This is a genomic window from Murinocardiopsis flavida (assembly GCF_003014485.1).
Lineage (GTDB): Bacteria > Actinomycetota > Actinomycetes > Streptosporangiales > Streptosporangiaceae > Murinocardiopsis > Murinocardiopsis flavida.
Genome location: NZ_PYGA01000039.1, coordinates 1 through 43121 on the forward strand (window position 1 = coordinate 1; position 43121 = coordinate 43121).

Annotated in this window: 36 protein-coding genes; 12 read left to right on the forward strand and 24 right to left on the reverse strand. The window is 73.2% G+C overall.

Features of this window, described 5'->3' with window-relative positions; translation table 11 throughout:
• Nucleotides 1-268: 268 nt before the first annotated feature.
• Nucleotides 269-1783 (forward strand): MFS transporter, encoded by a 1515-nt coding sequence (locus CLV63_RS31570; RefSeq protein ID WP_245929255.1) that lies wholly within the window; start codon nt 269-271, stop codon nt 1781-1783.
• A 54-nt stretch (nt 1784-1837) separates the two neighbouring features.
• Here CLV63_RS31570 and CLV63_RS31575 read toward each other — a convergent pair whose 3' ends face one another.
• Both CLV63_RS31575 and CLV63_RS31580 read right to left on the reverse strand, forming a co-directional pair.
• On the reverse strand, nt 1838-3934 hold the full coding sequence (locus tag CLV63_RS31575; protein WP_106586915.1) for a sel1 repeat family protein: 2097 nt from the start codon (nt 3932-3934) through the stop codon (nt 1838-1840).
• A 69-nt stretch (nt 3935-4003) separates the two neighbouring features.
• A complete protein-coding gene (locus CLV63_RS31580; protein WP_106586916.1) occupies nt 4004-4396 on the reverse strand; it encodes a DUF4913 domain-containing protein in 393 nt (130 codons plus the stop codon).
• A 266-nt stretch (nt 4397-4662) separates the two neighbouring features.
• Here CLV63_RS31580 and CLV63_RS31585 point away from each other — a divergent pair, with 266 nt between their 5' ends.
• Together CLV63_RS31585 and CLV63_RS31590 are read left to right on the forward strand one after the other, a co-directional pair.
• The gene (locus CLV63_RS31585) at nt 4663-5340 is read left to right on the forward strand and encodes an alpha/beta hydrolase (RefSeq protein ID WP_106586917.1); all 678 of its coding nucleotides are present in this window, start codon (nt 4663-4665) and stop codon (nt 5338-5340) included.
• 194 nt (nt 5341-5534) lie between these two features.
• The gene (locus CLV63_RS31590; RefSeq protein ID WP_106586918.1) at nt 5535-6014 is read left to right on the forward strand and encodes a hypothetical protein; all 480 of its coding nucleotides are present in this window, start codon (nt 5535-5537) and stop codon (nt 6012-6014) included.
• Between the two features lie 88 nt (nt 6015-6102).
• On the opposite strand, the gene CLV63_RS31595 is transcribed toward CLV63_RS31590, so the two are convergent.
• Entirely contained in the window at nt 6103-8889 is a 2787-nt protein-coding gene (locus CLV63_RS31595) for an aconitate hydratase (RefSeq protein ID WP_106586919.1), read from the reverse strand.
• 464 nt (nt 8890-9353) lie between these two features.
• On the opposite strand from CLV63_RS31595, the gene CLV63_RS31600 reads away from it, so the two are divergent.
• On the forward strand, nt 9354-9908 hold the full coding sequence (locus CLV63_RS31600; RefSeq protein ID WP_106586920.1) for a hypothetical protein: 555 nt from the start codon (nt 9354-9356) through the stop codon (nt 9906-9908).
• 114 nt (nt 9909-10022) lie between these two features.
• Here CLV63_RS31600 and CLV63_RS31605 read toward each other — a convergent pair whose 3' ends face one another.
• Both CLV63_RS31605 and CLV63_RS31610 read right to left on the reverse strand, forming a co-directional pair.
• The gene (locus CLV63_RS31605; protein WP_106586921.1) at nt 10023-10955 is read right to left on the reverse strand and encodes an LLM class F420-dependent oxidoreductase; all 933 of its coding nucleotides are present in this window, start codon (nt 10953-10955) and stop codon (nt 10023-10025) included.
• Nucleotides 10956-11151: 196 nt separating this feature from the next.
• A complete protein-coding gene (locus CLV63_RS31610; protein WP_106586922.1) occupies nt 11152-12414 on the reverse strand; it encodes a class I SAM-dependent RNA methyltransferase in 1263 nt (420 codons plus the stop codon).
• Between the two features lie 267 nt (nt 12415-12681).
• Between CLV63_RS31610 and CLV63_RS31615 the strand changes: the two genes are divergently transcribed.
• Entirely contained in the window at nt 12682-13374 is a 693-nt protein-coding gene (locus tag CLV63_RS31615; RefSeq protein WP_106586923.1) for a potassium channel family protein, read from the forward strand.
• On the forward strand, nt 13374-14018 hold the full coding sequence (locus CLV63_RS31620) for a potassium channel family protein (RefSeq protein ID WP_106586946.1): 645 nt from the start codon (nt 13374-13376) through the stop codon (nt 14016-14018). The genes CLV63_RS31615 and CLV63_RS31620 overlap by 1 nt, the downstream gene beginning before the upstream one ends.
• A 27-nt stretch (nt 14019-14045) precedes the next feature.
• On the opposite strand, the gene CLV63_RS31625 is transcribed toward CLV63_RS31620, so the two are convergent.
• The gene (locus CLV63_RS31625) at nt 14046-14651 is read right to left on the reverse strand and encodes a TetR/AcrR family transcriptional regulator (protein ID WP_106586924.1); all 606 of its coding nucleotides are present in this window, start codon (nt 14649-14651) and stop codon (nt 14046-14048) included.
• 70 nt (nt 14652-14721) lie between these two features.
• On the opposite strand from CLV63_RS31625, the gene CLV63_RS31630 reads away from it, so the two are divergent.
• Entirely contained in the window at nt 14722-16227 is a 1506-nt protein-coding gene (locus CLV63_RS31630; protein ID WP_106586925.1) for an MFS transporter, read from the forward strand.
• A 211-nt stretch (nt 16228-16438) separates the two neighbouring features.
• On the opposite strand, the gene CLV63_RS34260 is transcribed toward CLV63_RS31630, so the two are convergent.
• From CLV63_RS34260 to CLV63_RS34855, 4 genes are all read right to left on the reverse strand, one after another.
• A complete protein-coding gene (locus tag CLV63_RS34260; protein WP_211301576.1) occupies nt 16439-18013 on the reverse strand; it encodes a serine/threonine-protein kinase in 1575 nt (524 codons plus the stop codon).
• A 153-nt stretch (nt 18014-18166) separates the two neighbouring features.
• Nucleotides 18167-18718: an orotate phosphoribosyltransferase gene (locus CLV63_RS31640; protein ID WP_106586926.1), complete on the reverse strand. Its 552-nt coding sequence runs from the start codon at nt 18716-18718 to the stop codon at nt 18167-18169.
• Nucleotides 18719-18813: 95 nt separating this feature from the next.
• The gene (locus CLV63_RS31645; protein ID WP_106586927.1) at nt 18814-19218 is read right to left on the reverse strand and encodes a YchJ family protein; all 405 of its coding nucleotides are present in this window, start codon (nt 19216-19218) and stop codon (nt 18814-18816) included.
• Between the two features lie 98 nt (nt 19219-19316).
• A complete protein-coding gene (locus CLV63_RS34855) occupies nt 19317-20144 on the reverse strand; it encodes a DUF3159 domain-containing protein (RefSeq protein WP_394339824.1) in 828 nt (275 codons plus the stop codon).
• A gap of 555 nt (nt 20145-20699) precedes the next feature.
• Between CLV63_RS34855 and CLV63_RS31655 the strand changes: the two genes are divergently transcribed.
• Complete coding sequence (locus tag CLV63_RS31655) at nt 20700-21791, forward strand: serpin family protein (RefSeq protein ID WP_106586929.1); 1092 nt, start codon at nt 20700-20702, stop codon at nt 21789-21791.
• 16 nt (nt 21792-21807) lie between these two features.
• Here the strand turns inward: CLV63_RS31655 and CLV63_RS31660 are convergent, their stop codons facing one another.
• The 3 genes from CLV63_RS31660 to valS form a co-directional block, all read right to left on the reverse strand.
• Entirely contained in the window at nt 21808-22656 is an 849-nt protein-coding gene (locus tag CLV63_RS31660) for a DUF3710 domain-containing protein (protein ID WP_106586930.1), read from the reverse strand.
• 58 nt (nt 22657-22714) lie between these two features.
• On the reverse strand, nt 22715-23206 hold the full coding sequence (dut, locus tag CLV63_RS31665) for a dUTP diphosphatase (RefSeq protein ID WP_281260781.1): 492 nt from the start codon (nt 23204-23206) through the stop codon (nt 22715-22717).
• Nucleotides 23207-23349: 143 nt separating this feature from the next.
• Nucleotides 23350-25923, reverse strand: coding sequence for a valine--tRNA ligase (valS, locus tag CLV63_RS31670; RefSeq protein ID WP_106586932.1), 2574 nt, complete (start codon nt 25921-25923; stop codon nt 23350-23352).
• A 326-nt stretch (nt 25924-26249) separates the two neighbouring features.
• Here valS and CLV63_RS31675 point away from each other — a divergent pair, with 326 nt between their 5' ends.
• On the forward strand, nt 26250-26534 hold the full coding sequence (locus CLV63_RS31675; RefSeq protein WP_106586933.1) for a DUF4235 domain-containing protein: 285 nt from the start codon (nt 26250-26252) through the stop codon (nt 26532-26534).
• A gap of 69 nt (nt 26535-26603) precedes the next feature.
• Here CLV63_RS31675 and CLV63_RS31680 read toward each other — a convergent pair whose 3' ends face one another.
• The 4 genes from CLV63_RS31680 to CLV63_RS31695 all read right to left on the reverse strand — a co-directional run bounded on the left by CLV63_RS31680 (nt 26604) and on the right by CLV63_RS31695 (nt 30460).
• Nucleotides 26604-27524 carry a hypothetical protein gene (locus CLV63_RS31680; RefSeq protein WP_394339823.1) on the reverse strand — a complete coding sequence of 307 codons (921 nt, stop codon included), beginning with the start codon at nt 27522-27524 and terminating at the stop codon, nt 26604-26606.
• A 187-nt stretch (nt 27525-27711) separates the two neighbouring features.
• Nucleotides 27712-28008: a DUF4193 domain-containing protein gene (locus CLV63_RS31685; protein WP_106586934.1), complete on the reverse strand. Its 297-nt coding sequence runs from the start codon at nt 28006-28008 to the stop codon at nt 27712-27714.
• A gap of 476 nt (nt 28009-28484) precedes the next feature.
• A complete protein-coding gene (locus CLV63_RS31690; protein ID WP_106586935.1) occupies nt 28485-29810 on the reverse strand; it encodes an ATP-binding protein in 1326 nt (441 codons plus the stop codon).
• A complete protein-coding gene (locus CLV63_RS31695) occupies nt 29807-30460 on the reverse strand; it encodes a response regulator transcription factor (protein WP_106586936.1) in 654 nt (217 codons plus the stop codon). The genes CLV63_RS31690 and CLV63_RS31695 overlap by 4 nt, the downstream gene beginning before the upstream one ends.
• A 1064-nt stretch (nt 30461-31524) precedes the next feature.
• Between CLV63_RS31695 and CLV63_RS33880 the strand changes: the two genes are divergently transcribed.
• Nucleotides 31525-31692: a hypothetical protein gene (locus CLV63_RS33880; protein ID WP_170134394.1), complete on the forward strand. Its 168-nt coding sequence runs from the start codon at nt 31525-31527 to the stop codon at nt 31690-31692.
• A 110-nt stretch (nt 31693-31802) separates the two neighbouring features.
• Here the strand turns inward: CLV63_RS33880 and CLV63_RS31705 are convergent, their stop codons facing one another.
• From CLV63_RS31705 to CLV63_RS31715, 3 genes are all read right to left on the reverse strand, one after another.
• A complete protein-coding gene (locus CLV63_RS31705; protein WP_106586938.1) occupies nt 31803-32642 on the reverse strand; it encodes an inositol monophosphatase family protein in 840 nt (279 codons plus the stop codon).
• A gap of 124 nt (nt 32643-32766) precedes the next feature.
• The gene (locus CLV63_RS31710) at nt 32767-34791 is read right to left on the reverse strand and encodes a S9 family peptidase (protein ID WP_106586939.1); all 2025 of its coding nucleotides are present in this window, start codon (nt 34789-34791) and stop codon (nt 32767-32769) included.
• A gap of 65 nt (nt 34792-34856) precedes the next feature.
• Nucleotides 34857-35900: a ferrochelatase gene (locus tag CLV63_RS31715; protein ID WP_106586940.1), complete on the reverse strand. Its 1044-nt coding sequence runs from the start codon at nt 35898-35900 to the stop codon at nt 34857-34859.
• 135 nt (nt 35901-36035) lie between these two features.
• Here CLV63_RS31715 and CLV63_RS31720 point away from each other — a divergent pair, with 135 nt between their 5' ends.
• Entirely contained in the window at nt 36036-37337 is a 1302-nt protein-coding gene (locus tag CLV63_RS31720; protein ID WP_106586941.1) for a D-arabinono-1,4-lactone oxidase, read from the forward strand.
• A 112-nt stretch (nt 37338-37449) separates the two neighbouring features.
• Here CLV63_RS31720 and CLV63_RS31725 read toward each other — a convergent pair whose 3' ends face one another.
• Entirely contained in the window at nt 37450-38475 is a 1026-nt protein-coding gene (locus tag CLV63_RS31725; RefSeq protein WP_106586942.1) for a hypothetical protein, read from the reverse strand.
• A gap of 591 nt (nt 38476-39066) precedes the next feature.
• On the opposite strand from CLV63_RS31725, the gene sepH reads away from it, so the two are divergent.
• Nucleotides 39067-40311, forward strand: coding sequence for a septation protein SepH (sepH, locus tag CLV63_RS31730; protein ID WP_106586943.1), 1245 nt, complete (start codon nt 39067-39069; stop codon nt 40309-40311).
• A 130-nt stretch (nt 40312-40441) separates the two neighbouring features.
• Here sepH and CLV63_RS31735 read toward each other — a convergent pair whose 3' ends face one another.
• The 3 genes from CLV63_RS31735 to CLV63_RS34265 form a co-directional block, all read right to left on the reverse strand.
• The gene (locus CLV63_RS31735; protein ID WP_106586944.1) at nt 40442-42340 is read right to left on the reverse strand and encodes a PH domain-containing protein; all 1899 of its coding nucleotides are present in this window, start codon (nt 42338-42340) and stop codon (nt 40442-40444) included.
• On the reverse strand, nt 42337-42855 hold the full coding sequence (locus tag CLV63_RS31740; protein ID WP_245929257.1) for a PH domain-containing protein: 519 nt from the start codon (nt 42853-42855) through the stop codon (nt 42337-42339). Before CLV63_RS31740 ends, CLV63_RS31735 begins: the two co-directional genes overlap by 4 nt.
• A 31-nt stretch (nt 42856-42886) precedes the next feature.
• Nucleotides 42887-43121: hypothetical protein (locus CLV63_RS34265; RefSeq protein WP_211301577.1), on the reverse strand; the 235-nt coding region annotated here is incomplete at its 5' end.

The window sequence follows — 43121 nt, forward strand, 5'->3', positions numbered from 1 at the left end:
GCGGTGTCGCCCGGCCCGGTGGTGCTGCTGTTTTCGTCCATGTGTTCACTTTACCTATACCCACCTACAATTACTATGTGTGATCATACGAATTCCTCTGACGCATCGCAGCCCACTCCTCGCCGCAACAAGCCCCGCCGCACCTCTTGACCTCAATAATGATTGAGGTCTTACGGTGTTCCCGGCCTGCGGAGCGGTCTCCGCGGGGCAACGCACTGTGCCGTCCGCACACGGTGCTTCGGAGCAGGGACAAGTAAGGAGGGCATCTGTGCAGACCCCAGTGGTCAACCGGTCGCAGCGCACCAGCAGTGGCGTGACCCTTGCCGTCGTGCTGTTAGGGGTACTCGTCGTGGCGATGTCCATCGCGGGCACCGCCATCGCGGTCCCTGAGATAGGCGCCGAACTCGACGCGTCGGGCGCGCCGCTCCAATGGGTCGTCGCGGCCTACAACCTGACGTTCGCCGCCTTCACTCTGGTGTTCGGTTCGCTGGGCGACCTGTTCGGGCGGCGCAGGACGTTCGTCACCGGCGTCGTGCTGTTCACGGCGGGTTCGCTGGCGAGTGCCGTGGTCACCGACATCTGGTTGCTGGACGCCGCGCGCGCCCTCGCCGGGATCGGCGGCGCCGCGGTGATGGCCTGCGGAGGAGCGATCCTGGCCAGCACCTTCGACGGGCCGGCCCGCATGCGGGCGTTCGCGGCGATGGGCACGATGGCGGGCGTCGGCATCGCGATCGGACCGTTCCTGTCCGGCTGGCTGGTCGCCCTGCTCGGCTGGCGCGTCAGCTTCCTCGTCTACGTCGCCGCGGGCGTCGCGGCCCTGATCGGCACCCTGTTCGTCGCCGAATCGACCTCGGGCGAGCGGCCGAGGATCGACTGGGCCGGCATGGTCGCCTTCGTCGCCGGGCTGTCCCTCGTGATGTTCGCGATCATGGAGGGTCCCGAGGCGGGATGGGGCGCCCCTGCGGTCCTCGCGGCCCTCGGCGGCGGTGCGGTGCTGCTGGTGGTGTTCGCGATCATCGAGTCGCGCGTCGCGCAACCCGTCCTCGACCTCTCGCTCGTGCGCAACCGCCGCTTCATGGCCTGGTGCCTGGGCACGCTCACGACCTCGGTGGGTTTCCTCGGGGTCCTGGTCTTCCTGCCGACCTACCTGCAAGGCGTCAACGGAGCGTCGGCCGGCACCGCCGGCCTCGTCATGCTGATGCTCACCGCTCCTGTGCTGATCGCGCCCCTGATCGGCGGCCGACTGGTGAACAAGGGCGTCTCGCCCCGCCTGCTGATCACCCTGGCCCTGCTGCTCGTCACCGCCGGGAACGCCTGGCTCACCGTGCTGCACCCCGGCATTGGAGCGGCGGCCCTGCTCGGTCCGCTGCTGGCGATCGGACTGGGCATGGGGCTGTCCTTCGGCATCACCGACGGCCAGGCGATGGACATCGTGGAACCCGGCCGGGTGGGCATGGCCGCGGGCTTCCTCAACACGGTCCGCGGCGGCGCCGAAGCCCTGGTGATCGCGATCTTCGGGTCGGTCCTGCTGACCCTGACCCTGGCCCGGCTCGGTTCTGGCGGGTTGGCCGCCCAGGTGGCGGCGGGCGACCTCAGCGGTGGCGACCGCGAGTTCCTGGCCGCCCAGTTCACCGACGCGTGGCAGGCGACCCAATGGGGCGTGGCCGCGCTCTGCCTGGCGGCGACGATCATCGTCTGGTCGCTGCTCGCACCGGGAGGGGCGCGGCGGCCGGGGCCCCGGCTCGGCGAAGCGCGCGAGGAACGTGCGGGAAGCGAAGCCTGACCGTTCGGGACATAGCGGTCGGGACCGGGCGGTCGGGACAGGGCGGACGGGGCCTCAGGAGCCGCCGCGGTGCAAGTACGCCGCGAGCGTGTCCGCGACGCCGCGGCGTTCACTGCGGACCGCCCGCCCGAGCCAGCGAGCGGACTCCGCACGGTCGCCGCGCCGCTCGTACATCCGCACCAGGTCGTATCCCGCGTGGACGTGGCCGGACCGTGCGGCGTCGCGCAGCCACTGCTCGGCGTCCGCGGTCTCGCCGCGCTCGCGGCACACCCGCGCGAGGCCGTACATGCCCTGGGCGTCCCCGCCGTCCGCTGCCGCGCGGAACCACTCGGCGGCGCCGTCGAGGCCGCCGCCCGGGTCTCGGCGCATCAGCAGCCCGGCCAGGGCGACCATCGCGCCGGTGTGCCCGGCGGAGGCGGCGGCGCGGTACCAGTGCTCCGCCGCGGCCTCCGCGGCCGCCCATGCCTCCGCCTGCCGTTCCGGACCGTCGAAGATCGTCAGCATGCTCGCGCGGCCGACCAGCGCCGCGAGTTCGAACATCGCCTGCACGTGTCCCGCCTCGGCGGCCCTGCGCATCCAGTACTCCGTGCTGACCCGGTCCATGACCGCGTTCGCCGGAACCGTGCGCGGCGCGGCCGCCCGCCCCCGGAAGCTCCGCGCGATGCGGTACAGCGCGTCGCCGCTCTCGGCGACGTCGGTCCTGCCGAACCACTCGGCCGCGCCTTCGTAGTCGCCGCGCTCCTCCAGCAGGACCCCGAGGCTGTTCATCGCGCGGCTCTCGCCCTGCTCCGCGAGGGGGAGCCACGCCGCTTCCGCGATCTCCGGCAGCCCCGCGTCGCGGGCGGTGCGGCCGATCAGCCACCGCTCCTCGCCGGTGGCGTGGTCGAGGGCCCGCCGCCACACGTGCTCGGGCACCTCGGTGGTGTGGTCGGCGTCGACCAGGTAGTCGAACGCGCGCCAGGTCGACTGCTCCAGGTCGCACGGGACGAGCAGGCTGGTCACCCCGAGCCGCTGCCCGGTCGCCCACGCCCACGCTTCCGCGAGTCCTTCGGGGCGCAGGAGGACGGCGTCTGCGAGGTAGCCGGCGTGCACCTCGTCGAGCAGTGTCCGGGGAACGGGTGAGCTGAGTCCCGTGCGGGCGAGATCGGTCGCCGCGGCGACCAGGGCGTGCCCGCGGGGGTTGCCGTCGTCGGCGGTAGGACGGCGGGCGCCCCGCCACTCGTCGAGCAGCTCCGGGCCCGCGGCGAGGTACTCGGTGGGGCCGAAGTCGCCGTGGTGCGCGTACGCCTCCGCCAACCGGCCGTCGGCCTCGGCGGCGGCAACGGAGCGGAGCCGCCGGAGTTCCGCCGCCGACCAGGTCCGCTCCAGGTGGACGGGGTCGGCCGCGTTCAGGACCCGCATGCCGATCATCCGCTCGTCGCGGCGACCGGCGCCCTGCCCGTCCGGTCCGTCGGAGCCGCGGAGTTCGGAGCGCAGCCGCCGGTAGACCTTGGTGCGCATGGTGGCGACGATGGGGACGCGGGCGCGGACGAGCCAGCTGACGAGCTCCGGCCCGAGCCCGCCCGGCCGAAGATGGCCTTCCATGTTGTCGAGCCACAGCATCCAGCGGGTGGTGTCGGTGTCCACCAGTTCGGGGAGCCGGTGCAGGTCCGATCCCGGATCAGGAGAGAGGACCCGGTGCCGGGGCAGGGCGCCCCTGACGGCCTCCAGCGCCGCCCGGGTCTTGCCCGCCGTCGACGGGCCGACGACCAGGACCAGTCCGCCGTCCGCAGCGGCCGCGGCGACGCGCCCGCGGAGCTCGTCGTCGCGGTCGCGCGCCACGTAGGGCGGCAGGGCGCCGCTGCCGCCGCTGTGGCGCGCGCGGTGGACGCCCGCGGCGAACGGCGCGAACTCCCCGGTCAACGGCAGGTCGGCGAGTGAGCGCAGCAGGCGGGCGGCGTCGCCCGGCGCGGCGAGGTGGATGTCGCCCACCGACCCGGCCATGACGGCGGTGCCGGACACGTCGCGTGCGGTGTTGCGGGTGGGCCTTCGGGCGGGACTGCGGGCGGGGTTGTGGGTGGTTTCGCCGGCGCTGTCGTGGGGGGTGTCGTGGGTGCGGTTGCGGGCGGGGTTGCGGCCGCCATCTCGGGACTGTTCGGGCCACTGCTCCATGGGCCGCCTCTCACCGCCCCCGCTGCGCGGGGCGCCGTGCGCGCGCCGACCGGGCCCGCTGCCGCCCGCTCACCATTCGTCCTCGAACCACCCAAGGGGGGCCGGGACGGACGGCAGCTGCTCCGGGTCGACGTGCCCGTGCGGCGTGCACGCGCGGAACGGCCCGGTCTTCGACAGGAGGGCCGCCAGGTGGGGATCGAGGTGGTCGCGGTACCACACGGACATCCCGGTGCCCGGCTCCCAGCGCAGCACCTCCCAGGAATGCCAGAGCGCGTGGAACCTCGAGACGGCCTCCGAATGGCGCCACCACTCGGCGCACCACCGGTACTCGCCGCCGGTGGGGCGGCAGTACATCGGAATGAACCGGTAGACGACGAACTCCTGGACGTTCTTGAAGACCGGTTCCGGCGCCTCCTCGGCCGGGGCCTCAGGGGGCGGCGGTTCATCGGCGGTTCGTCCCATGCGTCGCCTCGTCTCCCTTCCTCGCCCCGCATCCTGCCACGCGCAAGAAAGCGGAGGGCGGGCGCCCGGAACCGCACCGCGTCCACGGGGGCAGGGCGCGGCGGCCCGGAGCCGACGGGACGGCGGCACGGGCGGCACCCGGAGTCAGTCCGCGGCCGCTCCCCCGCCGGACTCGCGGCACCGGGTGCCCGTCGGGAGGCTCCGCCCGGCGCGGCCCGGCGCGGCCCGGCGTCAACCGCCCACCGGCCCACTGGGATGATTCCGGCATGGCCACCTACGTACTGATCCCCGGCGCCGGATGCGGTCCCTGGCACTGGCACCTGCTGGTGCCCCAACTGCGGGCGCGCGGGCACGACGTGGTGACGGTCGAGCTGCCCTGCAACGACGACGCGGCGGGGCTCGGCGACTATACCGACGCCGTCGTCGACGCCATCGGCGACCGAACCGACCTCGTCGTCGTCGCCCACTCGCTCGCGGGCTTCACCGGCCCGCTGGTGTGCGAGCGCCTCCCGGCGGACCTGCTCGTACTGCTGACCGCCATGGTCCCCGCTTCGGGCGAGCCGCCGGGCGAGTGGTGGGACGCCACCGGGTTCGAGGCGGCGCGGCGCGTCCAGGCCGAGCGCGACGGCGCCGCACCGGAGGGCGACAGGGAGGTCTACTTCCACGACCTCCCCGCTGATCTCGCCGCCGAGGCGGAGACGCGCTGGCGCGGCCAGTCGGGCACGCCGATGGCCCTGCCGTGGCCACTGCCCGCCTGGCCGCGGGTCGCCACCCGGTTCCTGCTCTGCCGCGACGACCGCTTCTTCCCCGAGGACTTCATGCGCCGCCTCGCGCGGGACCGCCTGGGGATCGCCGCCGACGCGATGGCGGGCGGCCACTTCCCCATGCTCTCCCGGCCGAAGGACCTCGCCGAGCGCCTGGAGGAATACCGCCTGGGCACGTGAGAGGGACGGGACCGCGCTGCCGCCTGCCGTCCGCCCTGCCGCAGGGCCCCGCTTGACGCCCGCGTCACGCGATCCGGCCAAGGAACCCCCGGTCCTGGCCCGGCCATCGCCCCCGCGCCGTCGCGCCGCGCGGCGGCCGCGGCCTCGGCCAGGCCCGCGCCGGGCCCCGGCTCCGCCGGACTAGGCTCCGGGCCATGCCGCCGAACACGGTTCCGCCCATCGCCTTCGAGTTCCGCCGTCTCGCAGATCCCGGCGCATACCCGGACCTGGCACTGCGCCTCGGCGCCGCCCGGTACACGGCCGACACCTACTACTTCGCCCCCGACGGCGGGTCCCCGGTCCCCGAGTCGATCGGCGGACGCCTTGCGCTGCTGCTCGACCAGTGGCTGGAACTGCTCGCCATGCTGCGGGACGGCGACGCGGTGCACCTCCCGTTCGACTTCTCCGACCAGTCCACGGGCTGGCTGCGCGTCACGCTTTTCGAGGACGACGAAGTGCTGGTGGAGGCCGGCTGGAGCCGCATCGAGGGCTGGCGCTGTCGACCCTGGGACATCAGCGGGACGGCCGCCGGGATCCGCGACTTCACTCCGAACCCGAATGCCTCGACCACCGGTACTCTGACCGCTCTGCGCGCGGCGATCGGACGCGACAGGGACGCGTTCGCGGCCCTCTGACCGCGCCCGCGGCGCCGGGATCCCGCCCGGGAAGACCGCGGGCCGCCCCGGCCGGTGGGCGGGGCGGCCCTTGTGCGTTCGGCGCGTGCTACTGGGCGATGAGCTGCCGCAGCACGTACTGGAGGATGCCGCCGTTGCGGTAGTAGTCCGCCTCGCCGGGTGTGTCGATGCGGACCACGGCGTCGAACTCGACACCGGTGTCGGTGGACACCTTGACCGTCGCCGGGATGCCGCCGTCGTTCAGGGCGGTGACCCCGGTGATGGCGAACGTCTCCGACCCCGTGAGGCCGAGGGTGTCGGCCGACTGCCCCTCGGGGAACTGCAAGGGCAGGACGCCCATCCCGATGAGGTTGGAGCGGTGGATGCGCTCGTAGGACTCCGTGATGACCGCGCGCACGCCCAGCAGGCTGGTGCCCTTGGCGGCCCAGTCGCGGGACGAGCCGGAGCCGTACTCCTTGCCGCCGAGGACGACCAGCGGGGTGCCCTGCGCGGCGTAGTTCTGCGCGGCGTCGTAGATGAACGCGACCGGCGCGCCGTCCTGGGTGAAGTCGCGCGTGTAGCCGCCTTCGGTGCCGGGCGCGATCTGGTTGCGGAGCCGGATGTTGGCGAACGTGCCGCGGATCATCACCTCGTGGTTGCCGCGCCGGGACCCGTAGGAGTTGAAGTCCCTGCGCTCGATCCCGTGTTCCTTGAGGTACTGGCCGGCGGGGCTGTCGAGCTTGATGGCGCCGGCCGGCGAGATGTGGTCGGTGGTGACCGAGTCGCCGAGTTTCGCCAGGACGCGGGCGCCGGAGATGTCGGTGACGGGCTCCGGGCTCGCGGCCATGCCGTCGAAGTACGGAGGCTTGCGCACGTACGTGGAGTCGGTGTCCCACTCGAAGGTGTTGCCGGTGGGGGTCGGCAGCGAGCGCCAGCGCTCGTCGCCGGCGAACACGTCGGAGTACGCCTGCTCGTACATGTCCGAGGCGATCGCGGTGTCCATGACCTCCTGGATCTCCTCGGGCGTCGGCCAGATGTCGGCCAGGTGCACCGGTTGGCCGTCGGATCCGGTGCCGAGCGGCTCGGTGGTGATGTCGACGTCCATGGACCCGGCCAGCGCGTAGGCCACGACGAGCGGCGGCGACGCCAGGTAGTTCATCTTGACGTCGGGGTTGATCCGGCCCTCGAAGTTGCGGTTGCCCGACAGGACGGCGGTGACCGCGAGGTCGTGGTCGTTGACGGCCTTGGAGACCTCCTCCGGCAGCGGGCCGGAGTTGCCGATGCAGGTGGTGCAGCCGTACCCGACGAGGTTGAAGCCGAGCTTGTCCAGGTAGGGCGTGAGCCCGGAGCGATCGTAGTAGTCGGTGACGACCTTGGAGCCGGGCGCCATCGAGGTCTTCACCCACGGCTTGCTGGTGAGCCCCTTCTCGACGGCCTTCTTGGCGAGCAGGGCCGCGCCGAGCATCACCGAGGGGTTCGAGGTGTTGGTGCAGGAGGTGATCGCCGCGATCACCACGGCGCCGTGGTCGACCTCGGTCTCGGTGCCGTCGGCGAGGGTGATCGTGACCGGGTTGCGCGGGCGGCGGCCCAGCGCGTCGGTGGCGTGTCCGGCGGCCGCGCCGCCGTTGCCGTTGCCGTCGCCCGAGTACGCCGGGGAGTCCGAGGCGGGGAACGACTCGTCGTTCGCCTCGTCCAGCCCGTGGGAGAGGCCGTCGTCGTGGACGTAGTCCTTGACGTTCTTGCGCCAGGTCGGCTTCGCCGCGGTCAGCGCGATGCGGTCCTGGGGGCGCTTGGGCCCGGCGATGGACGGCACGACGTCGGCGAGGTCGAGTTCGATGTACTCGGAGAACTCCGGCTCGGTCGACGGGTCGTGCCAGAGGCCCTGCTCCTTGGCGTACGCCTCGACGAGCGCGGTGTGCTCCTCGGTGCGCCCGGTGAGCCGCATGTACCGGATGGTCTCGTCGTCGATCGGGAAGATCGCGGCGGTGGAGCCGAACTCGGGGCTCATGTTGCCGATGGTGGCCCGGTTCGCGAGCGGGACGGCGGCGACGCCGTCGCCGTAGAACTCGACGAACTTGCCGACCACGCCGTGGTCGCGGAGCATCTCGGTGACGGTCAGCACCAGGTCGGTGGCCGTGGTACCGGGGTTCAGCGCGCCCGTGAGCTTGAATCCGAGGACGCGCGGGATGAGCATCGAGATGGGCTGGCCGAGCATCGCGGCCTCGGCCTCGATGCCGCCCACGCCCCAGCCGAGGATCCCGAGCCCGTTCTGCATGGTGGTGTGGGAGTCGGTGCCCACGCAGGTGTCGGGGTAGGCCTGGCCGCCGCGGGTCATGGTGACCCGGGCCAGGTGCTCGATGTTCGCCTGGTGGACGATGCCGGTGCCGGGCGGGACGACCTTGAACTCGTCGAAGGCGGTCTGGCCCCAGCGCAGGAACTGGTAGCGCTCGCGGTTGCGCTGGTACTCGATCTCGACGTTGCGCTCGAAGGCGTCGGGGCTGCCGAACACGTCGACGATCACCGAGTGGTCGATGACCAGTTCGGCGGGTGCCAGCGGGTTGATCTTGGCCGGGTCGCCGCCGAGGTCGTTGACCGCCTCGCGCATTGTCGCGAGGTCGACGACGCAGGGGACGCCGGTGAAGTCCTGCATGATCACCCGCGCGGGGGTGAACTGGATCTCTTGGTGCGGCTGGGCGCTGGGGTCCCAGCCGCCCAGGGCGCGGATGTGCTCGGCGGTGACGTTCGCGCCGTCCTCGGTGCGCAGGAGGTTCTCCAGCAACACCTTCAGGCTGTAGGGAAGACGCTCGGAGCCGTCGACGGCGTCCAAGCGGAAGATCTCATACGATTCGTCGCCAACGCGGAGCGTGTCACGGCTGCCGAAGCTGTTCGCGGACACGGATATGCCTCCTGATCTCGCCACTTTCTCCCGGCATCCTGCCCTAGGGGCGGGCCGGGATCGCCACTGAGGCCGCCCTTACCTGCGGGAACCGGCCCGGCCGCGGCCGGAGCGGTGCCCGTCGTGCCGCAGCGGGCGGGGTCGCTCCCCCGGACCCGGCGGCCGCTCGTACAGCGGGGCCGTCGGCACCATCATCGCAGGCGCGGCGCTGCAACGGACGACGCCACGTGGGCCGGCGGTTCGGTGACCCGTTCAATTATCTCGACGTCAAGCTATCGAAAAAGTATCTCGATATCAAGTTATATGCCGGGTATGCGGGAGTGGGACACTCTGTTTCGCACATCGGAACCGGGGTACCGCGCGCAGCGTCCTACCCCGGTCAGCCCGCGGCAGGCAGGCCCCCGTGCCACTCCCCCGGCAGCCGCGTCACAACGCACACCAGGAAATCAGAGGCACCCAACGACATGAACATGATCCGAGCCGTCCTCTGCGTGCTCGTGGGTATCGGGATGTTGATCATCGGCATCGCCACAATGGGCGAGACCGAGGTGAAATGCGGCAGCGAGGTCATGCAGCCGGGCGACATCTGCGAGGAGACCCGGCGGGGGAACACCACCGAACGCACCTATGAGGAGCAGGCCGAGTCGAACACCACGACCTCCTGGGTGATGATCGGGCTCAGCCCGATCATGGTCGTCGGCGGCGTGGTCTGGGCGCTCTCCGGCCGCCGCAAGAACCGCCCGGCCATGGCGCAGGCGCCGCAGTTCCCGCAGCCCGGCCCGCCCCAGCAGCAGGGCTACGGGCAGCAGTACCCGCAGTCGGGCCCGCAGCAGGGCTACGGGCAGCACGCCTACCCGCAGGGCCCCCCGCCCCAGAGCTACGGCCAACAGGGCCACGGACAGCAGGGGTACGGGCAGCAGGGGTACGGCCAGCAGCAACCGCCGCCCCAGGGCTACGGGCAGCAGCAACCGCCGCCGCAGGGCTACGGCCCCTACCCGCCGCAGCAGCCGTACCGCTGACCCGCGGCGGTCCCCGCTCATGACGACGGCGCCCGTCGCAGGACGGGCGCCGTCGTCATGTCCATCGTCGTGTTCCGCCACCGTGTCCGCCGCACGGCGGCACTGCGGCGCCGCTCAGCCGAGCTGCGGGACGACCTCGGCCGCGATCAGCTCCAGGTGGTCGAGGTCGCTCTGGTCGAGGACCTGGAGGTAGACGCGCTGGGCGCCGATCGCCGCGAACCGGCCGAGCTTCTCGACGACCTCGGCCGGGGTGCCGGCGAGGCCGTTCTCCCGCAGCTCCTCGGGCTTGCGGCCGATCGCCTCGGCGCGGCGGGCGATCTCGGCGTCGTCGCGGCCGCAGCACACCACCTGCGCCGCCGAGTACACCATGGGCCTGGACCGCCCCGACGCCTCGACGGCCAGCCGGGTGCGCTCGAACGCCGCCTCGGTGTCCTCGATCCCGTTGAACGGGACGTTGTACTCGTCGGCGTGCGCCGCCGCCAGCCGGGGCGTGCGCTTGACCCCCACCCCGCCGATGAGCACCGGCGGCCGCGGGGCCTGGTGCGGTTTGGGCAGCGCGGGGCTGTCGGTCAGCCGGAAGTGCCGCCCCTCGTAGCGGAACGTCTCGCCGACCGGGGTCTCCCACAGGCCCGTGATGACGTCGAGCTGCTCCTCGTAGCGGTCGAACCGCTCGCGGGCCGACGCGGCGAAGGGGATGCCGTAGGCGTTGTGCTCCTCCTCATACCAGCCCGCGCCGAAGCCGAACTCCACGCGCCCGCCGCTCATCCGGTCGACCTGGGCGACCGAGATCGCAAGCGGCCCGGGGTGCCGGAAGGTCGCCGCGGTCATCAGCGTGCCCAACCGGATGCGGGAGGTCTCGCGTGCGAGCCCGGCAAGGGTGATCCAGGCGTCGGTGGGCCCGGGCAGGCCGTCGGCGTCACCCATCCGCAGGTAGTGGTCCGACCGGAAAAAGGCGTCGAAGCCGAGGTCCTCGGCGGCCCTGGCGACCGCGAGCTGGGTGTCGTAGCTGGCACCCTGCTGCGGCTCGGTGAAGATCCTCAATCGCATGCGACCCATTGTTCTCCCTTTTCCCGATTCGCGGAAATCGCCAGGCGGTGTCCGGGTTCGACGGTGCCCGCCGCCGAACGGTTGCGCCCCCACGCGCCAAGTGTCTCGCGCGGCGGCACCCCCTGACCGGCGAATCGACCGGCAACCGACCCGCGAACACTCGTGCTCGCCGGTGCGGCGTCCCTGGTGGGCGGCGCTACTGCTCGCGGACGAGCACCGCGAGGCACTCGATGTGGTGGGTCATGGGGAAGGCGTCGAAGGCGCGGATGGTGTCGAGGCGGTAGCCGCGCGCGGCGAACGTCGCGAGGTCGCGGGCCAGGGTCGCCGGGTCGCAGGACACGTAGGCGATGCGGCGCGGGCGCAGCGCCACCAGAGCCTGGACGACGGCCTTGCCCGCTCCGGCGCGGGGCGGGTCGAGCACGGCGATGTCGGCGCGCAGGCTCGACCATTCGCGGAGCTGGGAGGCGACGTCGCCCTTCTCGATGCGGGCGTGTTCGAGGTCGCGCAGGTTGTGCTGGGCGTCGCGCACCGCCTCGGCCTGCCCCTCGACACCGAGGACCCGGCCCTCGGCGCCGACGGCCTCGCCCAGCGCGCCGGCGAACAGCCCGGCGCCGCAGTAGAGGTCGAGCGCGGTCTCGCCCGGTTTGGGTTCGAGCGCCGCCATGACCGCCTCGGTGAGGGTCTCCGCCGCGGCCGGGTGCCCCTGCCAGAAGCCGCCGGCGCTCACCCGCCACTCGCGGCCCCCGACGTTCTCGCGGATGCCGCGGCGGCCCTTGATGGGCTGGGTGCGCCCGCCCTTGAAGCGGCGCAGCACCGCCGACGACGCCTTCGGCTCGGGCAGCGGGGGGAGTTTCGCGCCGCGCGGGGTGACGATGACCGCGGTGTCGGCGGTGCTGGCCGAGGTGACCGCCTCGACCTCGGCGAAGGAGTCCCAGTCCAGCTGCGGCACGCCCAGCCGGTTGACCTCGGCGTGGCCGATGGGGCACTGGTCGATGAGCTGGAGTTCGTGGGAGCGGTGCTTGCGCAGGCCGGCGTTGCCCTCGTGGTCGACGGCGAACCGGACCCGGGTGCGCCAGCCGAGGCCGTCGGGGTGCCCGGGCAGCTCCTCGACCTCGATGTCGCGTTCGATGCCCGCGATGCGGCGCAGCTGCTCGGCGACGACCTGCGCCTTGATGCGGCGCTGCTCGGGCAGCGACGCGTGCTGCCAGTCGCACCCGCCGCACTTGCCGGGGCCCGCGAACGGGCAGGGCGGCTCGACGCGCTCGGGGGACGCCTCGATGACCTCGACCGCGTCGGCCCGCAGGAACCGCTTGGTCTCCTCGGTGACGACGACCCGGACCCGCTCGCCCGGCAGGCCGTGGCGGACGAAGACGACCTGCTCGTCGTGGCGGCCAACGGACCAACCGCCGTGCGCCACCCCGTCGAGCACCAGTTCAAGGTGGTTACCGACACGGCTCATGGGTGAAGACCTCCGACACGGCGTTGGGGTTCGGCGGGGTGACCCCTGCTCAGCCACCGCCTGACTGGGCCAACTGTAGTCGTCTCGGAACACGCACCGGACCCGTCCCGTCCGCCCCGGCCCGGCCCGCCGACGCGCGGCGCGTCGCGGCCCGGTCCGCGCGGACGGGTGCGCGCATGATTGGCTTGACCCGCGGAGCGACAACACGGAGCAACGCTGCGCAGGCACAGACATGCCCTCGGTGAACCGGGAATTGGGGTTTCGACCGTGCACATCGTCATTCTCGGCTGCGGCCGGGTCGGCGCCAGGCTCGCCCACATGGTGGAGGACCTGGGCCACACCGTCGCGGTGATCGACCGCGACCCCGAGGCGTTCCGGCGGCTCCGGTCGAGCACCGCGAAGTCGGCCGTCGAGGGCACGGGCCACGACCGCGACGCGCTCCTGCACGCCGGCATCTCCAACGCCGACGCGTTCGCCGCCGTCAGCAGCGGCGACAACTCCAACATCATCGCGGCGCGGGTGGCCCGCGAGGACTTCGGCGTCCGGCAGGTGGTCGCCCGTATCTACGATCCGCGGCGCGCCGAGGTGTACCAGCGGCTCGGCATCCCCACGGTCGGAACGGTGCGCTGGACCGCCGACACCATCTGGCGGCGGCTGTTCCCCGCCGACGAGGGCGGCGAGCCGACCGGCGCGCCCGAGTGGCGCGACGCCGCCGGCTCCCCGGTGCTCGTCGGCACCGCCGTCCACGACAACTGGGCGGGGACCAGCGTCGACCGGATCGAGACCGAGTTGAACGTCCGGGTGGGATTCCTCACCCGCGACGGCCACAATGTGCTGGCCAGGGGCGCCGAGCCGCTGCGCGAGGACGACGTGCTGCACCTGCTCGCGCACGACGCCGACGCGGCGGCGGCGATCGCGCGGCTGCACAGCGGTGCGACCGAGAGCGAGGAGGACGCATGATGCGGGTCGCCATCGCCGGGGCCGGCGGCGTGGGCCGCTCCATCGCCGCCGAGCTGATCGGCAACGGGCACGAGGTCCTGCTCATCGACAGGGAGACGCGCGCGATCGCAGTCGACGACCTGCCCGAGGCGGACTGGCTGCTCGCCGACGCCTGCGAGCTCGCCTCCCTTGAGGACGCCCGCCTCGCCGACTTCGAGACGGTCGTCGCCGCGACGGGCGACGACAAGGTGAACCTTGTGGTCGCGCTGCTCGCGAAGGAGGAGTTCGGGGTCGCCCGGACCGTCGCGCGGATCAACGATCCCCGCAATGAGTGGCTGTTCACCGAGGCGTGGGGGGTCGACGTCGCGGTGTCGCCGCCGCGGCTCATCGCGTCCCTGGTCGACGACACGGCGGGCGGCGCGGTGGGGAGCACGTCGCTGCCGGAGGCCGACCTGCTGGAGTTCGCGCTCGACCAGGGCGGCCGCCAGATCGGCCGCAGGCTCGCCGACCTCGCGGCCGAGCTGCCCCCGGGTGTGGTCCCGGTGGCGGTGGTGCGCGCGGGGCGGGCCGGCGCCCCGCAGCCCGACACCGTCCTCCAGGTCGGCGACGACCTGGTCCTGCTGGCGACCGGCGACCAGGTGGACGACCTGTCGGCCATCCTCTGAGCGGCGTCCGGGCAGTGGGGCGGTTGGCTACCGCCCGTCCTGCCCTCCCGGCGCCTCTCCCTGATCCTGCCCGTCGGCGAGGACCCGCAGCGCATCGGTGATCTGCGCGCCGGACGGCAGGGAGGACGGATCGACCAGCGACTGCACCAGCAGGCCGACGACCAGGGCGGACACCACGGACCCCAGACCCTGGGCGTCCTCGGGGCCGATGTCCGCCGCGTCTCGGCCGAGGACCAGGGCCGCCAGTTCCGTGCGCGTCTCCTCGGTGGCCGCGACCACCGGCGCCCGGATGTCGTCGGAGAATTCGAGCTGGGCGTACGCCTGCAAGCTCGTCAGGACCAGTTCGCGCTGCTGCGGAAGCGCCGCGAGGAGCTCGTCGAGCGCGATGCGCAGCCGCTGCGGCGTATCGGCCTCGCCCGCGGCGCGCACCACCTCCCCGATGACGTCGCCCCACTCCCCCTGGGCTTCGAGGGCCGCCATGTTCATCAGGGCGTCCTTGGAACCGAAGTGGTAGCCGATCGACGCCAGGTGCGCCCCTGACGCCTTGGCGATGTCGCGCGCCGTCGTGCGGTGGTACCCCTTCTCGACAAGGCATCTCCTGGCCCCGGCGAGCAGGTCTTCGCGTTGGCTCATGGGCGGCAGCCTAGCATTTTTACGGACGTACGTTTTGACATGTCGATTATGACGTACGTACGATCGCGGCATGTCGATCGAATCCCCACCCCGTGCCACCGCCCGCACCTGGTGCGGCCTGCTCGTGCTCCTGCTGCCCGCCCTGCTGGTCTCGATGGACATCTCGGTGCTGTTCGTCGCGGCACCGGCCATCACCGAGGCGCTCCAGCCCACATCCACCCAGTGGCTGTGGGCGATGGACATCTACGGCTTCGTCATGGCGGCGCTGCTGATCACCATGGGCGCCCTCGGCGACCGCATCGGCCGCAGGAGGCTGCTGCTCATCGGCTCGGTGCTGTTCGGCGCCGCCTCGGCGGCCCTCGCCTTCGCCTCCGGCCCGGAGCAGCTCATCATCGCGCGTGCCGTGCTGGGCATCGGCGCCGCGACCCTCGCACCCTCCACACTGTCCCTCGTCCGGGAGATGTTCGCCGACGAAGACCAGCGACGGACCGCCGTGGGCGCGTGGACGATCGCGTTCTCCGGCGGGTCGGTGGTGGGGCCCATCATCGGCGGTGTCCTGCTGGAGTACTTCTGGTGGGGCTCGGTGTTCCTGATCAACATCCCCGTCATGCTGATCCTCCTCGTCGCCGTCCCGTTCCTCATCCCCGAGTCGCGGCGGCCGGAACGGAGCTCCTTCGACATCCCCGGCGCCGCCCTCTCGCTCGCAGCGGTCCTGGGCGTCATCTACGCCATGAAGCACGCCGCCGAACACGGGATCGGCACCGTCGCGGTCGGCGTACTGCTGCTCGGCCTCGCCGCGGCGGTCGCGTTCGCCGTCCGGCAGCAGCGCGCCCCCCATCCGCTGATCGACATCGGACTGTTCCGCGTCCCCGCCTTCTCCGCCTCCATCGGCGCGCAGGTCGTCGTCATGATGGCGCTCTCGGGGCTGGGCGTCCTCGCGTTCACGTTCATGCAGACCGTGCACGGGCTCAGCCCGCTGGAGTCCGCCCTGTGGGCCCTGCCGACCTTCGCCGGCACCATACTGGGCGCCACAACGGCGTCACTCCTCGCTCCGCGGCTGCCCGGGATTCCGCTGCTGGCCGCCGGGCTGCTCGTCGCGGCCGCCGGCTTCGCACTGGTCGCCTCGGTCGGCCCCGGGACGGAGCTGTGGATGTTCATCGCCGGCTACGTGGTGCTCACCTTCGGGGCCGGGATCAGCGCAACGATGGCGGGATCCCTGGTGCTCACCGCCGCGCCGCCGGAGCGCGCGGGGACGGTGGCGGGCACCTCCGAGGCCGGTATGGAACTCGGCGGGTCGCTCGGTATCGCCATCTTCGGCACCGTGACGAGCGCGGCCTACCAGTCGGGGATCGCGGCGACCGCCCCGCCCGGGACGGAACCCGGCGCGCTGGAGACCGTGGCCGGCGCCGTCGCCGCGGCGCGGCGGGCAGCCGACCCCGCCGCGCTGCTCGACGCCGCCTTCGGCGCCTACACCGACGGGGTCACCAACGCGGCGCTCCTCGGCGCCGCCCTGATCGCCGCGGCGGCCACCGCCATAGCCGTATGGGGGCGGCGGCCCGCCCGGCGGGACCCGTAAGGGGTGTGCGCCGGTCCACCGGACCTGACCCACTGCCCGGGCGCGGCGGGTCGGGTCCGGTGCTCGGCCGACCCCCTGTGCATGGCACGCCCAGCGGCTGTCGGCGTACCGGCCTGGCCCGTCCCGATAGGACGTGTTTCGGCGGTCGCCGACCGCCGAAACACGTCCTATCGGTCGAAATCCGGACCGGGACCGGCACCCCGGCGGCCTTTCAAGGCCGGTCGAGCCAGAAGAAGTGCTCGGGGAACTCGCCGTCCTTGCCTCCCCACAGCATCACGACCAGGCGGCCGCCCTCGATCCAGATGCCGCCGCCCGTCTGCGGGCCGCAGCCCGCGCCGCTGGTCACGGAGCCGTCGAGGCCGTGCTTGTCGTTGGTACGGAACATTTTGAAGGTCCAGGTGCAGGCGTTGTCACTGGTGGTGAGGGCCGCGGTGGAACTGCCCTTCTCGATGACGATGTCGTAGCGCCGCTCGGTCTGGTTCGGGAAGGTGCCGGCACCGGTCCAGCGCCCGGCGAACGGCTCGGTGAACACGAACTTGTCGGCGTTGCCACCGCCCTCGACCTTCTGGCCGGTCGGCTTCTCGCCGTCGTCCTTCGCCTTCTTCTCGCCTTCGCTCTTTGCTGTGGTGTCGGCCTTCGCCGGGCCGCTCTCCGGGGCGTCCTTGCGGGGCTGCCCCTTCGACGGTTCCGGCGACGGTTTCGCGGGCGGCGACGGCGCGGCCGCGGCGGGCGGCTTCTCGGCGTCCGCCAGGAAGGGCAGCCCTCCTGTCGCGGCGAGGGCGGCGCCGCCGCCGACCGCGGCGACCACGGCCAGCGCCGCGCCGATCACCGCGAGGCGGACCCCGGCGCCGCGGCGCCGCCCGCCCCGGTGGTCCGCGTCGTCGGGCGGGGCCGCGGCGGGCGGGCCGCCCTGCGCGGCGGCCTCCGGCGCGGTGGCGCGGGCGGGCGCGGTGGGGGCCGGCGGGCCGGCCGCCGCCTCGCGGCGGCCCAGCAGCCGCATCAGCAGGGCGTCGGACGAGGGCCGGTCCGCGGGGTCCTTGGCGAGGCACGCGCCGAGGAGCGACTGCCACGGCTCGGGCAGATGGCGCAGGTCGGGCTCGATCGTCATGACCTTGTGGATGACGGCCGGCACCGAGTCGCCGGTGAACGGCGCCTTCCCGGTGGCGGCGAACACCATGACCGCGCCCCAGGCGAAGACGTCGGCCGATGCCGTCAGCCGCTCGCCGCTGATCTGCTCGGGTGCCATGTAGCCGGGGGTGCCGATGACCGACTGGGTCTGCGCGCCGGTGACGTCGCTGGACTGGGCGATACCGAAGTCGATGACGCGCGGCCCCTCGCCCGCCATCAGCACGTTCGCCGGTTTGAAGTCGCGGTGCACGATCCCGGCCTCGTGGACGGCGACCAGCGCCGTGGCCGTGGCGACGGCGAGCCGGTGCAGGTCGGCTCCTGCGCGCGGCCCGTGCCGGTCGACCTGCTCCTTCAGCGAGGGGCCCTCGACGTACTCGCTGACGATGTAGGGCTGGGCCGAGGCGAAGTCGGCGTCGAGGACCTGCGCGGTGCAGAAGGACGCGACCCGGCGCGCCGCCGCGGCCTCGCGCTCGAAGCGGCGGCGCAGGTCGGCGGACTCCACCCACTCGGCGTCGAGGACCTTGACCGCCACCCGGCCCCCGTCGGCCCCGGTGCCGAGGTAGACGGTGCCCTGCCCGCCCTTGCCGAGCCGGCCGGTCAGCCGGTATCCCCCGATGCTCGTGGGGTCCCCCGCGTGCAGTGGCCGATTCTCCGGCATCGATAACTCCCCGTCGTCGGTGTGCGGCCCGGTGTAGGACGCCCCGCCCCCCGGCCTGGGTTTCGGCGTCCGCCCCACTGTTACGGGATCGATGCCCGCCGGGCGGCCCGGACCAGAGGCCGCCCCCGTCGCCCCCGGCGCGCGTGCGCGGCGTCAGCCCTCTGCGGGGACCCCGCGGGCGCACAGCGGGCATACCGCCGGTTCCCACAGTGTCCCGGCGATCTCGTGCAGGTACACGTACGGGACACCGAGCCGGGCGCCCACCCGGGTGCCGGAATGGGAACCGGCCATGACGGCGCCCAGCGCCGCGACCGTGCAACCGCGGCGCTCCAGCTCGCGCGCCGTGGCGATGACGGCGGCCCCGGCGTTGACGGCGTCGTCGACGACGATGGCGCGCATCCCGCGCAGGTCGGGACTGTCGGGCGCGGCGTATCGGCCCCCGGCCCCGCGCCGGGTGTAGCCGAAGCGCAGGCCGAGTTCGGCCGCCACCCATTGGGCCACGAACGCGCCGCCCTCCAACGGGCCGCAGACGAGATCGGCCTCCTGGTCGGCGAGGCGCCGGGCCAGCTCCCTGGCCGCGGCGCCGAGCCGCTCGGGGTAGGAGGCGAGCAGGTCGAGTTCGAGCCAGACGTCGCCGTGGTGCCCGGACTCGTACCGGAAGTGGCCATGGCGGACGACACCGCTCGGCGGGGCCGGTTCGGACATGGCGGCGATCCTATCGCCGCGGCTCGGCACCCGGGCGCCCGGCCGGGCCCCGTCCCGATCCGCGGGGCGCCGGGGCGGGCGCGGCCGGGTGCGGTTCAGTGGCCGGCGGCGTCGAGGTAGGTCCAGGCGCCGTCGTGGCGGACGAAGCGGCTGTCCTCGCGGAGTTCGCCCTCGCGCCCGTCGTCGCTGTACACCGCGCGGAAGGAGACGGTGCCCTCGGTGTGGAAGGGGCTGCCGTCGCCGGTGGCGAGGATCTCCAGCCGCAGCCAGCGCGTGCCGGGGTCGAGGTCGAGCCGCCGGGGCCGGGTGCGCGGGTGCCAGGTCCGCAGGAGGTACCCGGCGTCGCCCACGGCGCAGGCGGCGTAGCGCGACCGCATGAGCTGCTCTGCGGTCGCGGCGTCGGTGGCGCCGCTGTGCAGGCGGCCGCAGCACCGCCCGTACCCGGTCGCGGATCCGCAGGGGCAGGGGGCCGCGGCGGGGTGGTGGCGCGTTCTCGACACGCCCCCATTATCGGGCCTGTGTGCCGGTGGTCGTTGCGGCGTCCCGCTGCCGGAGGGGTGCGGGTCCGGAGGGGTGCGGGTCCGGTGAGGGCGGGGGCTCAGCGGTCGATGCCCTCTTCCATGGCGCGGGCCTCGTCGGCGCTGATGGGGGTGCGGCCCCGGGCGAGCAGCCAGACCATCGCGGCGAGGGCCGCGACCTGGATCGGCCAGCCCATGATGAGCTTCGACGCGCCGAGGAGGCCCACCATCTGGGCCTCCCACAGCGGGTACTGGACGGCCACCCGGATGACGCAGGGCGCCACGAGCAGCCAGGTCAGCCGGGAGCTGAGTTTGCGGACCGCGGGGTTGTCGCGCCAGCCCGTGAGGTCGCCGGTGACGCTGCCGATGAGCAGGCCGACGGCGGGCCACCGGATGACGATGGTGCCGATGAGCACCACCGCGTACACCGCGTTGTAGATGATCCCGGGCAGGAAGGCGTCCTCGGCCTGGCCCGAGCGCAGCGCGAAGAACGCGGCGATCCCGATGCCGATGAGGCTGTTCAGCACGAACTGCACCGTGGTGCGCTGGACCAGCCGCACCACGGTGAGGACGACGGCCGAACCGATGCCGAGGCCCGCGGCGAGCGGGACGTCCCTGCTGAGGATGAAGGTCAGGGTGAAGGCGATCGTGGGAACGGCCGCTTCGAGCATGCCCCGCTTGCCGCCGAGGACCTTGGCGAGCTGGCCGCGGACGACGGCCTCGACGGTGTCCTCGCTGACGGGCCCGGCCGCCTTGGCGCCGGTGCCGCCCCCGTCGGAGCCGTCCCCGCTGGAGCCGTCCCGATCGGTGCCGCCGTCCCGATCGGTGCCGCCGCCCCTCTCGGAGCCGCCCTGGTCGGAGCCGTCCGCTTCGGGCCCGCTTCCGGCGGCGCCCGGCCCGCCGTTCAGCCCGCCGTCCGGGTCGGCGGTCGCCGTGCCCGCGCGGGCCGCCCGCACCTCGGCGCGGTACTCCTCCTCGAACTGGTCGTCGAGCTCCCTGCGCAGGATCGCCTCGCCGTCGCCGCGGGTGCCGGAAAGCGGCCGGTCGGGGCCGTCCGGGCCGGGACCGCCGGTGTCCGGTGGGGGGACACGGGTGTCGGTCGCTCGGTCCTCGGGGTCCCGGTACTGGTCGGCCATGCTGCTCCAGACGGTCTGCGACGGGCGTCGGCTCGCGGCGTTCGGCGACCTCCAGCGTAGGACACCGGGCGCCGCCGGGGAGGCATCCGCGCGCCGCGCCGGGCCGATGACCGGCGGCGCGGCACACCGCGGCCCCGGGGTCCGGTCGGATCGCCTCTCACTGGGTAGGGCTGCGGCAGTGAGGACGGGCGCCCCGCGGCCGCCCTCGACCGCCGGCCATGACCGCTGCCCATGACCACTGCCCATGATCACCGGCCTCGACCGCCGCCCTTGGGGCGGCCCCGCACGGCCCCGGCCCGATGCCGACCGACGAAGGAGTCCGCAGCAATGCCCACGCAGCCACGCCCCGACCACCTCGCCTACGCCCTCCGCCTGCACACCGTCCTGCACGCCGAGGCGCGCAACGGGCTCGTGTGGTCGCCGTACTCGGTGGCGGCCGCGCTCGGACTCATCGCCGCCGGATCGGGCGGGCGCACCAGGGAGGAGTTCACGGCGCTGTTGGGCGGCGACATCGACGCGCACCTCGCCGCGCTCGACGACGCCGTCACGGGCGACGACGGATTGGCGAGCGCGACGGGCCTGTGGGTCCGCTCCGACCTGCCGCTGCACCCGGAGTTCGAGGCGCGGCTGCGCGCCCGCCCCGACTCCGGTGTCCACCCCGCCGACTTCGAGCACGACCCGGAGGGGGTCCGCAGGACCGTCAACACCGAGGTCGCCAAGGTCACGCGCGGCATGATCGAGGAGCTTCTCGAACCCGGCTGGGTCGCGCCCACCTTCCAGGCGCTGCTGGTCAACGCGCTGTGGATGCGGCTGCAATGGGAGTCGCCGTTCGCGGCCGAGCGCACCGCCCCGCTGGACTTCCACGCACCCGGCGGCACGCGCCGGGTCCCCGCCATGCACAAGGACGCCAAGCTGCCCTACGCCGAGTGGGACGGCTGGCGCATGGTCTCCCTCGCCGGGCAGGGCGGCCTCGTGCTGGACGTCCTGCTCCCGGACCGGGGCGCGGCCGACCTCACCCCGGCGGTGCTGGGCGCCCTGCACCGCGCCGCGTCGGCACGGGACGAGGTGCGGCTGGCGCTGCCCCGCTTCGAGCTCACCGGGCGCGTCGAGCTGGCCGGGCCGCTGGCGGAGACCGGCGTGCGGACGGTGTTCTCCGACGCCGCCGACCTGAGCGGGATCTCCCCGCGCCCGCTCGCCGTCGACCGGGTCATCCACCAGGCGGTCCTCAAGGTCGACGAGAAGGGCGCCGAGGGGGCCGCCGCGACAGCGGTGGGGATGCGGCTCGCGATGGCGCCGGTGAAACCGCGCGTCATCACGTTCACCGTCGACCGGCCGTTCACCGTGGTGGTGCGCAGGCGCGCGGCGATCCTGTTCCTCGGCGAGGTCGCCGCCCCCGAGGACCCCGGCCCGGCACAGTGACGGGCCGGGCGCGGGGTCAGTCGCCGCCGCCTCCGGAGGAGCCGCCGCCGTCGGAGGCGTCGGACCCGCCCGACCCCGCGGGGTCGGCGTAGTCGCCGCGGTCGCGGTCGTCGCCCGCCGTACCGGCCCCCGCACCGCCCTGGGCGCCGGGGTCGACGCCCTTGCGGAGGCGCTCGGCCTCGGCGTCCTCCATGGCCTGCTGCGCCTGAGCGGGCAGTTTCAGGTCGAGGAGGTCGCGGGGCGGCACCGGCTGGTCGCCGCGCACCACGACGAGGGCGGCGAACACCTCCTCGATGCGCTCGGCCGCCTCGGGTTTCATGGCGCCCTCGCCGCGGATGACCCCGCGCAGGAACCAGCGGGGGCCGTCGACGCCGATGAAGCGGGCCGGCTGGCCGAGCTGGTGGCCCTGCTCGTTGGTCTTGCCGGGGACGGCGACGATGGCCCGCAACTCGGTGCCGAACGTGCCCTCGAACTCCTCGGACTTGCCGCCGGCCTCGGTGATCTCCTCGGCGATCTCTGCGCGCACCTCGTCCCACAGGCCGGACAGCTTCGGCGCGGCGAACGGCTGGACCTGGAGCGCGGTGGGCCCGGCGACGATGGTCACGCCGATGACCTTGTTCTGCTGCTGGGCGACGTTGACCTGGACTTCGAGGTCCTCGGCGACGGGGACGTGCAGGCCGCCGAGGTCGACCCGGTTGGTCTCGGGGTAGTCCTCCGAGACGTCCCACGGCCCCGTGGCGCGGTGGACGTCCTCGGCCTTCACCGGCTCGCGTGACTCGCCCTTGGGCAGGTCGGGGCCGATGATGTGGTCGGCGGGGCCGTCAGCGCCGGTCTTCTGACTCTTCTTGCGTCGGCGTCCGAACACGCCACACACCTTTCCGGATCGTGCGGGCCGCCGACTCGGCCGGGGCCCGGCCTCCACACTAGTGCGCCGGTGCGACGCCGAGGTCTCCGTGCCCGCCGCTGGATCCGAAGCCGTTCGCGCCGCGCTCCGACCCGGGCAGTTCGGCCACTTCGTCGAACACCGCGCGCTCGACCCGCTGGATCACGAGTTGCGCCACGCGGTCGCCGCGGCCGAGCCGGACCGGTTCGCGCAGGTCGGTGTTGAGCAGGGTCACCTTGATCTCGCCGCGGTACCCGGCGTCGACCGTCCCGGGGGCGTTGACGAGGGTCAGCCCGCAGCGGGCGGCGAGGCCGGAGCGCGGGTGCACGAACGCCGCGAACCCGTCGGGCAGCGCGATCGCGACACCGGTGCGCACGGTCGCCCGCTCTCCCGGGCCGAGGACGACGTCCTCCGCCGTCATCAGGTCGGCGCCGGCGTCGCCGTCGTGGGCGTAGCCCGGCATGGGGAGGTCGGGGTCGATCCGGCGGATGCGGCATCGCAGCGGCGCGGGGAAGAGGGAATCACTACTCACAACGGGCGAGCCTATCGCGCACGGCACGGCCGTCCGACGACGCCGGGCCGCATGTCACCGCCGCCGCACCGGCCGCAGGGCGGGGACACCGGGGCGGGGCGCCCCGCCGCAGCGGTGCGCCCCGCCCGTCCGCCTCGCCGGCCCTACTCGGCCGCCGCCGGGAGGGTGACCTCGACGTGCAGGTCGGCGTCGTCGGAGGCGTCGAAGTCGAGCCGTGCGACGCGGCCGGCCGCCGCGATGTCGTCGGCGGCGAGGCGGGCGTCGTCGATGTGCTTGCCGCGCACGACGACCCGCTCGATGTCGGCCCGCATGGACAGCTTCGCCTCGGACTTGGCCTTGCGGACGGCGCGCAGCACCTCGGCCGTCGCCGCGAGGACGGCGGGCCCGCCGTCCTGCGCGGCGGTGCGGAGCTCGTCGGCGGCCGGCCACGCAGCGCCGTGCACCGAACCCTCGTGCCACCACGACCACGCTTCGTCGGCGGTGAACGGCAGGAACGGGGCGAACAGCCGGTGCAGTGCCGACAGCGCGATCAGCAGCGCGGTCCGCGCCGAGGCGCCGCGGGCGGAATCGGCCTCGTAGGCGCGGGCCTTGACGAGTTCGAGGTAGTCGTCGCAGAAGTTCCAGAAGAAGCGCTCGACCCGCTCCAGCGCCCGCGTGTGGTCGTAGTCGGCGATCGCCGCGGTGGCGTCCTCGACGGTGTCGGCGAGCGCGGCCAGCATCGCCCGGTCGAGCGGCTCGGTGACCGCGGCGGCGTCGGGCCCGGTGTGCTCGCCCGCGACGGACAGCGCGAACTTGCTGGCGTTGAGGATCTTGATGGCGAGGCGGCGGCCGACCTTCATCTGGCCTTCGTCGAGCGCGGTGTCGGTGCCGAGGCGCCCGCTCGCCGCCCAGTAGCGGATGGCGTCGGAGCTGTACCGTTCCAGCAGGTCGAGGGGCGTGACGACGTTGCCCTTGGACTTGGACATCTTCTTGCGGTCGGGGTCGAGGATCCAGCCGGAGATCGCCGCGTTGGACCACGGTAGCGACCCGTGCTCGAAGTGGGAGCGCACGACCGTGGCGAACAGCCAGGTGCGGATGATGTCCTGGCCCTGGGGGCGGAGGTCCATGGGGAACACGCGGGCGAACAGGTCGTCGTCGCGCTCCCAGCCGCCCGCGATCTGCGGCGACAGCGAGGAGGTGGCCCAGGTGTCCATGACGTCGGGGTCGCCGGTGAAGCCGCCGGGCGCGCCGCGCTGCTCCTCGGTGTAGCCGGCCGGGGCCTCGGACCCGGGGTCGACCGGCAGCGCCGACTCCTCGGGCACGATCGGGGCGTCGTAGCGCGGGTTGCCGTCGGCGCCGAGCGGATACCAGACGGGGAACGGCACGCCGAAGAAGCGCTGGCGGCTGATGAGCCAGTCGGAGTTGAGGCCCTCGACCCAGTTCTCGTAGCGCACCTGCATGTGCTTGGGGCGCCAGTTCAGTTCGCGCCCGCGCTGCACCAGTTCGTCGCGGACGGCGGTGTCGCGCCCGCCGTTGCGGATGTACCACTGGCGGGTGGTGACGATCTCCAGCGGCTTCTCGCCCCGCTCGTAGAACTTCACCGGGTGCGTGATGGGCCTCGGCTCGCCGAGGAGTTCGCCGGAGGCGCGCAGCAGTTCGACGGTGCGCTCGCGCGCGGTGTGCACGGTGGCGCCCGCGAGAGCGGCGTACGCCTCCTTGGCGGGGGCGGAGTCGACACCGGCCGGCGGCTCGGCGACGATGCGGCCGTCCCAGCCGATGACGGGACGGGTGGCGAGTTGCAGCTCGCGCCACCAGGTGACGTCGGTGGTGTCGCCGAAGGTGCAGATCATCGCGATGCCGGAGCCCTTGTCGGGGTCGGCGAGGCGGTGCGCCTTGACGGGGACCTCGACGCCGAACAGCGGGGTGCGCACGGTGGCGCCGAAGAGGTCCTGGTACCGCTCGTCGTCGGGGTGCGCGACCAGCGCGACACACGCGGCGAGGAGTTCGGGGCGGGTGGTCTCGATGGTGACGTCGGAGCCGTCGGGGCGGTGGAACGCCAGCGTGTGGTAGGCGCTGGGCCGTTCGCGGTCTTCGAGCTCGGCCTGGGCGACCGCCGTGCGGTAGGTGACGTCCCAGAGGGTGGGCGCCTCGGCCATGTACGCCTCGCCGCGCGCGAGGTTGCGCAGGAAGGAGCGCTGCGCCGCGGCGCGGGAGTTGTCGTCGATGGTGGCGTAGGTATGGCGCCAGTCGACGCTCAGCCCGAGCCGCCGCCAGATGGACTCGAAGACCTTCTCGTCCTCGACGGTGAGGATGTCGCACAGCTCGATGAAGTTGCGCCGGGAGATGGGCACCTGGCGCTTGGGGTCGGGCTTGGCCGGCGGCTCGAACGCGGGGTCGTAGGGGATCGAGGGGTCGCAGCGGACGCCGTAGTAGTTCTGCACGCGGCGCTCGGTGGGCAGGCCGTTGTCGTCCCACCCCATGGGGTAGAAGACGGACTTGCCGCGCATGCGCTGGAAGCGCGCGACGATGTCGGTGTGGGTGTAGGAGAAGACGTGGCCGATGTGCAGCGACCCCGACACCGTGGGCGGCGGGGTGTCGATGGAGTAGACGTCGGGGCGGCTCGCCGTACGGTCGAAATGGTAGACGCCGGACTCATCCCACACGTCTACCCACTTCGCCTCGATACCGTCGAGCGAAGGCTTGTCGGGCACGCTGAAAGAATGAGAGCGGTTGGTCATGAGGGCAATGGTATTGGTCTGCCCGGCATGATCGCTCCGGTTTCCGAACAGCCCCGCAGCCGAATCGGGGCGGGCGGGCGCCGGGGCGACACCCCTTGTCCGACCGGCCTGCTGCGGTGCCCGGCATGGCAGGATTTCGGGCACAGGACCCGAGGAGTGCGATGCTTCCGGGAGCCCCTACTGCGCCGCTTCGCGATTTCCGCGCAGCGGGGGCCCGCGAGCCCGGAACGATCCACTGGACACGGCCCGGAAGCCGTGACCGCGCGCGGCGCCACGCACCGCACCGGCCGCGGCACCTCTCACGACAACGGAAGCGGATGGCACACATGGCAGACAAGGACGGCGAGCTGACCGCCCGCATCGTCGGCGGGGTCGCCTCGCTGGCGGCCGGGTTCGTGGCCCGCAAGGTCATCACCCTCGCCTGGACCAAGGTACGCGGGGAGGAGCCGCCGGACGACCCGGAGTCGCCCGACATCAGCCTCGGCGAGGCCATCGCCTGGGCGGTCGTGACCGGCGTGGGGATGGAGGTCGCCCGCGTGGTGGCCGTGCGCTACGCGCACAAGCGGTTCGCGCCGCGCCGCCACCGCGAGATCGAGGACCTGCCGGTCTGACACCCGGCGCTGCGGGGAGCGGCGGGGCCGGGATACGCCCCGGCCCCGCCGCTCCCCCGCTGGCGTGCGCTAGTCGGTCCGCTCGCCCTCGGCGGGGAGTTCGCGGCCCGTGGCGCCGTCGATGACCGGGGTCGGGGCGGGTGTGACGGAGGGTGCGCGCATGCGCAGGTCGTGCCGGATGGCGCGGGCCAGGCTGAGGGTGCCCGTCCGGTTCAGCGCGCCGCCGGCCACGGCGCCGGTGAGGTAGGGGCCCAGGGTGGTGAGGTGGCGGCCCATGAGCCGCATGAGCCGCTTGCGCAGCGCGGTCTTGGCCGCGGCGCCGAGCGCGACGGCGAAGGTCTGGGTGCCCTGGAGCGGGTCGATCCCGCGCTTCTTCGCCCAGGAGACGAGGTAGCCGGAGGTGCGCTGCAAGGGGGTGCCGCCTACCGGCACGCCGTAGACCTCGTGCAGTTCGCCGAGCAGCTTGACCTCGATGGCGGCCACCACCACGGACTCGGCCGCGATCTGGGCCGGTGCGGTCAGCAGCAGCGGGGGTGCGGTGAACTGGACGGCGGCCAGCGCGCCGCCGGCCGCGCCCACAGTTGTGGTGCCGTTGGCGGCGTTGCGCACCAGCGCCTCGGCGAGCTCCTCACCCGTGAGCCCGTTGTAGTGGGCGATGAGGGTGGCGCGGTCGCGGACCGGGATGCGCGGCGCGATCTCGTTGGCGAACAGGTCGGTGATCCAGCGCCCGCCCGCGACGCCCTTGGCGCCCGCGGCGCGTGCGCTGCGGGCGAGCGCGGCCGAGAGGCGGCCGAGCAGTTTCGCGCGGCCCTTGTCGTCGGTCTCGCCCTCGGCCATGATGCGGGTGACGAGCTCGCCGACCTCGGCCGAGCGCTCCAGTTCGGTGCCCGGCTCCGCGGGCTCACCGCCGGGCGGCTGCTCATCGCGGCCGTCGCGGCCGTCGCCGCCCGCACCCTTGCCGCCGGTGCGGTTCCACTTCGTGCGGGCCACCCTCTCCCCTCTCGTCCGGCTCAGCGGGCCGCTGGCGTCGGCTCACTACCCTCAAAGGTAGGCGACGGAACAAGGCGTCCCATGGCGGTCCCGACCCTGAGAAACGGCGAAGCGCCCCCGGTTCTTCCCGGAGGCGCTTCGCGGCGCCACAGCGCCGAGGCGAGGAGAGTGGACATCGTCCGCCGGACTAGGTGCACTCCTTGCACACAAGTCGGCCGTTCCTCTCCTCGGCGAGCTGACTGCGGTGGTGGACGAGGAAGCACCGCGAGCAGGTGAATTCGTCGGCCTGGCGCGGAAGGACCCGCACTGCCAGTTCTTCACCGGACAGGTCGGCGCCCGGAAGCTCCATGCCTTCGGCGACCTCATCGGGGTCGACGTCGATGGTGCTGGTTCCCTTGTCCACCCGACGCGCCTGCAACTCTTGCAGGCTGTCCTCGCTAAGGTCCTCGTCGGTCTTGCGCGGGCTGTCGTAGTCGGTGGCCATTCTTGTTACTCCATCCCCCTCGTTCTATGCCTCGTCTGCGCGCTTGTAACGCTCAAGAGCCGCGTCTTGTGCCCAAAACGGTCAGAAAATTCCGCGGGCGTTAGTGGACTATGACCCCTCCCGGGTGCACGCACACCGGACAGCGGCAATGGGTGGCCGCATGCGGCCGCGCTGCGCGCCGCTCTGCGGTCCGTTCCCTTGTGCTACCCAACGCCCAATGAGAATCGCGACCGATTCTTCGCCTTACCTCGCACCACGCGGGCTGCGGGCCACCCTCGGGTGGCGAGGCCAGGACCGACACGTCACCGCCGGGGTGAACTCCCCCGGCGTATCCACGCCGGGGGAAGCATACCCATAGCGGGAAGCGACCCGAACCGCCAGGAGCCGTGTCGTCGGACACGTATGAATACCACGGTTGAGCGGCGTTGCGCAGGCCGGACAGGTGAATATCCGAAACCGCCCGCGCCGCGGCGGTCTCAGCGCCCGCCGGCGGCCGGCTCCCGGCCGTCCTGCGGGAACCGCACCGTGACGACCAGACCGCCGCCCGCGCGGGCCCACGCGACGACCTCGCCGCCGTGCGCGCGCACCACGGAACGCACGATGGACAGGCCCAGCCCCGCGCTGCGGTGCGAGCGCAGCCGCTCGCCGGAACCCCGCCGGAACGGCTCGAACAGCCCCTCGATCTCGTAGGCGGGGATCACCGCGCCGGAGTTCTCGACCTGGACCGCGGGAGACCCTTCGTTGATGCCGGAGCGGACCGTGATCTCGCCGTCGGCGACGTTGTAGCGCAGCGCGTTCTCGACGAGGTTGCCGACGAGCCGTTCGAGCAGGACGGGGTCGCCCCCGACGAACGCCTCGCCGAGGTCGGTGCGCAGCCGCAGGCCCCCGCCGTCGATCTCGGACTTGAGCTGGCTGAGGACCGTCGCCGAGACCTCGCCGAGGTCGACCTGGGTGCGGACGTCGAGCTCCCGGTCGCTCTTCGCGAGGAAGAGCAGCCCGTCGATGAGCCGCTCGTGCCGCTCGTTGGTCTCCAGCAGGGTGCGGCCGACGGTCTTGAGGTCGGCCGAGGTGTCGGGGTCGGCGAGCGCGACCTCGAGGAGGGTGCGGTTGATGGCGAGCGGCGTGCGCAGCTCGTGGGAGGCGTTGGCGACGAAGCGCCGCTGGCCGTCGAACGCGCGGTCGAGGCGCTCCAGCATCCCGTCGAAGGTGTCGGCGAGCTCGCGGATCTCGTCGTCGGGGCCGCTGAGCGCGATGCGTTCGTGCAGGGAGCGCTCTGAGAGCCGCCGCGCGATCCGGGTGATCTTGTGCAGGGGCGACAGCGCCCGCCCCGCCACGACGTAGCCGAGGCCCACGGCGAGCAGCCCCACGACGACCAGGGCGAGGATGGAGAACCGGGTGGTCTCGGCCAGGACGCCCTCGATGTAGCTGCTCTTGTAGTCGGCGAACACCACGGGGTCGACGTCGAGGGGGGTGGCGAACTTCAGGCTCGACAGGACCCCGGCGACGATGACGTAGTTCAGCAGCACCAGCAGGGAGCCGGCGGCGAAGAACAGCATCCCGTAGATGAGGGTCAGCCGGGCCCGCAGGCTGATGTTGTCGCTGAAGTGGTGCATCCGCCCCGAGACGGTGCGCGCCGACGCGGAGGGCGCCGACGACGGCGCGGCAAGGCGCCGCCAGGTCCCGGTCTCACCGGGCGGGGTGGGCGACACCTCGTTCTGCGGGGCGGCCGCGGCGTCGCCGCCCGGCCGGTCCGGCGCCGGACCCGACCCGGCGGGGCCGGACGCGAGGCCGCCCGGGTTCAAATCCGGTACCCCGCCCCCGGCACCGTCTGCACGATGGGCGGCTCGCCGAGTTTCTTGCGCAGGGTCATGACCGTGACCCGCACGACGTTGGTGAACGGGTCGGCGTTCTCGTCCCACGCCTTTTCGAGCAGCCCTTCGGCGCTGACGACGGTGCCGCCGGCGCGCATGAGGACTTCGAGGACCGCGAACTCCTTGGGCGTGAGGGGGACGGTGCGGCCGTCGCGCTCGACGGTGTGGTTGGCGGGGTCGAGGGTGATGCCGCCGCGCTCCAGGACCGGCGGGAGCGGCGGGGCCGCGCGGCGGCCCAGCGCCCGGACCCGGGCGACCAGCTCGGCGAACGCGAACGGCTTCGCCATGTAGTCGTCGGCGCCCAGGGTGAGGCCCTCGACCTTGTCGCTGAGCTCGCCCGCTGCGGTGAGCATGAGGATGCGGCCGGTGTAGCTGCCCGCCACGAGGCTGCGGGCGACGTCGTCGCCGTGGGTGCCGGGGAGGTCGCGGTCGAGCACGATGACGTCGTACTCGTTGACACTGGTGCGTTCGAGCGCGCTGTCGCCGTCGTAGGCGACGTCGACGGCGATCGACTCGCGCCGCAGGCCTACGGCCACGGCGTCGGCGAGGACCTGCTCGTCTTCGACAACGAGTACACGCACTGCTGACCTTCGTTCCGTTGCAGCGGGCGAGGGAAAAAGGGCCGCTGCCGGCGCATCCCCCAACACACCGGCAGCGGCGTTCAACCCCCGGCTGCGTAAACCGTTTTCGCACACTCCCAGTAAAAGCGGAGTAAAACTTCGCAGCTCATGTGCGGTCTCAACGACACGCACCGGGGAAGATCCTCGGCACTCCCAAGTCTCAACTTAGGACCGCGAAGCTGCTTCGGCAACTCGGAACCCGCGAAGTTGGTGACTTGGAGCGAAAAACAGAGGGATATGGGCGATTTCGCGCAGATTTGTGCGATCAGCCCGGAACGAGGAGCCGCCGCCGGCGTATCCCCCAACCGCCGGCGGCGGCTGTTCACCCCGCACATCTCAAAACTGACACATCACCGATAAGAAGCCGATAAGAGGAAGCGAAAACCAACGGATGTGGTATAGGACACGTGTTTGCTTGGTCGTCGCGTTTCCGGGGCGCTTTAGGCCGATGTCTTCCCTCCTGCTTGCTTGGTCGCCGCGGTTCCGGGGCGCCTTAAGCCGATGTCTTCCCTCCTCGCTCGTCACTCCCTCGTACCTCGGTCGCTCCTCGCTCGTCAGTCCAGACACCGGCGCGCCCCTCCACCGCGACTCCGGAGACACCCCCTGGGGATGAGCTTCAAAACCCCCTCGGGTGACCGGCCTGCTTGCCCGGTCGTTGTGGTTCCGGCGACACACCCTCGGGATGAGGCACAAACCCCCCTTGGGTGACCGACCTACTTGTCGGGTCGTTGTGGTTCCGGCGACACCCCCTGGGGATGAGGTACAAACCCCCTCGGGCGGAGGTTCAAAACCCCCTCTGGCGGAGGTTCGAGAGGACCTCGGGTTGCGCTCTGCTGATTTCGGGGCGGAATAGTGACCCTGCCTACCGGGTTGGTGGGGCTGTTGGCATCATGATGGGGCTGCGGTCCGCTTCCGGCACAGCGTCGTGCCGCGGATGTGAACTTCTCGAACGGCGCGGGTTTGGCGCTCCCCCGGATCGGGGTAGGGCACCGGCGGCCTTCTGGTGAGAGATGGGGTGTGTTGTGATGGGCGAGTTCCTGACCGAGATCAGGCTCCGCGTGACGGAGACGTACACGTCGCTCCAAGCCGCTCAGGCGGCAGGAGACGACTTCCTCGCCGACGCCCATGCGTCGGAGCTGGAAAACCTGCACAGCATCGCCGTCCGCAATGGGGTCGACCCCCACTGCCTGTGATGCGCGGCTGAGCCGCACGGCGCCCTCGCCGCCGCTGCGGTGCACCGCGGAGAACACGGGCGCCCGCCCCGGGAGGTCCGGGGCGGGCGCCCGTTCCATGTCCCGCCGGTTCAGCCGTCGGTGTCGGCGCCGAGCGGTTCCAGCAGGTCGTGCAGTTCCTCGAAGAGACCGGGGACCGCGGCGATCACCAGGTCGGAACCCGGCCCGGCGCCGCGCAGTCCGCCCACCCGAACCCCGGCCTCCGCCGCGACCAGCGCGGCAGCCCCCCAGTCCCAGGCGTTGGTGCCCCGCTCGTAGTAGCCGTTGATCCGCCCCCGCGCGAGGTCGCACAGGTCCAGCGCCGCGGCGCCCACCCTGCGGATGTCGCGGACGCGGGGCAGCACCGTCGCCAGCACCGCCGCCTGGTGGGCCCGGCGCCGCGCCTCGTAGCCGAACCCGGTGCCGACGAGCGCCATGTCCAGTGCGACGGCGCCGGGGGCGCGCAGGGGCTCCCCGTTGACGCTCGCCCCGCCGCCCCTGGTGGCCGTGAACGTCTCGCCGAGGGCGGGCGCCGCGACGACCCCCGCGACGATCTCTCCGTCGACCTCGGCGGCGATGCTCACGGCCCACTCGCGGCGGCCGTAGAGGTAATTGACGGTCCCGTCGATCGGGTCGACGATCCACCGCACCCCGCTGGTGCCGGCCTCCTCGCCGCCCTCCTCGCCCAGCCAGGCGTCGCCGGGGCGCGCCCCGAGGAGGCGCCGCCGGATCTGCTCCTCGGCCGCGCGGTCCATGGCGGTGACCACGTCGGTGGGCGAGGACTTGGTGTCGAGCACCCGGATGCCGGCCTGGCCGTCGGCCGCCAGCCGGCCGGCCTCCAGTGCCGCAGCGAGTGCGAGTTCGAGCAGTTCCTTGGGCTCGGCGTGCGCTGCGGCGCCGTCGGGCCGGCCGCGGTTCTCGATGCCGGGCATGTGTGTCGGATCCCCCCATTGCGGCGTCCGTTGTTCCGCCGTGCGGCCGCCGCACCTCCCGGCGGTTCCTCCGTGCCCCGGGGACGCGGCGCGTCCCCGGGGTTCCCGTGGTTCGCCTCGACCATCAGAGCAGGTCGGGGCGGCGCCACTCCTTGCCGTGCACGTGGTGGTCGAGGAAGGCGAACACCGTCTCGTACCAGACCCCGATGTTGCCGGGGGTGAGGATCCAGTGGTTCTCGTCCGGGAAGTACAGGAACTTCGCGTCGACCTCGTGCTCGACCAGGTCCCACCAGAGCCGCAGGCCCTCGCCGATGGGCACCCGGTAGTCCTTGTCGCCGTGGATGACCAGCATCGGGGTGCGGATCTCCGCGACGTGGCGGTGCGGGGTGTTGCGCAGGTACCGCTCGGGCCGGGTGTGCTGCTCGCCGAACTCGCACTCCCACACGGGCGGGGAGTCGGTGACGGGCGCGAAGGAGTCGAGCGCCCACAGCGAGGCGTGGCTGACGATGGCCTTGAACCGGGCGGTGTGCCCGGCGATCCAGTTGGCCATGTACCCGCCGAAGGAGCCGCCCATCATGGACGTGCGGGTGGCGTCGATGTCCTCGCGGGCCTCGGCGGCGTCGGTGATGGCCATGACGTCGGCGAAGGTGCGCGGCCCCCAGTCGCCCCACGCCCGGCGCAGCATGTCCTGGCCGTAGCCGGTGGACAGCGCGGGGTCGGGCAGCAGGACGGCGTAGCCGCGTTCGGCGAGCAGCCACGGGTTCCACCGCCACGACCAGCCGTTGAAGCTCATGTAGGGCCCGCCGTGCACCCAGACGACCAGCGGGGCGGGCGAGCCGGGGGCCGCGTCGGCGGGCAGCACCAGCCAGGACCTGATGGTGGTGCCGTCGTCGGCGGTGGTGTCGATCTCGGTGAGGCTGCCGGGCAGCTCCAACGGCTCCAGGGGCGACCGCAGGGCGGTGGGCTGCTGGTCGGCCGCAGCGGGGGTGAGCCGGACGGGTGCCGGCGGCGCGTCGAACGCGTCGCGCAGCGCGTAGAGCGCGGTGCCGTCCCGGGCGGGATTGAGTGCGCTGTAGGCGCCGTGGTCGCCGGTGAGGCGGGTGACCGCGCCGCCGTCGACCTCGACGCGGAACACCGGGCGCCGCCCCGCTTCGTCGGCGACGAACAGGACGGCGCCGCCGTCGGCGGTCCAGGCGATCTCGCGCGGCCACAGTTCGTGGTCGGGCAGCAGGTCGCGTGCTGCTCCGGTGGCGGTGTCGATGAGCCAGAGGGTGGAGTCGCGGGGGTCGTCGTAGGCGCCGTCGAAGTGGCTCACCGCGGCGATGGCGGCGCCGTCGGGTGCGAAACGGGCGGCGCCGTAGTGGTGTTCGGCGTTGTCGGGGGTGAGGATGCGCCGCTCGCCGGTCGCGGTGTCGATGAGGGCGAGGCGGCGGAGCTGCCTGCCCCGGGGCTGCGGCTCGGTCCAGTTGACGAGGGCCGTGCGGCCGTCCCTGCTCAGTTCGGTGCCCGTGTTCAGCAGGGCCTTGCCGGCCTCGGGTGTGAGGTCGCGCTGCGCGCCGAGTCCCGCGTCGCCGTCGGCGGGCGCGGCGGCGGTGAACAGGCGGGGCAGGGTGGGGCCGACGTCGTGGTCCCAGGACCGCACCGGGCTGCTCTCGTGCAGGATGGCGCTGACCTTGGCGTCGGCGCGGGCCTTGCGGGCCTTGGTGTCGGCGTCGTCGTCGGCGGAGTCCGGGTGCAGGGCGCTGAGGAAGGCGACGGTGCCGTCGTCGGCCGTTGCCACGCCGGAGAAGCCGCCGGGGCGTGCGGCGACGCGGCGGGCCTCGCCGCCGCCGGCGGGGAGCAGCCACAGCGCGGCGGCATCGCCCTGGTTCTCGGGGGTGCTCTCGGCGTCGGGCCGGGCGGAGGTGAACAGCAGCGAGCCGTCGGGCAGGAACGCGGGTCCGGCCTCGCCGGCAGCGGAGCGGGTGATGCGCCGCGCGGCGCGCTCGCCGCCGGGGTCGATCTCCCACAGTGCCGTGCCGAACGCCGTCCCGTCGGGCCCGGGTTCGCTGACGGGGGCGATGAGCCGCCCGCCGTCGGGTGAGAGCAGCAGCCCGCCCACCCGGCGCAGTGCGATGTAGTCGGACATCTCGACCCACGGACGAACCACGAACAGCCTCCACACATCCCGGCGCGAATCAGGGTGCCGACCCTATCGAGCGGGTCAGTGCGGGGTCACCGCTGGGCGCAGCAGTCGGGCGGGCAGGTGTGCGACCTCGGGGTCCACCGGCTCAGGCCCTGGGGCTCGGTACCGGCGGCGCGCTCGGCGACGAGCTCGCGGACCATGGCGGCGAAGCGGGGGTGCGCGCCGGGCGCCTTGGCGCGCACCAGCGCCATGCCGAGCTTCTTCGCGGTGTCGGCGGCCTCGACGTCGAGGTCGAACTTGACCTCCATGTGGTCGGACACGAACCCGTGCGGGACCACGGCGACCGCCTGGACGCCTTCGTCGGCGAGCTCCGCGAGGCGGTCGTTGATGTCGGGTTCCAGCCACGGCTGGCTGGGCGGCCCGCTGCGGCTCTGGTAGACGACCTCGTGGCCGCGGGCCCCGTCGGCGCCGTCGACCCGCTCGGTGATGAGGCGGGCGGCCTCGGCGAGCTGGGCCGGGTAGGCGCCGTCGGGCCCGTAGTCGCGCCGCGGGTCGCCGCTGGCCAGGGCCATGGCGGTGGGGATGGAGTGCGCGGAGTACAGCAGCCGGGCTCCGGCGCGGAGCCCTTCGGGCAGGCCCAGCAGCGCGGCGCGGGTGTTCTCGGCGAAGGGCTCGATGAAGCCGGGGTGGTCGAAGTAGGGCCGGATCAGCTCGATCTCGGGCGCCGCCGCGCCGACGGCCTCGCGGGCGCGGTCGATGTCCTCCAGGTACTGGCGGTGGCTGGAGTAGTTGCTGTAGGCGGAGGTGGCGAGCGCGACGACGCGGCGCACCCCGTCCTTGGCCATCTGGGCGACCGTCTCGGCCAGGTAGGGGTCCCAGTTGCGGTTGCCCCAGTAGACCGGCAGGTCGACGCCGTTCGCCGCGAAGTCGGCGCCGATCGCCTCGACGAGGTCGCGGCACTGCTGGTTGATGGGGCTGACCCCGCCGAAGAGGTAGTAGTGCTCGCCGACCTCGGCCAGGCGCTCCCTGGGGATCCCGCGTCCGCGGGTGACGTTCTCCAGGAACGGGATGACGTCCTCGGGCTTCTCGGGGCCGCCGAAGGACATCAGCAGGAACGCGTCGTAGGGCCTCATGCCTCCTATGAAACCAGCACCCCGCGGCACCCTTGCGCCGCCCCGCTGTGAGTCGCCGCACCCTCGCGGGCGGCCCCGGTCCGCCCCCGCAGAGGGGATACCCACGCGGTGCCGCCCGCTGTAACGTGCCGACCCATGACGAACGTGCTGTGGCGCAATTGGGCGGGGACCGAGACGGCGGCGCCGCGCCGGACCGTCGCCCCCAACAGCGGTGCCGACATCAGCGCCGCCGTGCGCACGGCGGCGGCCGACGGGCTGCACGTGCGCATGGTCGGGACCGGGCACTCCTTCACGGGGGTCGCGGTCACCGACGGTGTGCTGCTGTCCCCCGCGTCGCTCACCCGCATCCGCTCGGTCGACGCCGGGACGGGCACCGCCACCGTCGAGGCGGGCCTGCCGCTGTGCGACTTCAACGAGGCGATGGCGGCGCGCGGGCTGGCGCTGGCCAACATGGGCGACATCGCGGTGCAGACCATGGCGGGCGCGGTGCAGACCGGCACGCACGGCACCGGCCGCGACCGCGGCGGGCTCGCGGCGCAGGTCCGGGGGATGGAGCTGGTCCTCGCCGACGGGTCGACGGTGGCGTGCTCGGCCGACGCCGACGCCGAGCTGTTCCAGGCGGCGCGGGTAGGGCTGGGCGCGTTCGGCGTCGTGACCGCGCTGACGATGGCGGTGGAGCCGGCGTACCTGCTGCACGCCCGCGAGGAGCCCATGGCGCTGGACGAGGTGCTGGACCGGCTGGCGGAGCTGCGTTCCGACAACGAGCACTTCGAGTTCTTCTGGTTCCCGCACACCGGGCGGACCAACACCAAGCGGAACAACAGGGTGGCGGGCCCCGCGGCGCCGCTGTCGCCGTTCAAGCGCCGCCTCGACGACGAGTTCCTCTCCAACACCGTCTTCGATGTGGTCAACCGGGTCGGCCGCCGGGTGCCCGCCGCGATCCCGGCGATCAACCAGGTGTCGGCGCGCGCGCTGTCGGCCCGCTCCTACACCGATGCCTCCTACGAGGTGTTCGCCAGCACCCGGCGGGTGCGCTTCGTGGAGATGGAGTACGCGATCCCGGCGGCGGAGCTCCCGGCGGTGCTGCGCGAGGTCCGGCGCATCGTCCGGCGCGGCGGGCACCGGATCAGCTTCCCGGTCGAGGTGCGGTTCTCCCCCGCCGACGACGTGTGGCTGTCGACCGCGTACGGGCGCGAGACCGCCTATGTCGCCGCGCACGTCTACACGGGGTCCGACCACCGGGCGTACTTCGCCGACCTGGAGGCGGTGTTCGCCTCGGTGGGGGGCCGCCCGCACTGGGGGAAGCTGCACACGCGCGGCCGGGACTACCTGGAGCGGGTCTACCCGCGCCTCGGCGACGCCCTCGCGGTCCGCGACCGGGTCGACCCGCACCGCAGGTTCGGCAACCCCTACCTGGCCTCGGTCCTGGGCGACTAGCGAGCGCCCCAGGCGGACGTGCCGCGTGCCGCCCGCGACCCACCGGCCGTACGGAAACGGGCCTCCGACCGGGTCGGGAGGCCCGTTTCCGCATCACGGCCTCAGGAGGCGGTCACTCCGCGGGTGCCTGGCGGACCCCGGGGTTGGCCTCGTCCTCCTGCTGCGGGGCGGGGTTGCCGCCCTGCTCCTGGCCGCCCGAACCGCCGCCGTCCTGCTCGCCGCCGTCGCCGGGGTCGGGCTGCTCCGGCTGCTCCGGCCCCCCGGTGTCGCCGGGCTGCTGGGGCTGCTCGCCGCCGGGCTGCTCACCGCCCGGCTCGGCCGGCTGCGAGGGCTGGACCTCGGGCCCGCCGGTCGGCTGGTCACCGCCGCCGGGCGCGGTGGGCCCGGGGTCGGGGTCCTGCTGCTGCGGCTGCTCCTGCTGCTCGTACCCGCCGAGCAGCGACGGGCCCGAGTGGGTGTCGGTCCCGCGCACCGTGTCGGTCATGGACCTGCCGGTGAACAGCTCGAAGAGCAGGATGACGATCATCACGAGGGCGAACACCACCGCCGCGGGGATGACCAGCATCCGGTACTTGCGCCACCACGCGGCCCAGCCCCCCTGCTCCGGCCCGCCGTCCTCGGACCCGCCGGACCCGCCGTACCGTTCGGGGTCGCGCCGGCCGCTGACAGCGCCCAGCACCTGGGTGGCGCCGGGGTCGGCCGAGCCGTCGGGGCCGACCGGGGCGAACAGCTCGGTCGCCGGGTCCGCGGGCCCTTCGGCGCCGGGCACGGACGCGGTGTCGTCGCCGGTGCGGGTGCCCACCGCGGGCATGGCCCTGGTGGTGGTGGGGTCGGCGCCGTGGTCCGTGCGCGTGTGCGGCGCTTGGGGTTCGACCGCCACTGCGGTGTGGACGCCGCCGGGGCGCTTGGCCCGTTCGGCGAGGTCGCGTGCGCGCTCCCCGCTCTCCTTCAGGTAGTGCTGGGCGACCGCCGTGCCCGCCGTGCTCATGACGCTCATGATCGCGGCGCCCGCGATCGTGCCGTACACCCCGAGATAGGAGGCCGCCGTCGCGGCGGTGAGAGTCGCGACACCGCCCCCGGCAAGCTGGGACATGCTCAGGTCGATCCGCTTCTTCTTCTCCTGGTCCCCCTCGCCCATCCTCCCCCCTCCAGACCGCCGCACCGTTGCGGCGGAACCTTTCGTCGCCCATCCCTGTGGGCCTGCTCAGCGCGAACAGGCCACCCGTCCATAACCGGACAACTGCAACGCTCCCCCTCAATGTTCCGATTACCGACAGGCATTGGATCTATCACTCTTCGGTCGCATCGCGCGTGTCGACTTGCGATCATGCTCATTTATCTGCGTTTTATCGCAGATCATGGGGGCTTCGCCCGGCACGTACCGCTCACGGGGGGCGGCGGGATACGATCTCCCGCGGGCCGTCAATACCTGTTTTGTCCGGTTGTCCGCCGTGGTCCGGGGCGCCACTGGGGCTCCCGTGCCAAGATGGGACGGGAGAAACGCGGGATCCGGGGTACTCCCCTGGGCATTGGGACACATACCTACACAGCGCGCATTCGGGATCCGCACGGGCCTCGGCAGCCGCCCCGCTCTCGGGTCACGGCCCGATCGCCTGCTTCGGACATGCCGGAGGCGGTACTAGCCCAACAGGCCGATGCCGACAAGACTGACGACGTGGGGGATGGCTCCAAGGACATACCCTCGACGGGACGCGAAAGAGGGAGGGCGATGCAGGAGCTTCGCCTCGCCGCCGTCAGCGAAGACGGCACCTACCTGGTGCTGGCCACCGCCGGCCGGGGAACCCGTTTCATGCTGCCTGTCGACGATCGTCTCCGCGCCGCCGTGCGCGGCCAGTTCTCCCGGCTCGGCCAGTACGAGATCGAAGTGGAGAATCCGTTGCGCCCGAAGGAAATCCAGGCCCGGATCCGCTCCGGTGAGACCGCGGAGTCCATCTCCGAGGTCTCGGGCATCCCCATCGAGCGGGTGCGCTGGTTCGAAGGTCCCGTACTCCAGGAACGCGAGTACATCGCCCAGCAGGCGCAGCGCGCCTCGGTCCGCCGCCAGGGGGAGGCCACGCCCGGCCCCCTCCTCGGCGACCTGGTGACCGACCGCGTCGGCGGCCACCAGTTGGAGACCGGGGACGCCGCCTGGGACGCCTGGAAGCGCGAGGACAACACCTGGCAGCTCCGCCTCTCCTACCTCGCCCGCGGCGAGGCCCGTGTGGCGCACTGGATCTATGAGCCGCGGCGCCGCTCGGTCACGGCCTTCGACGAGGAGGCCGACCGCTTCTCCGGGCCCGCCGAGCCCGCCGCCGATCCCGGCCCTGCGAACGTCACCCCGTTCGTGCCGCGCCGCTCCGGCAGCGAGCCCGCGCAGCAGCCCGCCCAGCCGCCCGCGCAGCATTACGGCGAGCCGCGCGGCCAGGAGCCCCGGGGCCAGGAGCAGCGCCCGGCCGATCCTCGCGCGCGGGAGCTGTGGCCGAGCGAGCCGCGCCCGTCCCGGGCCGAGCCGCCCGCCGCGCAGCGCACGGGAGCCCCGGCACCCGCTCCGGCGGGCGAGCCCGCTCCCCGGCACCGCCCCGATCCGCTGGGCGCGCCGCCGCCCGCCCGCACGCCGGTGTCCCCCGGCCGGGCCCCCGTCACGGGGCCGCCCGCCGCGCCGCAGCGCAGCGAGCCCGCTCCCGCGGCGCAGCCCCGGCAGCCCGAGCGTCCCGAGCGGTCGGCCGATCCGGCGCCGCGGCCGGAGCGCCGCGAGCGCCCGCCCATGGCACCGCCGACCCCGCAGCGGTCCGCGCCCGCGGCGGCGGGCGAGGGCGACGGCACCCGCACCGACTCCTCGGCGCCGGTCCCCGCCGCGGCGGCGGGCGGCGTCGCACCGGCGACGCCCGAACCGCCCCGGCGCAAGGGGCGCGGCCGCCGCGCCTCGGTCCCCTCGTGGGACGAGATCATGTTCGGCGCCAAGAAGTCCGACTGAACGGCGCATTGCGCAGCCAGAAGAGCTGAGCAGCCCGAAGAGCTGAGCAATCAGAAGAGGGGGGCTCCCCCCGCACCGGCGGGAGCCCCCCTCTTCGCATGCACGGGGCCGATGCGCCCCGCCGCGCCGCTCAGGGCGCGCCGGTGCGCTCCCCCGGCGGCTGCTCAGCGAGGAAGGGCCGGACCATCGGCCCGGTGATCCCCGAGGCGAACGCGACCGACTCGGCGAAGTCGGCGTCGACGGCGACGTAGCTGCCCGCCCCGGCGCCCACCGACAGGTGCAGGTTCGCGACCTCCGCGCGGCGCTGGAACAGCGACTGCTTCCATGTCCAGCCGATGATGGCGTCGGACTCCACGACCGCCTGGTCACGGCTGAGCGACCCGGACCGGACGCTGACGAGGCGGCCGTCGAACCCGTGGCCGAGGGAGCGGTACCGGTCGATGCCGAGGGGGATCCCCAGCAGGGCGAGGACGGCGAACAGGATCGCGGCCGGGTAGGCGCCCCAGACCGCCGCTGCCGCGGCGAGCGCCGTCCAGGGCGCGATCGCGCGGAACAGCCGCCGCGAGCGCGCCGCGGCGGGGTGCGGGCGCAGCGTCCCGGTGAACGGGGCGAGGGCGCGGTCGACGATGCCCATGACGGTGGCGCGGTCCCCGATGGGCAGCAGCGCCGCCCGGGTCGCCGTGTCGCCCAGGCCGGTGACGATGGCGCTCAACCGCACAGCGGAGCGTGTGCGCTGCAAGGGGTTGTCGGCGAGTTCGTGACCGCGGATGCGGCGGTGCTCCAGTGTCACGCTCCGCCGGGTGAACAGGCCGCGCTCGGCGACCAGGGAGTCGCCCCGGCGCAGCAGCGTGAACCCCCAGTGCGTGATGGCGTAGCTGACCACGGCGAACACCGGCATCAGCACGAGCAGCAGGAGGACCGCCGCGACGAGGAGCCCGACCAGCACGATGGTGGCGGACTGCGCGATCTCCTCGGCGGCGGTGACCGCCTCCTCGGGGTCGAACATCGCGCCGAGCCCATCGAGGTTCTGGCCGATGAAGCCCAGTACGGCGGCGATGGCGGCGAAGGGGGTCAGCAGGTAGGCGAGGCTGAGGACCGCGTAGAGGTACCAGGTCCGCGGCATCGTGAAGTAGACGGTCTCGGCGGGTTCGGCGACCGTCGGGTGCTGCTCGCCCGGCGGCCGGTCCGCCTCGGCGGGCTGCGCCGCAGTGGGATCGCCGTCCGGCGCGGGCGCGCCCTGCGGGGCGGTGAGCGCCGCCTTGCGGCGCAGGAGGAGGTCGCGCAGCCGGTCGGCCTCCGCGCGGCTGACGGCGTCGAGCTTGCCCTCCTCGCTGCCGCCGCCCCCCGCCGCCGCCTCGATCTTGACGACGGACAGGCCGAGCGCGCGGTGCAGCAGGGTCGAGGTGATGTCGACGCCGCGGATCCGCTCCAGGGGTATGGTCCGCCGCGAGCGGCTGATCAGGCCCTTGCGGATCTCGAACCGCTCGGCGCCGACCCGGTAGTGGAAGGTCCGGTAGGTGACGAGCCCGCTGACGAGCATCCCGGCGAACGCCACGGCCGCGGAGCCCAGCAGCCAGGGGTTGACGTTGTAGCTCCCGGCGATCACCGCGGCGCCCATGGGGACGATGAGCCCTTTGAGGTAGCTGATGGGCGCGGTGACCATCGTGAGAGGGCTGAGCCGGTGCTCGGGCTCCTCCGGCGGCGGGGGCGGCCCGGCGCCGGCGTCCTCGACGCCCGGCGCAGGGTCGGACGCGGGGTCGGTGTCGGGGGCGCGGTCGGCGTCCTCGTGGCCGGGCGCGGGGTCGGGGTCGGGGTCGGCGTCCTCGGCGCCGGGCGCGGGCGCGGTGTCGGGTGCGGGGCCGCCGTCGGGCCGAGCCGCGGCATCGGTACCGGGCCGCGGTGCCGCCTCCGCGGGCGGCGCGCCCGCGCCCTCGGCGGCCGGACCGGCGGCGTCCGGCGCGGGACGCTCGGGCGGTGCCGCGTCCGCTCCGCCCGCGCCCTCGGGAACCGCGGGATCGGGGGCGGTCACGTGGCGTCGTTCCGCATCTGCCCGGCGCGCGCGGCGAGGTCCTCGCTGATGCGCTGCGCGTCGGCGGCGTCGAGCCCTTCGATGGTCGAGGAGCCCGCGTGGGAGGCGGTCTGCACCTCGAGGGTGGCGACCTTGAACAGCCGCTCCATCCAGCCCTGGGTGTGGTCGACGGTCTGGATGCGGTTGATGGGGACGAGCTGCCACTGGCGGTTGATCCAGCCGGTGCGCGTGTAGATGACGTCCTCGGTGACCTCCCAGCGGTGCACGCTGTAGCGCCAGCGGGGCGAGATGATGGTGCTCGCCGTGGCGTACAGCGCGAACGCTCCGGGCGCCCACCAGATGTTGGTGAGGACCGGGCCGGGCACCCAGTCCCATTCGGCGTAGCCGATGCCGAATGCCGCGCCGCTGAGGAGCGCGACGCCGATGGCGGATCCGATGGCGGCCCCGAGGGTCCACATGGGGACGGCGCGCGGTGAAACGCGGTTCTCGGGCGGGCGCAGGCGTGCGGTGGTCACACCCGCAGAGTCTAGGGCGTGTTCCCGCGGATCATTCCGGGCTCGCGGCCACCAGGACGACGCTCGCTGCGCCGATCGGCTCGAACAGCCAACCAGGCTGAACCACGCAGATCGGCTTGCGAGCCCCGCCCTGGACGGCCGCTCGCTGATCCGAAAGCATCCACGGAACACGCCCTAGATCGTTGATGGGTAATTGTTGGCTGGTCAGTGGTCGTAAGCGATCAGAGAACGCTTGACCGGTGCGCCGATGTGCCAGTTGTGCCAGA

What these genes read in the sequence shown, in the direction of transcription:
- CLV63_RS34260 (WP_211301576.1), bottom strand. Translation starts at nt 18,013, where the DNA reads ATGCCGGAGAATCGGCCACTGCACGCGGGGGACCCCACGAGCATCGGG.
- CLV63_RS31675 (WP_106586933.1), top strand. Translation starts at nt 26,250, where the DNA reads ATGGCAGACAAGGACGGCGAGCTGACCGCCCGCATCGTCGGCGGGGTC.
- CLV63_RS31610 (WP_106586922.1), bottom strand. Translation starts at nt 12,414, where the DNA reads ATGAGCCGTGTCGGTAACCACCTTGAACTGGTGCTCGACGGGGTGGCG.
- CLV63_RS31725 (WP_106586942.1), bottom strand. Translation starts at nt 38,475, where the DNA reads ATGGGCGAGGGGGACCAGGAGAAGAAGAAGCGGATCGACCTGAGCATG.
- CLV63_RS31720 (WP_106586941.1), top strand. Translation starts at nt 36,036, where the DNA reads ATGACGAACGTGCTGTGGCGCAATTGGGCGGGGACCGAGACGGCGGCG.
- CLV63_RS31685 (WP_106586934.1), bottom strand. Translation starts at nt 28,008, where the DNA reads ATGGCCACCGACTACGACAGCCCGCGCAAGACCGACGAGGACCTTAGC.
- CLV63_RS31705 (WP_106586938.1), bottom strand. Translation starts at nt 32,642, where the DNA reads ATGCCCGGCATCGAGAACCGCGGCCGGCCCGACGGCGCCGCAGCGCAC.
- CLV63_RS31605 (WP_106586921.1), bottom strand. Translation starts at nt 10,955, where the DNA reads ATGCGATTGAGGATCTTCACCGAGCCGCAGCAGGGTGCCAGCTACGAC.
- CLV63_RS31580 (WP_106586916.1), bottom strand. Translation starts at nt 4,396, where the DNA reads ATGGGACGAACCGCCGATGAACCGCCGCCCCCTGAGGCCCCGGCCGAG.
- CLV63_RS31590 (WP_106586918.1), top strand. Translation starts at nt 5,535, where the DNA reads ATGCCGCCGAACACGGTTCCGCCCATCGCCTTCGAGTTCCGCCGTCTC.
- CLV63_RS31625 (WP_106586924.1), bottom strand. Translation starts at nt 14,651, where the DNA reads ATGAGCCAACGCGAAGACCTGCTCGCCGGGGCCAGGAGATGCCTTGTC.
- CLV63_RS31600 (WP_106586920.1), top strand. Translation starts at nt 9,354, where the DNA reads ATGAACATGATCCGAGCCGTCCTCTGCGTGCTCGTGGGTATCGGGATG.
- sepH (WP_106586943.1), top strand. Translation starts at nt 39,067, where the DNA reads ATGCAGGAGCTTCGCCTCGCCGCCGTCAGCGAAGACGGCACCTACCTG.
- CLV63_RS31640 (WP_106586926.1), bottom strand. Translation starts at nt 18,718, where the DNA reads ATGTCCGAACCGGCCCCGCCGAGCGGTGTCGTCCGCCATGGCCACTTC.
- CLV63_RS31655 (WP_106586929.1), top strand. Translation starts at nt 20,700, where the DNA reads ATGCCCACGCAGCCACGCCCCGACCACCTCGCCTACGCCCTCCGCCTG.
- CLV63_RS31630 (WP_106586925.1), top strand. Translation starts at nt 14,722, where the DNA reads ATGTCGATCGAATCCCCACCCCGTGCCACCGCCCGCACCTGGTGCGGC.
- CLV63_RS33880 (WP_170134394.1), top strand. Translation starts at nt 31,525, where the DNA reads ATGGGCGAGTTCCTGACCGAGATCAGGCTCCGCGTGACGGAGACGTAC.
- valS (WP_106586932.1), bottom strand. Translation starts at nt 25,923, where the DNA reads ATGACCAACCGCTCTCATTCTTTCAGCGTGCCCGACAAGCCTTCGCTC.
- CLV63_RS31620 (WP_106586946.1), top strand. Translation starts at nt 13,374, where the DNA reads ATGCGGGTCGCCATCGCCGGGGCCGGCGGCGTGGGCCGCTCCATCGCC.
- CLV63_RS31715 (WP_106586940.1), bottom strand. Translation starts at nt 35,900, where the DNA reads ATGAGGCCCTACGACGCGTTCCTGCTGATGTCCTTCGGCGGCCCCGAG.
- CLV63_RS31575 (WP_106586915.1), bottom strand. Translation starts at nt 3,934, where the DNA reads ATGGAGCAGTGGCCCGAACAGTCCCGAGATGGCGGCCGCAACCCCGCC.
- CLV63_RS31585 (WP_106586917.1), top strand. Translation starts at nt 4,663, where the DNA reads ATGGCCACCTACGTACTGATCCCCGGCGCCGGATGCGGTCCCTGGCAC.